Genomic DNA, 56,321 nt, shown 5'->3' with positions numbered 1-56,321 from the left:
CGGCGCACCGGCGCCGTCGTTCCGGTAACGGTTTTACTTCGCGTACGGTTCGGGCAGCCCGTTGCGGATCACGTAGACGCTGGTCGGCGCGCCCTTCAGGTCGCCGTGTTCGTCGAACGAATAGGTGCCCGCGACGCCCGCATAGTTCGACTTCGCCAGCTGCGCGATCAGCTTCGCCTTGTCGGTGGTCGTGCCGGCCTTGACCATCGCGTCGGCGAGCAGCTTCATGCCGTCGTAGTAGTTGACGCCGTAGACCTGCGTATCCGTGTGATAGGTGTCGTGGTACTTCTTCAGGAATTCGCGGCCGGCTGGCGTCTTCTCGAGCGCGACGCCGCCCTGCGCGCAATAGACGATCGACGCGGCCTCGCCCGCGACCTTGCCCATGTCGGCCGAGCAGATGCCGTCGCCGCCGAGCAGCTTCGCGCGCAAGCCGCGCTGCTTCATCTGCTTCGCCATCGGCGCGCCCTGCGCCGCATAGCCGCCGAGGAAGATCACGTCGGGATTGCTGGCCTTGATCTTGGTGAGAATGCCGAGGAAATCGGTGGCCGACGAGTTCGTGTACTCCTGGTCGACGATCTTGATCCCGTTCGCCTTCGCGACGTTCATGAACTGCTCGGCGACGCCCTGCCCGTACGCGGTGCGATCGTCGATGACCGCGGCGGTTTTCGCGTTCAGCGTCTTCGCGGCGAAGGTCGCCATCGTGCCGCCGAGCTGTTCGTCGCTCGCGCCGATCCGGAAGATGTTCTTGAAGCCCTGCCGCGTGAGTGCCGGGTTCGACGCGACCGGCAGCATCGGGACGCCTGCGTTGCTGTACACACGCGATGCCGGGATGGCGACGCCCGAGTTGTACGGCCCGAGCACCGCGACCACGCCCTTGTCGACCAGGTTCTGCGCGACCTGCACGCCCGCTTTCGGGTCGGCCTGGTCGTCGTCCGACACCAGCTTGAACGTGACCGTCTTGCCGGCCACCTTCACGCCCGCCTTGTTGAGCTCGTCGACGGCGAGGCGCGCGCCGTTTTCATTGTCCTTGCCGTTCGCGGCCTGCGGGCCGGTGAGCGGCGCGGAATGGCCGATCATCACGACTTCCTGCGCGTGCGCGGCGCTCAGCGCGCCGGCGGCAACGGCCACCGAGAGCGCGGTAACGAAGTGTCGCATGGTGTCTCCTGATTGGTTTTGTGTGAAACCAATGTAGGACACATGTGGTCACCATGCAAGCAATTTCAAAAAGTTTTTTGCGATTCTGGTCATTTTTTAGACCAGAATAAGGCGGCGCGCATTACTTCGGCGTGATGTCGCGACGCACGCGAAGAATGTGCTGCTCGACATAGAACGCGGCCGCATCGGCGTCGCCGGACACGATCGCCTCGTAGATCAGCCGGTGCTCGGACACGTAGAGCCGGATGCGGCCCGCGTCGTAGATGCCGTCGTCCTTCAGCCGCTTCCACAGCGGCTGGTCCATCGTCTTCGCGACTTCGTCCGCGATCTTCACGATCAGCGCGTCGCCGGTCATCAGCGCGAGCTGCCGGTGGAACAGCCGGTCGCTCTCGTTCCACAGCGCGCGCTGCTGCGGATCGTCGATGTCGGAGACGGTTTCCATCTGTGCGAGATAGCCTTCGGCGACGGGATCGGCGCGACCGTGCGCGGCCGCGAGGCGCGCGATCGCGGGCTCGAGGATGAGCCGCACGTCGAGCGTCGACGTCGGGCTGAAGTCGGCATCGGGCGCGCCTTCCGGGTCGCCGCGCTGCGCGAGTACGTCGAGCGGCGCCGGCACGACGTAGGTGCCCGAATTGCGCTTCGTGAACACGAGCCCTTCGTTCTGCAACGCGCCCAGCGCCTCGCGCACGGCCGGCCGGCCAACCTGGAACAGCGCCGCGAGTTCGCGCTCCGACGGCAGCCTGGAATCGGCCGCGTAGCGCCCCGCGCGAATCTCGTCGCGAATCCTTTCGGCGACCTGTTCGTAGATCTGCAGCGGCCGGAAACCGGCTTCGAGCGATTCGGGACGTGCGGACATCATCTGGGGCTCCTGCCCGGTCGGGTGGGGGATCGGGAATGCGTCGCACTATACCGGAGCGGTACCGGCGCCGGTGCGCGCGACGCCCATCTGGACGGATATTAGAACCAAAATCGGCCGTCCGCTGGCTTTTCCGGCTTGCCCGGTGGCCGGAAACTGGTATAGATTTGATCCAGACCGCCTGCCACCGCGACAGCCGGCCGCCTCCGTGGCGAGCGCGCGATGCGCCCGTCTCCCACGCCCACCGCCCCAACCGACCGACACGATGACCGCCCTCTCCCGGATTCCCTCTTTCGACGCCGCCGAAACGGCCGCGCTGCTCGACTACCCCGCGCTGCTCGCGACGCTCAGGCACACCGTCGACGAATACGCGGCGGGCGAGATCGTCAGTCCCGAACGCCTGGTCGTGCCGCTGCAGGCCGGCGGCGTGATGCTGTCGATGCCGTCGAGCGCGCGCGACCTCGCGAGCCACAAGCTCGTGAACGTGTGCCCCGGCAACGGCGCGCGCGGGCTGCCGACGATCCTCGGGCAGGTGAGCGCATACGATGCGACGACCGGCGAGCTGCGCTTCGTGCTCGACGGCCCGACGGTCACCGGGCGCCGCACGGCGGCCGTTACCGCGCTGGGCATCCAGGCGCTGCACGGCGCCGCGCCGCGTGACATCCTGCTGATCGGCACCGGCAAGCAGGCGGCCAATCACGCGGAAGCGCTCGCGGCGATCTTTCCGGACGCGCGCCTGCACGTGCGCGGCTCGCGCGCCGACAGCGCGGCCGCGTTCTGCGCCGCGCACCGCGCTCAGGCGCCGCAGCTCGCGCCGCTCGACGGTGATGCGATTCCCGATGCGATCGATGTCGTCGTCACGCTGACGACGAGCCGCACGCCCGTCTATCGCGAAGCGGCACGCGAAGGCCGCCTCGTGGTCGGGGTCGGCGCGTTCACCGCGGATGCCGCCGAGATCGACGCCGATACCGTGCGCCACAGCCGGCTCGTCGTCGACGATCCGGCCGGCGCGCGCCACGAGGCCGGCGACCTGATCGTCGCGCAGGTCGACTGGCAGCAGGTCGCGTCGCTCGCCGACGTGCTGCGCGGCGCCTTCGCGCGCGGCGGCCCGCTGCTGTTCAAGACCGTCGGCTGCGCCGCATGGGATCTGGCCGCGTGCCGCACGGCACGCGACGCGCTGGCCGCGCGCCGGCACGGCTGATTCGACGGCGGCGGCGACCGGCAACCTGCCGGTTGCACCACGCACGCCAGCCAGCGCGGCTCGGGCGTCGCCGCCGCCTTCCCGTACGCGTTGTAGGAATCGCCCTACAACACGTCGAAGCGGCCTACACAAACTTCCAGTTCAGCCGATTTCATTTTTGGCGGCGCAACACGATACTGCCGGCATGAATGCCAGCCTGTCACCCGCCGTCGCGCTCAGGGTGTTTCTCGTCGATCACGCCATCGCCGTCCGGCAACGGATCGCGCTGCTCGTCGGCGCGATCCGCGGCGTCGCGGTCGTCGGCGAAGCGGAAGACGGCCAGGACGCGTGGATGCACATCCGCAGCAGCCACGCGGACGTCGTGATCGTCGACCTGCGGCTCGCGGACGGCAGCGGTCTCGACCTGATCGGGATGCTGTCGAAGGCCACGCCGCGCGTCGTGACGATCGTGCTGACGAACCACTCGGCGGCGGCATTCAGAGAGGCATGCGCGGCGGCCGGCGCCGATTATTTCTTCGACAAGACCGCCGAATTCGACGCCGCATGCCGCGTCATCGAATCCCTGGTGCACGCTCGCGCGCACCACCCCTGATCGAGCCGGAGTGACTCATGTCTACCGCCACTGCCTGCGCCACCGCCCCGCCCGTCGCGCCTCGGCCAACGACTCCGCTTCGTGCGGTCGCGCGCACCGACGCCGTCAAAACCCCGGCCGCGCGCTGCTCGGGCTGCGCGATGCGCTCGATGTGCCTGCCGCCCGACCTGACTGCGGACGAGTACGGCCGCCTCGACGCGATCATCTGCTCGACCCGGCAGGTTCGCCAGGGCGACGCGCTGTTCCGCATCGACGACCCGTTCCACAGCATCTATGCAGTCCGTGCGGGCTCGTTCAAGACGGTGATGATGCATCGCGACGGCCGCGAGCACGTGACCGGCTTCCAGATCGCCGGTGAAACGCTCGGCATGGACGGCATCGGCAGCGGCCAGCACTGCTGCGACGCGATCGCGCTCGAGGACAGCGTCGTGTGCATCATCCCGTTCGGCGCGCTCGAGGCGGCGTGCCGCGAGATGAAGCCGATGCAGCATTTCCTCTACCAGATGCTGAGCAGCGAGATCGTCCGTGAATCGAGCCAGATGCTGCTGCTCGGCACGATGTCGGCCGAGCAGCGCGTCGCGCAGTTCCTGCTGAACCTGTCGGCGCGCTTCGAGGCGCGCGGTTATTCGGCATCGGAATTCAACCTGCGGATGACGCGCGAGGAAATCGGCTGCTATCTCGGCATGAAGCTCGAGACCGTCAGCCGGATGTTCTCGCGGTTCCATCGGGATTCGCTCGTCGAAACGCGCGGCAAGCGCGTGCGGATCCTCGACGCGCAGGCGCTCGCGCAGGTCTGACGCCCGACGCGCGGCCGGCGTCATTGCGCGGCCGCGCCCGTCGTGGCCGCATGCAGCGCGACCGCCTCGGGTTCGCCGGCCTGCCAGGCGGACAGCGCCTGTTCGGCTTGCGCGAACACGCGCTGTATCGTCTCGTTCACGTCGTCGCCGCTGCTGCCCGGCAGCACCGTCGGCGCGCGATCATGCATGAGCAGTTCGAGGCGTACGTCGTAGGTCCGACCGCCGTCGCCGGTCGTGCGCGACTCGATCGCCAGCAGGCATTCGTCGAACCGCGCGCGGAATCGTTCGAGCCGCACCAGCTGCGCCCCCGCCTCGCCTTCGAGCGCGGCGGAACCCGCGAATCCGACGCAGACGATCTGCATGCCCACGCCCATGTCGTTCCTCCTGACGCGGTCGCCGCTCGTCGACCGGATTGCCTGCCCCATGTTTCCCTGCCCTGCCCGCCGCGGAATCCGCCCGCACGCATGTCGCGCGGCGCGACGACGGATGCGGCGATCACTGCCGTGGCAGCATTGCCTCCGCGCGCCGTCGGCGCGAGGCGGTTCACATGCTGAACGTCTGCGACGCCTTCATTTCGATCCACGTCATCCCGGCCCGCAACCCTTCGATCGCGGCCTCGTGCTCCGTGGGATACGCATGACTGTGCTCGAACGTGTGGTGAAAGCGCGCCGGCCCGGTGCCGTGCTCGACCGACACACGGCAGCGGAACTCGCCGGATTCGCACTGTCGCGTCTCGATCTCGACCGACCAGTCGCGTTCATGAATCGTGCCTTGCAGTGTCATGCGTCCTCCTGCGGAATCAGCCGTCCATCCGGAAGTGACCGCTGTGCAGCAACACCGGCCGGCCGCCGATTTCGTCGAGCATTTGTCGTGCCTTCGCCTCGATCGCCGACCGGTGCGCATCGAACGCGTGCAGCAAATCCCGCTCCAGCAGCGACGGCGCACCGAAATGGTCTTCCAGTGCTTCGGCCGTGATCGCGCACTGCACGCAGCGGCCGTCGACCAGCGCCGAAAACGCGACGACCAGATCGCGCGCGCAATATTCGGGCGGTTCGGGTGGAAAGGCAATCTGCATCTGTCCGCCTGTCATCGTCGGGGCAATTCATGCCATGAGCATAGCGGCCCGCGGCACCGCACGCTTGACCCACGTCAACCGGTTCGCTGCGCCGCACGAAGCAACGCCCGACGGGCGCTCAGCCCGCTTCCGCGTCGATCGCCGCGCCGCGCTCCGCCAGCAGTTCGCGCAGCACGCTGCGATGGCAGCGGCGCTCGTCCTCGCAGTAGCAGCCGATCGAGAACGCGCTCGTCGCCGACAGCGCGGCGAGCAGGTCCAGCACCTTCGGTGCGTCGCCGTGCGCCATTTCCGCGCGGAAGTGGCGCGTGAACGCACGCCATTCGGCATCGGTTTCGGCAGCCTGCGCCTGCGCGACCAGCTCGGGGCTCGGCGACAGCGTCGGCAGCCACACATCATAGTAGTTGCGCGATGCGAATTCCGTCTTGGGTACCCCGCGCGGCGGCCGCCGCACCGTGCCGATCCTCAGGCCCTCGCCGGCCGCGCGTGGCGTGCCGAGCCGTACGATTCGAATTGCCATGCCGCTCCTTCGTCTTGCGTTCGATCCGCCATCGTACCGCCGCGCCGCCGCCGCGCAAGAAAAAACCGGCTGCCTCCGCGAGGGAGACAGCCGGTTCATGCGATGCGATCGGGCGCCCGGGGGCGCACCGGTCAGACGCCGCTCTTCAGCACCTTGCCGATCGCATCCGCGACGATGCCGACGTTCGAATCGTTCAGCCCAGCGACGCACATGCGGCCCGAACGCAGGATGTACACGCCGTGCACTTCGCGCAGCGCATCGACCTGCGATTCGGTCAGGCCCGTGTACGTGAACATCCCGCGCTGCTTCACGTAGCGCGTGAGGGCTTCGCCGCTGACGTAGTCGCGCAGGCCGTCGTGGATCGACTGGCGCATCCGCGCGATCCGGCGGCACATCGCGGCGAGTTCCTCTTCCCACTGCTTGCGCAGCGCGGGCGTGTTCAGCACGGTCGCGACGACCTTCGCGCCGTAGGTTTGCGGGTTGCTGTAGTTCGAGCGCACCGCGCCGGCCAGTTGGCCCAGCACGCGCTCGGCCGCGGCTGCATCGTCGCAGACGACGCTCAGGCCGCCCACGCGCTCGCCGTACAGCGAGAAGTTCTTCGAGAACGAGTTCGCGACGAGTGCCGGCACGCCGCGGCGGGCCAGTTCGCGCACGGCGAACGCGTCCGCGTCGAGGCCCGCGCCGAAGCCCTGGTACGCCATGTCGACGAACGGCAGCAGCCCGCGCGCCTCGACCACGTCGATCAGCTTCTCCCACTGGCCTTCGTCGAGATCGACGCCGGTCGGATTATGGCAGCACGCGTGCAGCAATACGATGCTGCGCGCCGGCAGCGCGTCGATCGCCGCGAGCATCGCGTCGAACTTCAGGCCGCCCGTCGCTTCGTCGTAGTACGGGTACGTGTTCACCGTGAAGCCCGCGCGCTCGAAGATGAAGCGGTGGTTTTCCCAGCTCGGGTCGCTGAGCCACACCTGCGCGTCCGGGAAGTAGCGCTTCAGGAAATCGGCGCCCACTTTCAGCGCGCCCGAGCCGCCCAGCGTCTGCACGGTCGCGATGCGCCCGGCCGCACGCGCCGGATGATCGGCGCCGAACACCAGCGCCTGCACGGCGTCGCGATACGCGGCGAGGCCGACCATCGGCAGGTAAGGCTTCGGGCCGAGGTCGCGCTGCAGCGCGGTTTCGGCTTCGCGCACGGCCCCCATCACGGGAATCCGGCCTTCGGCATCGAAATAGATGCCGATGCTCAGGTTGACCTTCTGATCGCGCGGATCTTTCTGGAAGTTCTCGTTGAGCGTCAGGATCGGATCGCCCGGGTACGCGTCGATGTGTTCGAACATGGCTATGTCGGTCTCGTTTGGAAGAATGGTCGGGATGCCCGTGTCAGCGCGCGGACGCGCCGTCGCGCATCACATAGTCCGCATTCTTCTGACGGAAGCGATACCCGACCGCGAGCACCGCGAGCCATACGGGAATCAGGTACACCGACAGGCGGAGATCCGGCGTCAGGTACATCACGACGAGAATGCCGGCCATGAACGCCAGGCACAGGTAATTCGTGAAAGGATAGCCCAGACTGCGGAACGAAGTCTGCTCTCCGGCGATGCGCTTGGCTTGGCGGAACTTCAGGTGGATCAGCGTGATCATCGCCCAGTTGATGATCAGCGCCGACACGACGAGGCCCATCAGCACCTCGAACGCCTTGCCCGGCATGAAGTAGTTGACCAGCACGCACGCGCCGGTGGCGAGCGCCGACGCGCCGAGCGCGGCGAGCGGAATGCCGCGCTTGTTCACCGAGCACAGCACCTTCGGCGCGTTGCCCTGCTTCGCGAGGCCGAACAGCATCCGGCTGTTGCTGTACACGCCGCTGTTGTAGACCGACAGCGCGGCCGTCAGCACGACCACGTTCAGCACGTTCGCGACCAGGTTGCTGCTCAGCGCGTGGAAGATCAGCACGAACGGGCTGCCGCCGGTGACGACCTTCTCCCACGGATACAGCGACAGCAGCACGGCGAGCGCGCCGATGTAGAAAATCAGGATCCGGTAGATCACCTGATTGGTCGCGCGCGGAATGCTGTGCTTCGGATCGTCGGCCTCGGCCGCGGTGATGCCGATCAGCTCCAGCCCGCCGAACGAGAACATGATCGCCGCCATCGACATCACGAGCCCCGACACGCCGTTCGGGAAGAAGCCGCCGTGCTGCCACAGGTTCGCGACGCTCGCTTCCGGCCCAGCATGGCCGCTCGCGAGCAGCCATCCGCCGAAGCCGATCATCCCGACGATCGCGGCGACCTTGATGATCGAGAACCAGAATTCCGTCTCGCCGTACGACTTCACGCTCGCCAGGTTCAGCAGGTTGATCGCGACGAAGAACACCAGCGCCGACACCCAGGTCGGCACGCCGGGCCACCAGTACTGCACGTAGATCCCGACGGCCGACAGCTCGGCCATGCTGACGAGGATGTACAGCACCCAGTAGTTCCAGCCGGACAGGAAGCCGGTGAAGTGGCCGACGTACTTGTCGGCGAAGTAGCTGAACGAGCCGGCGACCGGCTCGTCGACCACCATCTCGCCGAGCTGGCGCATGATGAAGAACGCGACGACGCCGGCCACCGCGTAGCCGAGCAGCACGGACGGGCCGGCCATCTTGATCGTCTGCGCGATGCCGAGGAACAACCCCGTGCCGAGCGCGCCACCGAGCGCGATCAGCTGGATGTGCCGGTTCTTCAGCCCCCGCTTCAGGCCGTCCTTCTCGTTTCCAGAAACCATGTCTTCTCCATTTTGCCCGCCTCCGCCGGAAGCGGTGCGGCGCGCCTCGGTGTGCCGGGCGCTGTTTTGCTGTGCCGGCGGCCGTTCGTGGAGCCGCCGGGTTGGGGACTGCAATCTTCGCGTGGCGACCCCCGATTCCTGTCGGCAGGCCCACCAGACCGGCCACCGACCGTCGCTCTCGCCGCCTTGCTGCAGGCGCACACGAAAATCCGGCGTCAGTTTAGCGTCGCGACAGCGAAATCGGGTTGCGTAACCGGCTCATGCAAACCCTACATTATGAGATAAGATTGCGCCCGGGAGACAGATGAGGAAACAAAAATGCCTGAACCGGTTCTCGATCGCATCGATCGCCATTTGCTATCGGTGCTGCAGGAGAACGGCCGTGCGTCGAACCTCGACCTGGCGAAGGCCGTCGGCCTGTCGCCCGCGCAGACGCTGCGACGCCACCGCCGGCTGGAGGAGATCGGCGCGATCCGCCGTTACGAAACCCGTCTGTGCCCCGACACGCTCGGGTTCGGCGTCACCGCGTTCGTGCACGTGACGATGGAGCGCGGGCATATCCGCGACCTGTCGAAGTTCCAGAAACTCGTGTCGGATCTCGCGCAGATCCAGGAATGTTTCTCGGTGACGGGCGATATCGACTACGTGCTGAAGGTCGTCGCGCGCGACCTGAAGGGGCTGTCCACCTTCCTGCTCGAAACGCTGATGCGGATTCCCGGCGTGAGCGGCGTGCATTCGAGCGTGTGCCTCGACGAGATCAAGTGCACGAGTGCGATGCCGGTGGAAGGCTGATGCGGCGCCACGCGACCGGCGGGGCGATGCCCGGTTCGGCAGCCGCGCTCAGCGCACCGCCTCGAACGCGCTGATCAGCAACGCCCCGCACGCAATCACCAGACACCCGCCGGCGCGACGCGGCGTCAGCCGCTCGCCGAGATACACGCGCGCGATCAGCGCCGCGAACACCACGCTCGTTTCGCGCGGCGCCGATACCGGCCCCATCGGCGCACGATCCATCGCCCAGATCACGATCCCGTATGCGAGCGCCGCGCACACGCCGCCGCATGCGGCCTTCGCCGTTTCACCGACATCCTGCGCGAGCCGCAGCGGCCCCGCCCGCAGCCGGTAGTACGCGGCCATCAGCAAGCCGGTCAGCACGAACATCCACGCCGTATAGCCGACCGTGCTGCCGCTTTCCCGCACGCCGATCCCGTCGACCACGCTGTACGCGGCGATCGATACGCCGGTGGCGAACGCAGTCGGCAGCACCTGCGTCATCCGGTGCCGCGCGCCGCGTCCGCGCTCCAGCCCGATCGCCATGATGCCGGCGCAGATCAGCACGAGCCCGCCTTGCGCACCCGCGTTCAGGCGCTCGCCCGCGAACGCCGCCGCGCCCAGCGTGACGAGCAGCGGCGCGGTGCCGCGTGCGACCGGATAGGCGACGCTCAGGTCGCCGTGCTCGTAAGCGCGCACCAGCAGCAGCGTATAGACGACGTGGAGCACCGCCGATGCGACGACGCAGGCCCAGCTCGCGGGCGTGATCGGCGCGGCGGCCGGCAGGAACAGCAGCGCGAACAGCCCGATCGCGATCTGCAGCACCGTGGCCGAGCGCAACCGGTCGCCGCTGCTGCGCACGAGCGCATTCCACGACGCATGCAGGAAGGCGGCGCACAGGACGGCAAACAGAACGGGAATCGGCACGTTGAGTACTCGCTGACGGCCGGCAACGCGAAATCGTCGCCGCGGGCCAACCATCGTATGAATGCGTCACACGATTGTCAAAAAAGCAACCCGGCCCGGCACCTCGCGAATCGGCCCGCCACGGGCTGTCGCCCGCCCCGCGCGGCATGCGCGGCCGTAACCGTGCGCGCCGCCGAATGTGTCGCCCAGGTTGCATCCGCGTGCCCCCTTTCCGCTTTCTTTCGCGCCGCGTCGCGCCGTAATGGAATCGATACCGCGGCGCAACCGTCGCGAAACCGGTCCGCCCCCATATCTTCATACCGAACTGCTTCAATGCCGGGGCTTTATAGCGTTCCGCGCCGGACCGACACGGCGACGGGGCCGATCTTCACCGTCGAAAGCTACCTGGAGTTTCCCGATGTTCCGTCAAGCCTTGCTCGTCACCGCCTGCGCAGCCGCGGCGCTTGCGCTGTTCGCCTGCGGCGGCAGCGACGATCCCACGTCGACGCCCGCCGTGTCGTCGCAGGACGCGCTGCAGACCGCCACGCCGATCAAGCACGTCGTCGTGATCTACGGCGAAAACGTGTCGTTCGACCACTACTTCGGTACCTACCCGAACGCGTCGAACCCGTCCGGCGAACCGGCCTTCAACGCGAAGCCCGGCACGCCGGCGATCAACGGGCTGACGGGCACGCTGCTCACCGCGAACCCGAACTTCACGAACACGGCCAACGGCACCGACGCCGCAAACCCGTTCCGCCTCGACCGCACGCAGGCCGCGACCGCCGACCAGAACCACGCGTACACGGCCGAGCAGCAGGCCGAGGACAACGGCCTCGCCGACCTGTTCCCGAAATACACCGGCAAGGGTTCGTCCGGCGGCGCCGGCGCGTTCGGCACGAAGGGCCAGGTGATGGGCTACTTCGACGGCAACACCGTGACCGCGCTGTGGAACTACGCGCAGCGCTTCGCGATGAGCGACAACGCGTACACGACGGTCTACGGCCCGTCGACGCCGGGCGCGCTGAACGTCGTGTCGGGCCAGACCAACGGGATGCAGATCGTCAAGACGTCGAAGCAGCCGTCGACGCTCGCCGCCACCTCGTACTACATCAACGACGGCCAGGGCGGCTTCACGATGATCAACGACGTCGACCCGGGCTTCGACGTGTGCTCGAGCACGACCGACCAGGCGATGATGAGCGGCAAGAACATCGGCGACCTGCTGAACAGCGCGAAGATCACGTGGGGCGGCTTCATGGGCGGCTTCAACCTGTCGACGACCAACAGCAACGGCACGACCGGCTGCAGCCGCAGCACGGTCGCCACCGCCGTGAACGCCGCGACGACCGACTACATCCCGCACCACAACTGGTTCCAGTACTACGCGTCGACCGCGAACCCGCAGCACACGCGCCCGAGCGCGGTCGCGGCGATCGGCTCGAGCTTCGAAGCCGACGGCAAGACGGCCGAACCGGCGAACCACCAGTACGACACCGACGACTTCTTCGCGGCCGTGAAGGCCGGCAACTTCCCGTCGGTCAGCTTCCTGAAGGCGCCGGCCGCGCAGGATGCGCACGCCGGCTACTCGGATCCGCTCGACGAGCAGGCGTTCGTGACGAAGGTCGTCAACTTCCTGCAGCAGCAGCCGGACTGGCAGAACACGGCCGTGATCGTCACCTATGACGACTCGGACGGCTGGTACGACCACGCGTACATGGCACCGACCCGTGCGTCGTCCGACGCGGTCGACCAGGTGAACGGCAACGGCAAGTGCGGCTCGGGCGGCACCACCGGCGTGAACGGCGGCACGGTGAACGGCCGCTGCGGCCCGGGCGTGCGCATCCCGCTGGTCGTGATCTCGCCGTACGCGAAGCAGAACTACGTCGACCACACGTTGATCGACCAGGCGTCCGTCGTGCGCTTCATCGAGGACAACTGGCTCGGCGGCCAGCGCATCGGCGGCGGTTCGTTCGATGCGACGGCCGGCGACCTGCGCGGGCTGTTCGACTTCTCGTCGAAGCCGAACACGGCGCCGCTTTATGTCGATCCGGCGCAAGGCACCGTGCTGAGCGCGGCGCCGTCGATCTGACCGGCATCGCGTAACCGGTCGCAGCAGGCAACAGCAGGCCGGCGCATCGTGCGCCGGCCGTTTCCGTTTAACGCGCCGCTTTCACACGGTGCCCGATTTTCGACCGACAGCATGACAGCTCGTCCCGCGTTCCCGTCTCCCGACGCATCCGGCGCCGCCGCGTCGCGTTCCCCTGCCCGCGTGCCGCGCCGCGCGGCGTTCGCGCTCGGCGCGGCCGTGCTCGGTTACGGCGCGTTCGCGATCGCGTTTCCGGCCCGTACGCCGGCGGCGATTGGCGACGTCGTCGCCGGCTGGACGGGTGCGAATCCGCATCCGGTCGTGCTGCAGCGCCCGGCCGCGCAGCCGCTGTCGGCGGTCGCGCAGCTCGGGCGCGCGCTGTTCGCCGATCCGTCGCTGTCGGCATCCGGCAAGCAGTCGTGCGCGTCGTGCCATAGCCCCGATCATGCGTACGGCCCGCCGAACGGGCTCGACGTGCAGCCGGGCGGCCTCGCGATGACGCAGCAGGGCTACCGCCCGCCGCCGTCGCTGATGTACCTGTATCGCCAGCCCAACTTCAGCATCGGCCCCGATGCCGGCGAAAACGACGCCGCGCCGAGCGTCGCACAGCAGGCGGCATCCGCGGCTGGCGTCGTCAAGGCGCAGAAGGTGGCCGGCACGTCGGCCGCGCCGCAACTCGTGCCGCAAGGCGGGATGTTCTGGGACGGCCGCGCCGATACGTTGCAGCAGCAAGCGTTCGGGCCGCTGCTGAATCCGGTCGAGATGGCCAATGCGAGCATCGACGACGTCGCGCGCAAGCTCGCGCAGTCGCCGCATCGCGCGCAGTTCGAGCAGTTGTTCGGGCCGCGTGTGTTCTCCACGCCGCAGCTCGCGGTGTCGGAGGCGATGTTCGCGATCGCGCGCTATCAGGTCGAGGATCCGTCGTTCCATCCGTACAGCAGCAAGTACGATCGCTGGCTCGAAGGCCGCGCGCGCCTCACGCAGGCCGAGTTGCGCGGGCTGAAGCTCTTCAACGATCCGGACAAGGCGAATTGCGCCGGCTGCCACCTGTCGAAGCCCGGCAAGGACGGCTTGCCGCCGATGTTTACCGACTACCAGTACGAGGCGCTCGGCGCGCCGCGCAACAAGGCGCTCGCGCAGAACCGCAACCCGGCGTTCTACGATCTCGGCGTGTGCGGGCCGTTCCGCGCGGACCTGAAGGACCAGACGCAGTACTGCGCGATGTTCCTCACGCCGACGCTGCGCAACGCGGCGACGCGCCACGTGTTCTTCCACAACGGCGTGTTCCATACGCTCGACCAGGTGATGGCGTTCTACAACGAGCGCAGCATCTCGCCGCAGAAGTTCTATCCGCGCGGCGCGGACGGCAAGCTCGACGTGTACGACGACATCCCGGCGAGGTACCGCGCGAACGTCGACGTGACGGATGCGCCGTTCGACCGCAAGCCCGGCGACAAGCCCGCGATGACCGAACAGGACATCAAGGATGTCGAAGCGTTTCTCGGCACGCTGACCGACGAGCCGGCACGCTGACGGCTGGCCCGCCGCCGCTTTTGGTCAGCGCTGCGCGCGGATGCAGAGGAACGCCGGCGCCAGCGACAGCTCCGCATGGAGCCGCTCCGACACGGCCTTCATCTCGGCCAGCGGCGTCGGTTCGACGAACCTGTCGAGCCGCCAGCCGGCGTCGGCGAGCGCGTTCAGGATGTCGGCAAGCGGCCGGCGCCACGCTTCGACATAGGGCTTCGGTTCGCCGAAACCCGACCAGTGGAAGCCGAAACGGCTCGTATCGAAGTACGTGGCGTCCCCGCGTGTGCGCTCGTCCATCCAGTCGCGCATCGGGTGCGCCATCGAGAACACGAGCGTCCCGCCGAGCCGTGCGACGCGTCTGAATTCACGCAGCGTCGGGGCGAGGTCACGCACGTAGTCGAGCGCGAGCGAGCACAGCACCTTGTCGACCGACGCGTCGGGCAGCCACGCGAGCGGCGCCTCCAGGTCGCCCTCCACGACGTCGACCGTGAGGCCTGCGCAGCGCGTTTGCGCGAGCGCGACCATCTCGGGCGTGATGTCGAATGCGTGGACGGTCGCGCCGTGACGCGCGAGGTGCGCGCTGCAGATGCCGGGCCCGCAGCCGGCGTCGAGCACCGTCAGGTCGTCGACGTCGCCGAGCAGTGCCATCGTTGTCGGACGCTCGTAGAGTGCGTTGTGCGCCTTGGTCGGCGCGATGTCCGCGTAGCGTTGCGCGAAGCTCGCATAGGCGCTGCGGGCGGACGGTTCGTTCGAATCGGGCATGCGGCATCCTTGGGCTAGGATTGGAAGATCGATTCTGCACGATCGGGGCGCGCATGGCGATGGTCGGGGCGCCGCCGCTGCGGCGCTTCAGAACTATCGCGGGTTCTCGGCCCGGTATGTGCTGTTGGGCCGCAGGACGAGCCGCTTCGCCGCCGCGTCGAGCTCCTTGCCGTGATACAGGTCCATGCATTTCAGGAAGTCGAATTTGACGTCCTTGATTTCCGACTCAACGACCGGATTCCGGTAATCGCGCGCCAGATACTTCGCGACCAGCGCTCGAACGACGTCCGGCGCGCGCTCCAGGTCGTAGTAAGTCCAGTCGCGCAGCGCGTTCGTGCTGCTGCCGATGTCCTTGCTTACGGCGGACTCCTGCCGATACGCAGTGGCCAGACACTGTGCGAGCGCCATGTCCTTGAAGTTCTGGATGTACGTACGTGAACCGGCCTCCGGCGAGGTTTGAGCCGCTTCCTTCGCTGACACCGCTGCAGGATGAAGTGCCGCACACGTCAGCGCGATCGCGATCCAGGCTTCCCTCATGACAGGCTCCAGAAATTCGCACGATCCGTACGATACCGTGCGCTCGGCTCATTGAAGTAGCAGCGGTCGTAACATGTATTTCCATTGAACAACGTTGCGTGACCCTGCGCGTCGCTCCAGCCGGAGACCTCGAACAGGATGACGCCTTGTCGCCCCGACAAGGGTCCACCGTTCGACGGCGGAAACCTGACTACCTCCGCCTTCCCCCACCGCTGCTCGAGAAAGCGATTCAAGTCACGAACGCGAAAAAAGTATTGCCGATTGTCTCCGCCCGATACCGTTTGCCCGGAAATTCGGGGAATCACCATGCCGGCCTCGCCGAGGATGTAGCTCATTCTCACCGCGCAGGTATTGCTCCACTGTTCCGAAGGGCTCGGATTGTTCACGTTCTTCTCGACGTATCCACCGATCATTTTCGCGACCCGTTCGCCGGAATTGGCCGGATCATAAATTCGCTGGGATGCCGCCCACGCAACGGCAAATGACGGTCGTTTCACTTTGGCTCCTTGTCATTGGAATGAAGTCGAATCGGCTGGCGTGCGTCGGAAAAATCACGGCCCCGCGTGGTTTCCTGACAGCCTTGGGGGCATTCGCCGCATGCATCATGATGCATTGATCGAAAGGTTTTTGTAATACCAATGCCGTGACGGTGGCAGGGGTACATCCGGCAGATTGCCGTGCTTCCCCCCTCGTTTTCCCCAACCCGAATCGCCTTGACTCCGCCCGCCCAATCGTCAAAACTTCACACATCTCAAGTGTGATCACAGATCGCAGATCAAACCCAGGAGAACCCGCCTTGGCGCCCCGTATCGTCCCGCCCGCACTGAAAGCCATCGAATCTGAAACGATGGCCGACAAGGTCTACCAGCAACTGCGCGAAGCGCTGATGAGCGGCCGATTCGCGCCTGGCCAGGCGCTGAGCCTGCGCAGCGTCGCCGAGGCCGTCGGCTCGTCGACGATGCCGGTGCGCGCCGCGCTCACGCGGCTGCGCGCCGAACGCGCGCTGGTCGACGGCCCTAACCGCGCGCTCGTCGTGCCGCCGATGACGCTCGACATGCTCGACGAACTGCGCGACGTGCGGATCGCGCTCGAAGGTTGCATCGCCGAGCGCGCATGCGCACGGATGACCGACGCGCAGATCGCCGCCGTGCGCAAGACTTGCGAGACGATGCAGGCGCACGTCGAGGCCGGCCGCTCGCGCGCCTACCTGCAAAGCAATTTTGCGTTCCACAGCGCGATCTACGCGCATGGCGCCAGCGAAAACACGCTCGCGATCGTCGAGAACCTGTGGATGCGCGTCGGTCCGTTCCTCAACATGGTCGCGCTCGATATCCCGCATATGCGGCGCTCGATGGACGCACACCGCGCGATCGTCGATGCCCTCGAGCGGCGCGACGGCGCGGGCGTGCGGGCCGGCATCGCGCTCGACATCGGCGGCGCCGCACACGACCTCGCCGAGACGCTGCGGGCCGAACAGACACCGCGGACCGTGAACGCGAAACCGTAGCGCCCGCTCGACGCGACCGGACGAATCGCGAGCGGCCCCAATCCGACTACATCAACGATGGAAACAACCCGGCATGACAGCTTCCGACCTGCTGAAACCCTATGACGGCCTGCGCGTCCTCGTGACGGGCGGCGCATCGGGCATCGGCCTCGAAATCGCCGGCGCGTTCGCCGAATGCGGCGCGCGCGTGCACGTGTGCGACGCGTCGCAAGCCGCGATCGCGGCGCTGGCGGACCGGCCGCCGCGCGCCGCAACCGGCGCGATCAGCGCAACGCTGGCCGACGTCTCCGACCCGGCGGCCGTCGAGCGCGTGTTCGCCGACGTATCGGCTACGCTCGGCGGCCTCGACGTGCTGGTCAACAACGCGGGCATCGCCGGCCCGACCGGCGGCATCGACGAAATCGACCCCGTGCAGTGGGAGCAGACCGTCGCGATCAATCTGAACGCGCAATTCCAGTTCGCTCGCCGCGCAGTGCCGCTGCTGCGCGACTCGAAACACGGCGGCGCGATCATCGCGCTGTCATCGGTCGCCGGCCGGCTCGGTTACGCGTTTCGTACGCCCTACGCGGCCACGAAATGGGCGGTGGTCGGTCTCGTGAAGAGCCTCGCGATCGAACTCGGGCCGCTCGGCATTCGCGTGAACGCGATCCAGCCCGGCATCGTGCGCGGCCCGCGGATGCGCCGCGTGATCGAGGCGCGCGCGCAGCAGCTCGGCATCGGCTACGACGAGATGGAGAAGCGCTATCTCGAGAAGATTTCGCTGCGACGCATGACCGATCCGGCCGAGATTGCCGCGACCGCGCTGTTCCTGTGCTCCCCGGGCGGGCATGGCATTACCGGGCAGGCGATCTCCGTCTGCGGCAACGTCGAAGTGCTCTGACGCCTCCCGCATCGTTCATCGAAAGGAATCCATCCGTGGCAAACGCTCGCAAAGTCATCATCACCTGTGCGCCGACCGGCGCGATCCATACGCCGTCGATGTCGCCGTACCTGCCCGTGACGCCGCACGAAATCGAAGCGGCGGCGGTCGCGGCCGCGCAGGCCGGCGCGGCGATCCTGCACCTGCACGCACGCAACCCGTCCGACGGCAAGCCGACGCAGGATCCAGCCGTGTTCGCCGAATTCCTGCCGCGCATCAAAGCGCAGACCGACGCGGTGATCAACCTCACGTCGGGCGGCAGCCCGCACATGACGGTCGACGAACGGTTGCAACCCGCGCTGCATTTCCAGCCCGAGGTCGCCTCGTTGAACATGGGCTCGATGAATTTCGGACTCTATCCGATGCTCGAGCGCTTTCGCGAACTGAAGCATCCGTGGGAGCGCGAACATCTCGAGAAAAGCCGCGATCTCGTATTCAAGAACACGTTCGCCGACATCGAGACGATCCTCACGCGCTGCGGCGCGAACGGCACGCGATTCGAATTCGAGTGCTACGACATCTCGCACCTGTACAACCTCGCGCACTTCGTCGACCGCGGGCTCGCGAAGCCGCCGTTCTTCGTGCAGAGCGTGTTCGGCTTGCTCGGCGGGATCGGCGCGCACCCGGAGGACCTGATGCACATGCGCCGCACGGCCGACCGTCTGTTCGGCGACGATTACGTGTGGTCGATACTCGGCGCGGGTCGCAACCAGATTCCGCTCGCGACGATCGGTGCCGCGCAAGGCGCGAATGTGCGCGTCGGGCTCGAGGATTCGCTGTGGATCGGGCCCGGCAAGCTCGCCGAATCGAGCGCCGCGCAGGTACTGAAGATGCGGCAGGTGCTCGAAGGCCTGTCGCTGGAGATCGCGACGCCGGCCGACGCGCGCGCGATGCTCAAGCTCAAGGGCGGCGACGCGGTCAAGTTCTAATCGCCGGGTTGCGCCCGACACCACGCAACACCAGGACCCGCAAGCGCAGAGACAAGGCGCCGGCCCGAGCCGGCCGGTGCCAGGATGCCTTCCATCGCCCCGCTCCCGTCGAGCGCCGCCGGCGCGGCTCCGTCGTCTGCCCCTCCGCTGCGCGCGACGCAGCGGCCTCAGCCGAACGCGGCACGCCGTGCTTGCCGTGTGCGCCCGTTCGCCATTACCGGAGTCGTCCGCATGTCCACTCATCACGCCCAGGCCCTGCCTTCCGCCGTCGGCGACGCAAGTGCGTCGCTGAACCGGCTGCTGTTTCGCAAACTGATGCCGCTGCTGATCGCCGCCTACGTAATCAGCTTCCTTGACCGCACCAACATTGCATTCGCAAAACACTCGATGGGTGTCGATCTCGGCATTTCATCGGCCGCCTACGGACTCGGCGCGGGCCTGTTCTTTCTCACCTACGCGCTATTCGAAATCCCGAGCAACCTGATCATGCACCGGGTGGGCGCGCGCTTCTGGATCACGCGAATCATGATCACGTGGGGTGCGTTGTCGATCGCGATGGCGTTCGTTGCCGGCCCGACGTCGTTTTACGTGATGCGCCTGCTGCTCGGCGCCGCCGAAGCCGGGCTGTTTCCGGGCGTGATGCTGTACCTCACGTACTGGTTCGGTCGCGAGGAACGTGCGCGGGCGACCGGCTATTTCCTCCTCGGCGTGTGCATCGCGAACATCGTCGGTGGTCCGCTGGCCGGCGCGCTGATCGAACTCGATGGAAGGCTCGGCTTCCACGGCTGGCAATGGCTGTTCGTCGTCGAGGGAATTCCGGCCGTCCTGCTCGCCTTCGTCGTGTGGACACGGCCGCCGGACCGCCCGAGCAGCGCGCCGTGGCTGTCCCCCGAAACCGGCCGCGCGCTCGAACGCACGCTGGCGGCGGAACAGGATGCAGGCGTTGCAACCCACGGCGGCCACGCGTTCGGTGCCGCGCTGCGCGATCCGCAGATCTGGCTCGCGATCTTCGTGTACTTCTGCCACCAGTTGACCATCTATACGGTGATCTTCTTCCTGCCCGGCATCATTGGCGCATCCGGACGCTTTTCGCCGTTCGCGGTGGGATTGCTGACCGCGTTGCCTTGGCTCGCTGCCGCCCTTGGCGCCGCCACACTGCCGCGCTTTGCGCGCGAGTCGCATCATTCGCGCCGGATACTGTGCGCCGGGCTCATCGTAATGGCCGCGGGAATGGTAGGTGCCGCGCATGCGTCGCCCGTGGCCGGTCTCGCTTGCGTGTGCGTCGCCGCGTCGATGTTCTTCGTCGTGCAGTCGATCGTGTTCACGTTTCCCGCGTCGCGACTCGCCGGCAGCGCACTGGCCGGCGGTCTCGGCCTCGTGAATACGTGCGGGCTGCTCGGCGGCTTCGTCGGGCCGACCGTCGTCGGCGCGATCGAACAGACGACCGGCAATGCGAAGAACGGGCTGACGCTGCTGGCAGCGGCGCTCGTCGTCGCAGCGTTCGCGAGCCTCGCGTTGCGTCACGGACACGAACGCGCCGACGCACGGTCGCGCGATTGAGGACCGGCGAAATCCTGCACAGAACCGGCAGACGCGCTTCGGCGTGATCCGTCGGGATACGGGCTGGAAACCGGCAAGGAAACGGGAAAAAGCGATGACAGGCAGCCCGCGCGCCGTAGCCTGTGCCGAGGAGGGCTACCGGGTCGCCGTCACCGGCGTGGCGACGGCCGCGGCCGCCCCCAGCCGCCCCTCCACCAGCCACTGCGCGAACCGGTACGCAACCAGCGAGCCCGCCACGGCCAGCAGCATCGGCACCAGGCTGTCGTGATTCGCGCGCGTGAATTCGAGCAGCAGCACGACGGCCGTGATCGGCATCTGCATCGACGCGGCGAGGAACGCGGTCGCGCCGACCAGCGCGCATCCGCCGATCGACGCGCCCGGCCACACGAGGCTCCACAGCCCGCCGAGCACGACGCCGAGCAGGGCGCCGTTCGCGAGACCGGGCGTCAGCAGCCCGCCCTCCGCCCCCGCGCGCAGGCTGCCCGCCTCGATCGCCACCTTCAGCACGAGCAGCGTCGCCGCGAGCCCGATCGTCAGCGTGCCGTCGAAGCCCATCGAAGCCGGCCCCTTGCCGTTGCCGAGCAGTTGCGGAAAGCGCATCGCCAGCACACCGATCACCGCGAAGTTGACCAGCGCGAGCACCGGCAGCAGCCGGCCCTTCGGCGCGTCGGCCCGTGCGCGGCTCGTGAGCCGCACGAAGCCGTACGCGGCGAAACCGAACAGCGGCCCGCAGACGATCGACCACGCGACGAGCGGCGTACTCAGCATGAACGCAGGCACCGTGTACTGATGTTCGTTGCCGAGGCCGATCCATGCGACGGCCGCCGCGATCGCCGAGGTGACGACGGCCACCACCAGCGCGCGCAGTTCGAACGTGCCGAGCAGCACTTCGAGCACGAACACCGCACCGCCGAGCGGCACGTTGTAGACGGCCGCGAGCCCGGCACCCGCGCCGCACGCGACCATCAGCCGGCAGTCGGCGGGCGTCAACCCCGCGCGGTGCGCGAACTGCCCGGCCAGCAGCGAGCCGATCTCGCGCGGCGCGACTTCGCGGCCGAGCGGCGAACCGAGCGCAACGGTGACGATCTGCAGCAGCGCGTGCACCGTCGTGCTGACGAACGGCATCCGCGGATCGGCGGCACGCACGGCACGGCGGATGCTGACGAGCGGCCGGCCGTAGCGGTACAGCGCCCACCAGCCGCCGCCCGCGACCAGCCCGCAGACGACGAGCACCGCGAGCCGGCGCAGCGGGTCGGCCTGGCTCACGCCGGTAAGGAAGCTTTCGGTGCCGACCACGTGCGCGAGGCTGTAGTCGTACGCGACGTGCTGGATCGCGTGCAGCAGCAGCGCGAGCAGCATCCCACCGACACCCGCGCCGACGCCGGTCAGGATCGTGACGGCAGCCATCCGCGCGAACGGACTGGCGGACGGCGAGGAAGACACGGGAGCAGACGGAAGATCGAGGCGCATGAGGTCGGCGGACGATGATTGACAAGACGGCGCGCACCATGCACGCCGCCGTCAGGACCGCATCGTAGGCGTCGATCTCTCATGAGACAAACGTATTTTTCTGATCAACTCATGCATTCAGCGCATACAAGAAAGACGGCAGTTCCCGACGGGGCGTGCCGCCGTCCACCGCCGTCGCCGCATCCGCGTCACTCCGGATACGTGACGCGCTCCGGCTCGCGCCGCATGATCACCTTCCCGTGGCGCACCGACAGCGTGGCCTTCACCTGCCGGCGCACGGCTTCATAGTCGCAGTCGGCATCGAGCACGACCAGGTTCGCCGGCCGCCCGACCGCGATCCCGTAGCCGTCGCCGAGATGCATCGTCGTCGCGCTGTGATCGGTCACGAAGTCGAGGCAGCGCTGCAGGTCCTGGTAGCCCATCATGTGGCAGATGTGCAGGCCGGCGTCGAGCACGCGCAGGATGTTGCCGTTGCCGAGCGGATACCACGGATCCTTGATCGAATCCTGTCCGAAGCACACGTTCAGGCCCGCGCGATCGAGTTCCGCGACACGCGTGAGCCCGCGCCGCTTCGGAAACGTGTCGAAGCGCCCCTGCAGATGAATGCTCTCGGTCGGGCACGACACGAAGTTCAGGCCCGCGCGCTTCAGCAGCCGGAACAGCTTCGAGCAATACGCGTTGTCGTACGAGCCCATCGCGGTCGTGTGGCTCGCGGTCACGCGCGCGCCCATGCCGCGCACGCGCGCCTCTTCCGCGAGGACTTCCAGAAAGCGCGAATGCGGATCGTCGGTCTCGTCGCAGTGCACGTCGACGAGGCAGCCGGTGCGCTCGGCCAGCTCCATCAGGAAGCGGATCGAGCTGACGCCCTGCTCGCGCGTGTTCTCGAAATGCGGGATCCCGCCGACGACGTCCGCGCCGAGTTCGATCGCCTGCGCCATCAGCGCGCGGCCGCCGTCGAACGACTCGATGCCTTCCTGCGGAAACGCGACGATCTGCAGGTCGATCAGCCCGCGCGCCTCGTCCTTCACTTCGAGCATCGCCTTCAGCGCGGCCAGCGTCGGATCGGTGACGTCGACATGGGTGCGCACGTGCTGGATGCCGTGATCGCGCAACATGCCGATCGCCGCATGCGCGCGCGTCTTCGTGTCCTCGTGCGTGATCGTCGCCTTGCGCTCGGACCAGCGCTCGATGCCCTCGAACAGCGTGCCGCTCATGTTCCAGGCCGGCTCGCCGGCCGTGAGCACCGCATCGAGATGGATATGCGGTTCGACGAGCGGCGGAATTGCGAGACGGCCGCCCGCATCGACATCGCCGGCGCCGACCGATGTGACCGGCGCGGCCTGCGCGTCGATCCGCGCGATCCGGTCGCCGTCGATGCCGATCGTGAACAGCCCGTCGCGGCCGCGCAGGCGTGCATTGAAGAGGTTCATGGTGGGTCCAAGCGTCATGCGGCGTCAGCGCGCCGCGTGGTGGGGAAAAACCGGCTCCTGCGATGCGTGCCGCGCTTATTTGAAATCCTCGATCGTCAGGCCGGTCGCCGCGCTCATCTCGTCGTTCGCCACGTCGCGCACGTGCTTGCCGAACGTCCACACATGCCGGCCGGGATCGCGCGCGCGATACATGCGATCGCCGTAGAACTGGTCGGCCGGCGCCTGCAGGATCTCCGCGCCGGCCGCACGCGCGCGTTCGCAGTGCGCGTCGATGTCGGCGTCGTCGGGAAGATGCACGTGGACGTGCTGCGTGTTCCGGTCGCCCGTGTCGTGCGGCGACGCGATGAAGTCGGCCCACGCGCCGCCGATCATGACGAGGCCGTCGCCGAATCTCATTTCGGCGTGCGCGATGTCGCCTTCCGGCGTGGTGACGACCAGCGCGCGCTCGAAGCCGAATGCGCGTTCGAGCCACGCGAGCGCGGCTTTCGGGTCGCGGTAGCACAGCGCGGCACTCAAGGAAGGACGGCGCGGCGTGGTCATCGGGGGCTCCGGATCTCGGCAATGGTCTGCCCATTCTCCACGCGCGCGGCGCGGCGATCAACTCCCGCGCCGGCGACGCGCGTGTTGTCAATGCGCGACACGGCATGCGCGACCGACCGACCGCTCGCGTCGCGCCGTCGGCGAAAACGCACGCCGTCCGGCCTCCGGACCGATTTGTGAACGCCGTGTGACGCACTCTTGCGCAACTCGCAACGGTGTACTCGCGCGCCTGCGGCCGGAATCGCGCGACCCCGCCCCTACACTTGCGCCGAACTTTGGTCACCCGTCCCACACGCAGGAGCTGTTACATGCACAAAACGAACAAAACCCTGATTGCCGCCGCATCCGCCGCCGCACTCTTCGCCCCGCTCGCGCACGCCCAGAGCTCGGTCACGCTGTACGGCCTGATCGACGCCGGCATCGCGTACACCAACAACGCCGGCGGCGCATCGCTGTGGCGCATGACCTCCGGCACGGTCAACGGCAGCCGCTTCGGCCTGCGCGGCACGGAAGATCTCGGCGGCGGCCTGAAGGCGCTGTTCGTCCTGGAGAACGGCTTCAACGTGAACAACGGCGCGCTCGGGCAGGACGGCAAGCTGTTCGGCCGCCACGCGTATGTCGGCCTGACCAGCAGCGGCTACGGCACGCTGACGCTCGGCCGCCAGTACGACACGATGGTCGACTTCGTCGCGCCGCTGTCCGCGACGGCCGGCGACTTCGGCGATACCGGCTTCGCGCATCCGTTCGACAACGACAACCTGAACCACTCGGTGCGCATCAACAACGCGGTGAAGTACACGAGCGACACGATCGCGGGCTTCAAGGTCGGCGCGCTGTACGGCTTCTCGAACTCGACGAACTTCGCCGGCAACCGCGCGTACAGCGTCGCGGCAAGCTACACGAACGGCCCGCTGAAGCTGGCCGGCGCGTACCTGCAGATGAACGGCACGAAGGGCTCGACGAGCGCAAGCCCGGGCGCGACCGACGTGGCCGAAGCGAAGAGCGTGAGCCAGGGCGGCTGGTCGGTGGGCGCGGACCGCATGCGCTCGTACGGCGGCGGTGTCAGCTACGTGTTCGGTCCGGCGACGGTCGGCTTCGTCTATACGCGCTCGCAGTACGACAACTCGGGCTCGTTCGGTTCCACCGGCCAGGTCGCGTTCAACAACTACGACGTGAACGTGCGCTATGCGGTGACGCCGGCCGTCAGTCTCGGCGCGGCCTACGTGTACACGGACGCCAGCGTGTCGAACCCGGACAGCAAGCACGGCACCGATCCGAAGTGGCATCAGGTCGACCTGCAGGCCGTGTACAAGCTGTCGCGCCGCACCGACCTGTACGCGGAAGCGATGTACCAGCACGCGTCGGGCCGCGGCTACCAGGCCTTCATCAACACGTCGGGCGGCGCCTCGAGCACCGCGAACCAGATCGTCGGCACGATCGGCATGCGCACGCGATTCTGAGTTCCGCGCCGCGTGAGCGCCCGTCGCCCGTCCGCCAGGACCCTGTCCTGGCGGACGGGTTCGCGCGCTGTGGGCGACGTGCACCAATGTTGTTCCATCTGGAAAGCTGCCTGCCCGGAATCGGGGTTTTTGTGCGCGCGTGTGCTGCATAGACTGGCATCGACGGTTCGGATCGCGCGTCGATCACCGGACCGGCCTCATACCCCGTCTACTGGAGAACATCGTGAAATCGCTCGTCGTTACCGCCGCCGCTGCCGTCCTGCTTGCCGCACCGGCCCTGTCGTTCGCTCAGTCCGCCAAGGCGCCCGTCACGCGCGCACAGGTGCTGCAGGAGCTCTATGACCTCGAATCGGTCGGCTACAACCCGTCGCTCGGCGACGCCGGCAACTATCCGGACGACATCATGGCCGCGCAGGAACGCCTGGCAGCAAAACGGCTCGCCGAGCACAAGGCCGCGCAACGCGCATATGGCCCGGCCGGTGCGGGCGCAACGGAATCGGGCGTGGCGGCAAAGCCCGCGCTGTGAAGACACGCAGCAACGCCGCACCCGCGTGACATGCGTCCCGCGGGCGCGGCGGAAATCGCGCGAAACGGTTCGTCACGATGGATGCGGCCGGACAGCGTGCCGTCCGGCACGCGGCCATCTCGTCCTGGATTCGCTCTCGGGCTGCCTGATCAGGCAGCCTGCGGCTCGCGGTCGATCGCGTTCAGCATCTCGACGTCGCGAGCAATCATCCCCGGCACCTGCGCACGCAGCATCTCGACCCAGGTGCGCACCTTCGCGTCGATGAAGCGGCGCGACGGATACAGCGCATACACGTTCATCTTCTGCAGGATGTGCCCGGGCAGCACGCGCACGAGCGTACCGTCCTGCAGCGCGTCGATCGCCGCATACAGCGGCAGCATGCCGATCCCGATACCGTCGCGGATCGCGAGCGCGAGCGACTCGGCCGTATTGGTCTGCACCGGCCCGGTGACATGGATCTGCTCGATGCCGTCGGCGCCTTCAAGCACCCATTCGTGGGTCGGGAACGCCGGCGTGCAAAGTGTCAGGCACGCGTGCGCGCCGAGATCCTGCGGGCGGGCCGGCGCGCCGTGGCGCTTCACGTACTCGGGCGACGCGCACAGGATGCTGAAGGTCGAGCCGAGCAGGTGCGACACGAGCTCCGAGTCGGGCAGCGACGATGCGGTCACGACCGCCATGTCGCTCGTGCCGTCGAACAGGTCGGGCATGCGCTGCGACAGCGACAGCTCGATCGACACGTCCGGATATTGCGTGTGGTAGCGCGTGAGCGCGGGCATCACGTAGTGATGGCCGACACTCGCGAAGCTGTGCATGCGCAGCACGCCGGCCGGCCGTTCGTGCGCGCAACTCGCCTCCTCCTCGGCGCGATCGACGTCGGCAAGAATCTGGCGGCAGCGCCGCAGATAGCTTTCGCCGGCCGACGTCAGCGCGAGGCGGCGCGTCGAGCGATTCATCAGACGGGTGCGCAGGCGCGCCTCGAGCTCCGACACCGCGCGCGACATCGCGCCCGTCGTCGAATTCAGCGATTGCGCGGCCGCGGTGAAACTGCCCGTCTCGACGACGCGCGTAAACACCCGCATGTTTTGTAGGGTATCCATTCCTGTGAGCCACCTGTAGCGGAGCCGCTATTTTCCTCCAGCGGATGCGACAGATTGTTACGCGGCCTGCAACTATCGTTTCCCCGTAGCTGCGTTAATGCCCGCGCGCCGCACTCCTACAATCGGCGCCTCACCAGTCGAACGGACCCGTCCGGACGCGCCGCGGCACCGCACGCGCCCCGCTTTTTTTCATGAAGCCACAACCTGCGATCGAGCGACCTTCCATCGAACCGGCCCGATGGAGAACCCGGCTCGATCCGCTCGGCGGCGCCGCGCGCGACTGGGCCGCGACCGACGGGCTGATCTGGCTGCATCTCGCCAAGACCGTGCTCGCCGCGCTGCTCGCGATGGGGATCGCGATGCGGCTCGAGATGTCGCAGCCGCGCACGGCGATGACGACCGTGTTCGTGCTGATGCAGCCGCTGTCGGGGATGGTGTTCGCGAAGAGCTTCTACCGCATGCTCGGCACGGCGGCCGGCCTCGTCGCCGCGCTCGCGCTCGGCGGGCTGTTCGCGCAGCAGCCGGAGCTCTACATGGCCGGCATCACGCTGTGGGTCGGCGGCTGCATCGCGCTCGCGGTGCGCAACCGCCATTTCCGCTGGTACGGGTTCGTGCTCGCCGGCTACACCGCCGCACTGATCGGCCTGCCCGCGGTGATGACGCCGCAGACGCTGTTCCAGTCCGCGCTCACGCGCGCCGCGGAAGTCGCGCTCGGCATCGCATGCTCCGGCGCGGTCAGCGCGCTGATCCTGCCGCTCAGTTCCGCGAAAGCGCTGATGCGCTCGCTGAGCGCGCGTCATGTGAAGTTCGCGGCATTCGCGGCCGGCGCGCTGTCGGGCGACCTCGCGCGCGGCGACTTCGAGCGGCGCTTCGCCGATTTCGTCGACGAGATCGTCGGGTTCGAGGCCAACCGCGCGTTCGCGTCGTTCGAGGATCCGCACATTCGCGCGCGCAGCCGCCGGCTCGCGCGGCTCAACAGCGAGTTCATGAATGCGTGCACGCGCCTGCATGCGCTGCACCAGCTCGTCAAACGCCTGCGCGCGAACCGGTCGGACGCGGTGCTCGACGCACTCGCGCCGCACATCGATGCGCTCGCGCAGCGGATCACCGCATTGCGCGACGAGCGGCAGCGCGGCATCACGTCGACCACCGGCGCACTGCTCGAACTGCGCCGCTTTCACGCCGCGTTGCCGAAGGCCGCGCGCGCCTCGCGTCGCGCGATCGAGGATCACGCGGCCGGCGGCCTGCTCGACTTCGACACCGCGATCGAGCTGATGTATCGCTTCATCGGCGAGTATCTCGGCTACGCCGACACCAACGCATCGCTCGATCGCGACGATCACGCGTTCGAACGCTCGGTCACGCACTACGCGGTGAAGACCAATTCGTTCTTCGTCGGCTTCGCGTTCCTGCGCACGCTCGTCGCCGTCGGCGCGATGAGCGCGTTCTGGCTCGCGTCCGAATGGCCGAGCGGCTCGCTCGCCGTGATCGCGACCGCGATCGCGTGCGCGCTCAGCTCGACGTCGCCGCGCGCACCGAAGTTCGTCGCGCAGATGGGCGTCGGCGCGGCGTTCGCGACCGCCGTCGGCTACGTGTTCCTCTGCTACGTCTATCCGAACATCGACGGTTTTCCGCTGCTGTGCGCGGCACTCGCGCCGGTGCTCGGCATCGGCGCGTTCCTCGCGATGCGCCCGGGCCTGTCAGGTTACGGCATCGGCTTCGCGGTGTTCTTCTGCCTGCTCGCGGGCCCCGACAACGCGATCGCGTATACGCCCGAGGTGCTGATCAACAACGGCTTCGCCGTCGTCGTCGCGATGCTCGCTTGCTCGATCGTGTTCGCCGTGGTGTTTCCGACCCACATGCCGTGGCTCACGTCGCGGATCGCGCACGACCTGCGCCGCCAGGTCACGTTCGCGTGCGAAGGCGCGCGCGACGGGCTCGCCGCGCGCTTCCAGTCGAGCACGCACGACCTGATGGCGCAGCTGCGCACGCTGCTCGTCAAGCGCACGCGACAACATCGCGACGCACTGCGCTGGATGCTCTCGACGCTCGAAGTCGGCCACGCGGTGATCGACCTGCGCGACGAGCTGCACGGGTTCTGCGAATCGAAACCGCCGCAGACGCTGCGCTGGACCGCCTCGGTCGACGCGGTGCTGCACGAGCTGCCGCGCTTCTTCGACGATCCGACGCCGGGCCATCATGCGCGCACGCTCAAATCGGTGAACCTGTCGATTCGCGCCGCGCAGCACACGCTGCACGCATGGTACGCGGTGCCCGATGAACGCCACCGCATGCAGCGCATCGTCGGCTGCCTGCACTTCATTCGCAGCGCGCTGCTGGACAAGGATGCGCCGTTCAACCGCCATCGTCATTGAGCGCCGACGAGGGTCGGCGGGAGATCGATGCGTACGCAACGTCACCCTTGTTCCGATTGGAAATAAGCTCTGCACCCGCGGTGATTAATTTCCAGGCAGGGCGAGCCTATAGTTTCCTCACTGCCAGCGAGACTGGCACTGACCCAGGAGAAACCGAAATGAAGCCGCTGCACCTCGCCCTCGTTGCCCTGTCGCTCACCGCCGCCGTCGCGCACGCGCAGAGCGCGCCGGCCGACGTCGCGCAACAACCGGCGAACCGCGCCGAAGCCGTCCAGGCCTCGGGCCGCGTCGATCGTGCGCAATCGAAGCAGGAAGACCCGAACGCATGCGTGGGCCCCGTCAGCTTCTGCAACGTCTACTTCGGCAGCTGAGCATGACGCCGCGTCGTCACGGCCGGGCTCGCCGCGCGCACATCGCACGTATCGCACGTATCGCACGTATCGCACGTATCGCCTGCGCGCGTGCACGACGAGCCGGCCGATCGCCGCAACGACACTGCCCGCCACGCCGCTTCGATTGAAGCGGCGCATGCCGTTTCAGGCGCCGCGCACCGGCCGCCACCCCACTTCGCGCAACGCATCCAGCAAGCGCGCCTGCCCCAGCCCTTCGACCCGCGCGCCGCGCGACTCGACGTCGCTCCCCGCGACCAGCGCATTCACGATCGCTTCCTCCACCGCTTCCGCCGCGGCGACGAACAGTGCGGAGATGTGGTCGTTGTTCACCATCTTCACGGCCGTCGTCGGCGCGCCCTTGCTGCCGTAGTTCGCGGCGGGCAAGCCGTCGTTCCCTGTTGCGAACGCAAGGAAGATGTCGCCGCTCGAATCCTCGGTGCCGCCGCCGACGCGTGCCAGCCCGACGCTCGCACGCTGCGCGAGGCGCGTGCATTGATGCGGCAGCAGCGGCGCGTCGGTCGCGATCGTGACGACGATCGAACCCATCCCGGCCTCGCCCTGCCCGTCGGGCGCGCGAAACGGCGAAGGCACGTGCCGCAGCACGTCGCCGACCGGATAACCGGCCACGCGCAGCATCTCGCGCACGCCGTAGTTCGCCTGCACGAGCGCGCCGACGGTCCAGCCGCCCGCGTCGGCCGTCACCACCCGCGACGCGGTGCCGATGCCGCCCTTGAACTCGTGGCAGATCATGCCGGTGCCGCCGCCGACGCCGCCTTCGGCGACCGGCCCCGACTGTGCGGCGGCCAGCGCGCGCAGCACGTGCTCGGCGCGCACGTGCTGCCCCCAGATGTCGTTGAGCAGGCCGTCGTAGGTTTCCATCACGACCGGCATGCACCAGTACACGCGGCCGGCCGCCGCCTCGCGTTCGTTCGCGACCAGCGCATCGCGCACCGCGCCGACGCTGTGCGTGTTCGTATAGGCGATCGGCGTCGTCAGCAGGCCGGCTTCGCGGATCCATTCGAGCCCGGTCGCGTCGCCGTTGCCGTTCAGCACATGGACGCCCGCGAAGCACGGCGAATCGTGCGCGGCACCCGCGCGCGGCTCGATCACGGTCACGCCGGTGCGGATCGATGCATCGCCGTTCTCGACGTTCAGCGTGCAATGTCCAACCCGCACGCCCGGTACGTCCGTGATCGCGTTGAAGCGGCCCGGCGTGCCGAGTCCGATGCGGATGCCGAGATCCCTCGTGCGCATGATGCAATTCCTCCAGTCTTTCAATGGTTGAGTGTGTCGGGTGGTTCAGAGCGAGCGGAACGCATCGCTGTGGCGGGCCCAGACCGCATACATCGCGAGCGCGGCCACCAGCAGAGCGCCGATGATGATCAGGTCGGTCGGCTTGGTCGCCGTCGCCAGCGTCGTGTAGAGCGTGTATGCGGCACCCGCGACCGCGACGAGCGGCGTCACGGGCCACAGCGGCATCCGGTAATGATGCTCGACGTCGCGGCGCACGAGCCGGCTCGCGAGCGCGGCCAGCCCGACGACCAGGTAGATCAGCAGCAGCAGGTCGACCGTGAACGCGGTCAGCTCGTCGAGACTCGACACGAACACCAGCCCCGACGACGGCACGGCGAGCGCGAGCGTCGCGAGCCACGGCGATTCGAAGCGCGGATGGATCGTCGAGAACGCGCGGTTGCAGGTGCGCGACCAGAGCGCATGGCGGCCGCTGCTGTACAGCAGGCGCCCCATCGTGATCACGATCGCGATGATCGCGTTGAATACCGACAGGAAGATCCCGCCGCTGACCGCGCGCGACACCGCCGGGTTGCTCAGCGAGCGCACGACATAGCCGATCGGGTCGGCGCTCTTCGTCAGTTCCGTCAGCGACGGCGCGCCGAGCACGATCGCGGTGAGCGGAATCAGTTCGACGACGAGGATCACCAGCAGCGAATAGATCACCGCTTTCGCGACGTTGCGGTTGCCGCCGCGCAGGTCTTCCGCGAGATAGGCGGCGGAGCCGAAGCCGTTGTAGCAGAAGATCGCCGTGCCGATCGCGGGCACGATCGCCGCGAGCGTGGCCGGCACCAGCGCATTGCCGCTCGCGACGACCGGCGCGACCAGTGCGTCCGCGCCGCGATGCGGCGAGCCGAAGCCGAGCCCCGCAATCAGCATCAGCACGCCGATCTCGACGACGAGAAACGCGCCGGTGATCCATGCGTTCGTCTTGATGTTCAGCATGCCGAGCACGTAGCTGAGCAACACGATCGTCAACGCGACCGACTGGTTGCTGAAGTGCGTGCCGAGCGCGTTGTTCAGGTAGGGCGCGGCACCGCTTGCGAGCACCGCGGGAATGAACACGCTGACGGACAGCACCGTGATGAAGGTCAGATAGCCGGGCAGCGTGCCGAACACGCGTTTGGCCATCACGTATTCGCCGCCCGCGCTGCGGTGCGCGGCGCTGAGCTCCGCGTAGCAGAGCGCGAACGCGAGCGCGAGCACGCCGCCGAGCAGGAACGACAGCACCGCGCCGCTGCCGGCCTGCTGGATCGCGAACGGCGCGATCACGAAGATCGAGCTGGCGGGCGTCACGCCCGACACGGTGATCATCACCGCGTCGCGCACGCTGAGCGTCTGCGACAACGCGCGCGGCGCGCCTTCCGTGGCAGGCGTCGCTTGCAGCGTGCCCGTCGATTCCGACATCATCGCCATTTCGTTCTCCTGTTGCTTCTGTCCTGCGCTTTTTTGAACACCCATACTCGGGCCCGATTGATTGCGTGGCAGTCTAGGAAGCCAATTTCAGGACCGCTATTCCCCCTTCGTGTTACACCCTTCGGTGGTGATATGGATCGACTCTTCTCCGAAATCGCGATGCACCAGGCGCTCGGCCGCGCGATCGATCATCTCGGCCAGCCGCGCTTCTGGCGTTTCCTGGTGCTGCTGCTCAACGAAATGGTGCCGTTCGACAACGCGCTCGCGACCGCGATCGGCCGCGACGGCGTGCCGCTCGTCCTCGACGAATACGACACGGGCGGCACCGACAGCGCGTCGCCGGTGCCGCTTTACCTCAACGGGTTGTATCTGCTCGATCCGTTCCTGCAGGCCGCGCACGACGGGCTCGCCGACGGCTGCTACCGGCTCGAGGAGGTCGCGCCCGACCTGTTCCGGCAGAGCGAGTATTTCCTGAACTACTTCCGCCACGCGGTCGGCGACGATGAAATCCAGATCCTGCTGCGGCCGAACCCCGACCTGCTGCTGTCGTTGTCGCTCGGCGCGGCCGCGCGCTTCGACGTCGAACCGCTCGGCAAGCTGACGGCCGCGATGCCGTGGGTGCTCGCGACGATCCGGCAGCACTGGCGGCTGGTGGGCGATGCCGCGCGCGTGACACCCGACGACGATCTCGGCGCGCGCGTCGAGCAGGCGCTCGCGCGCTTCGGCGCGGGCGTGCTGACCGATCGCGAGATGTCGATCGCGCGAATGGTGCTGCGCGGCAATTCGTCGAAGGCGATCGCCGAGCGGCTGGCGATTTCACCGGAAACGGTGAAGGTGCATCGGCGGCATCTTTACGCGAAACTCGGGATCTCGTCGCAGCCGGAGCTGTTTTCGCGGTTCATCCAGGCGCTTGGGGAGGATGCGGCGGGGTAAACGCGACACGCCGCCGCGTTACGACAACGCGACGTCCGCCGCCAGCCCGGTCGGCGCGATCGCCACGTGCAGGGCGCGCTCGGGCCGCAACGTCACGTTCAGCGCCGCGCGCGGCGCCGCCATGCCGGGCGGCACGGACAATTCATGGCGCTGCAGGATCATCGCCGCCACCACCGTCATCTCCGTCATCGCCAGATGCTGCCCGAGGCACACGCGCGGCCCCGTGCCGAACGGCAGGTATGCGCCGCGCGGAATCGCCGGCGCGTCGTCGGCGAAGCGCTCGGGCCGGAAGGCCCGCGGCTCCGGAAACCATCGTGCATCGTGATGCATCAGCTGAATCGGCAGCATGAACAGCGTCCGCGCCGGAAACTGCCATGCGCCCAGCGCGACCGGCCGCAATGCGCGACGGCTGATCAGGATCGGTGCCGCCGGATACAGGCGCATCGTTTCCTCGAGCGTCTGCGTCAGGTATCGCAATGCGGGGCGCGTGTCGGCGGTCGGCGCACGGCCGCCCAGCACGCGCACGACCTCGTCGCGCGCGGCGGCCTGCGCGGCCGGATTCGCGGCCATGTTCCATACCCACCAGGTCAGCGTGGCCGCGGCCGTCTCGTGGCCGGCCAGGAATGCCGTCATGCACTCGTCGTGCACGGCCCGCAGCGGCCATGCGTACCCGTCGGCACGGTGCAGCCGCAACAGGCGCGACAGCAGGTCGTCCGGCCAGCCGTGCTCCGGCATGTCGAGACGCGCATGCAGTTGCCGGTCGATCAGTCCGTTCAGCACCGCCAGCGCCCGCGCCTTGCCGCGCTTCCACGGCATCCAGTCCGGCGCGCTGGCCGGCTGGTAGAACTCCGCGTTCGCCGCCGCGCCCACCGTGCGCACGGCCTCTTCGGCAACGCGCGCGTGTGCGCCGATCGAATCCGAGAACATCGTGCGCATGATCACGTCCATCGCCAGCGACGTCAGCGCGCTCTCGACCGGCCAGTGTGCGTCGCACGCGGGCCACTGCGCGAGCGCACGACCGGCTGTCGCGGCGATCGACGGCACGAACGCCTGCACCGGTTTCGGCGCGAAGTTCGCCTGCAGCGCGTGCCGCTTGTCGCGCCATGCGTCGCCCTCGGCGACCAGCACGCTGCGCCCGTGAACCCGCGAGAACACGCGAATGCCGCGCTCCCAGCGCACGAACGCATCGTGATGCGTGACCAGCAGCTCGCGCACGAGCGCGGGATCGGTCACGACCACCGCATGTTCGGGCCACATGCGCAGGTGCACGACGTCGCCATGCGCACGCTGCCAGCCTGCGAGCGCGCCGGTCAGGTCGCGCGACATCGCGCGCAGCAGCGGCCACCCCGTCAGGCCGGCTCGCGGCCCCGGCGGCCATACGCCGGGCGGGTGAAGCACGGGAGACGCATCAGCGGCGTCCGCATGAAACGGGCATCGGGAAGAGGATCGTGGGTTCATGCTCCGGATTGTCCGGATCGACACGCTGCCGGTCTTGAACGCAAACGACATCGACACGTGCGGCGCCGGTCCCTATACTCCGGCGTCATGCCCTCCGGTCCGTCTCCGAATCCGTCACCGTGTCCCGATCCGCACGCGCGTGCGCCGCGCGTGCGGTGCGACGGCCGGTCGCCGCCCACGCGGCTGTATCCGCCGCCGGCCGCGCTGCGAGGCGCGGTCGCCGCGATCGTCTGCCGCGACACGCGCGGCTTCGCGTTGAGCGACGCGCAGCGGCTCACGCATTTCCCCGCGTCGCCGATCGTCTGCCTGTCGTGGTATCGCGGCTTCGACGTCGGGCTCGTCCGGTGCACGGACGACGGCCCCGTATGGCGGCCGTTCGGCGCATCGGCGACGCTGTCGGGCAGCCAGTCGATGCCGGTCGCGAGCTGGGCGCCGACGGGCGGACAAGGCGGCATCGTCTGCCTGCATGCCGATGCTGCGCGCGCGCTGTTCGGCGTCGCGCTGCCGGCGATCCACGACACCTTCGTCGACGCACATGCATGCCTCGACGACAGCTGGCGGCCGCTGCTGGATGCGCTCGCCGATGCCGAGCACGACGACGACGCGCTGGCCGCGCTCGACCGACACCTCGCGCCGCGCTGGCATGCGCTGCGCGGCAGCGTGTCGCCGCTGTCGTCGCTGCGCGATGCCGGGCGCAGCTGGGTCGGGCGGCTCGCGTCGATCGCGCGCGAATGGCGGCACACCCACAGCCCGCGCCAGGTGGAACGGCGCATCAAGGCGTACAGCGGGCGCTCGTTGCGCGACTGGCAAATGCTGGTGCGCACCGAAGGCGTGTTCTTCGCCGCGCGCGACCGGCAGGACGCCGGACAACCGGTCGACTGGGCCGCGCTCGCGCTGGACGAAGGGTTCGCCGACCAGGCGCACCTGAGCCGCGCGACGCGGCGCATCACGGGCTTCTCGCCAACCGAGTTCGTGCGGCGCTTCGCCGAGGACGAATCGTTCTGGATGTACCGGCTCTGGGTGTGACCTGCCGCTGCACGTCGCGCGTCAACCGCCCGATTCGATGAACCCGCCATCGGGCGCCTGATGCGGCACGTACCAGCCGAAATACACCTCGGCCTCGACGATCCGGCCGTCGCGGACCCGCAACCGCTCCGCATTCCGGAACCGCCTGCCGGCGGTCGTCGCGGCTTCGTATACGACGAACACGTATTCGCCGTGCACGGTGACGTCGACGAACTCGAAACCGGCGAGCATCGCGCTGTTCGGCCAGCAGCGCGCGAGATACGCGTCGCGATCGAGCCGGTTGTCGAGCGGGCTCGTGAAATGGAAGTCCGGCGCGATCAGCGCTTCGATCGCATCGCGGTCCTTGTCGACATACGCGCGATAGCTGGCGCGCGCAACCTCACCGGGGTCCTCTGGCATCGTCATTACCTCCGCAAAGAGCCGGGGCGACGCGACGGCACGCGTCGCCCCGAGGTATCGATGAAACGCAGGCGGGCGGCACGCGCGAGCGCGGCCCATCCTGCGTTCACGGATGAGCGCGCCCGCCCGGCTCGATGCCATTCACGAAAACCCGCACCGGCCGGTCCGCATGCGACGCACCGCGCGTTCTGCCGCATTCTGCCGCGGGCAGCCGATGCCGCCGCTGCCGCGGTTGCCCGTTTCCGCACGCGCGGGCATGATGTCCGGCAGCGTGCCGGCCGCACCCATCCGCTTCGGCGGCCGTCGGCGGCGTCGGCGGCGCAATCGGCACGTCGCCCCTGCACCGCCTCCGGCATCATCGAGCAATCCGCGTGCCGGTCCCGGCCGCCCCTCTCATCGAGCCCATGTCACTACGCGCATTCAGAACCCTGGTCGCGATCGCCCGATACCGCACCTTCGCGCGCGCCGGCGAAGCGATCGGGCTCACGCAGTCCGCCGTGAGCCTGCAGGTCAAGACGCTCGAAAGCGAATACGACGTCCGGCTGTTCGACCGTTCGCGCCGCCAGCCGGTACTCACCGAAGCCGGCAAGATCCTCGTCGCGCAGGCCGAGCAGGTGCTCGCGATGGTCGACCGGATTCCCGATGCGCTCAGCGACGAGAAGAAGCTCGTCGGCCGTCTGCGAATCGGCGCAATCCATACCGCGCTGTCCGGCCCGCTGCCCGATGCGCTGCTCGCGCTGCGCGATGCGCACCCGTCGTTGCGCGTGCACGTATCGGCCGGCATGTCGGCCGAACTGGCGAACCGCGTCGCGGCCGGCGAACTCGACGCGGCGATCACGACGCGCCCGGTGCGCCCGCATCCGGCGGAACTGACGTGGACCACGCTGTACGAAGACCGCTTCTGGCTGCTCGCGCCGCCGCACTACGCGGAGCGCGACGCGGGCACGCTGCTCGAGGCGCTGCCGTTCATCCGCTTCGACGCGCAGGCGTGGGCCGGCCGGATGATCGCCGCCGAGCTGCGCCGCATCGGCGTGCGCGTGCGCGAGGAGATGGTGCTCGACAGCGCGGAGACGATCGCGCGGATGGTGGCGCGCGGGCTCGGCGCGGCGATCGTCGCGCTCCCCGACGCGACGCTCGCGCGGCTGCCGCCCGTCACGCGCTTGCCGTTCGGCCAGCCGCAGATGGGCCGCGCGGTCGTGCTGCTCGAACACCAGTCGCGTCCGGCCGAGCGTTTCGCACGTGCGCTGGCCGCCGAAGTCAGCGCATCATCGATGAGAATTTCTCATTGAACACCCGATAATTCACCATTATTCCTGCTGCTTGCGCGTGTTAACTTGGCGGCATCGTCACTCTTTCGATTGCGTGCCGCCATGTTGCCCGCCGGATGGATTCCCGCTTCGTTCCGCCGCGCCGCCCGCCGGCCGTTCGGCCCGCGTCGCCTGAAGGCGCGTCGATGATCGGCCCGATCGTGCTCGCGCTCGCGCCGGTCGCGCTGCTGGTCGCGCTCGGCCACGGCCTGCGGCGCACGGGCTTCATCGCCGATGCGTTCTGGCCGCACGCCGAGCGGCTTTGCTATTACGTGCTGCTGCCCGCGCTGTTCGCGCACGGTCTCGCGACTGCGCGGCTGCAAGCGCTGCCCGTCTTGCCGCTCGCGGCGGCGCTGGTCGGCTCGACCGTGCTCGTCGCGGCGCTGCTTCTGCTGGTCCGCCGGTTCGTGCAGGTCGACGGCGCCGGGTTCACGTCGGTGTTCCAGGGCGCGGTGCGCTTCAACAACTATGTCGGCACCGCCCTCGCCGCCGGACTGTTCGGCGCGCACGGCATCGCGCTCGCGGCCGTATGCGTCGCGGCGATCGTGCCGACCGTGAACCTGATGTGCGTGCTGGTGTTCGCGCGCTACGGCGACACGCGGCTCGGCGCGTGGGCGCTCGTGCGCCAGATCCTGTCGAATCCGCTCGTCGTCGGGTGCGCGCTGGGGATCGCGATGCAGGCCGCCGGCCTCGCGTTTCCGGCCTCCGTCGAACCGGCCGTGCGCGCGCTCGGCGCCGCATCGATGCCGCTCGGCCTGCTGTGCGTGGGCGCGGCACTGAAGTTCGACGCGGCGCGCGGATGGATGCAGCCGATGTGCATCGCGTCGGCGTTCAAGTTCATGGCGATGCCGCTCGCCACGCTCGCCGCCGGCTGCCTGTTCGGGCTCGGCGATGCCGCGCTGACCATCGCGCTGCTGTTCCAGGCGCTGCCGACTTCGTCCTCGTCGTACATCATGGCGCGCCAGCTCGGCGGCGACGCGCCGCTGATGGCCGGCATCACCGCGTTCCAGACGATCGCCGCCGCGCTCGCGATGCCGGCCGTGCTGACGGCGCTCGCGTCGGCGCCGGTGTTTCGCTGACGGCGTGGCACCGTTGCCGAACGCAACGAGGCAGCACATGCGGTGCCTCGTTGCGCTGCTGCGGGGACGGATAGCAAATACCGCTGCGCGCGCACGACCGCCGCGACGTTGCGCGACGCCTACGCGCCGCCGATGCGCCCCCGGTTCTTCTCGCAGCCCCGCGAAAAACCGCCTATGGTGAATGAAGCGGGTCCGTTCGGCCGTCATTCGACTTCGCGTCGCTCGCACCGGCGGCCACGGCGCCGCGTTCCGGCACCATTCCCCGCGCTCGCGCGCACGCCCGGCCGTGCGCGCGAGCGCGCCGCCCACCGGACTACAAGGAGGTAATCATGAAAGCCGTGCTGCTCGTCAGCTCCGCCCTGCTCGCCATGGCGTCCGTTTCGGCCTCGGCTCAAGGCTCGATCACCAAGGTCGAAAACGGCGCGCTCGTCGCCGCGAACGGAATGACCGTCTACACCTTCGACCAGGACAAGCCCAACGCCGGCACCAGCGCATGCAAGGGCCAATGCGAGTCCTTCTGGCCGCCGTACAAGGCCAGCGCGACCGACGTTCCGGTCGGCCCCTATACGATCGTCAAGCGCGACGACGGCAGCCCGCAATGGGCCTACAAGGGCAAGCCGCTGTACTTCTTCGCGAAGGACATGAAACAGGGCGACCGCAACGGCGACAACTTCAAGAACATGTGGCACGTGGTCGCGCCGTAAGCATTCTTTCCCCGTCTTCAGCGTCGGCACGACCGCCGTACATGTAAAAAGGCCCGCCCCGATCGTCGACCGGGGCGGGCTCGTGCGTCCTTGCGCGGGCCGCGTGGCGACACACGCCGAGCGGCGCGCGTCGCGTTGCGGCCGGATCGTGCGTCAGCGCGTCAGCGGTTCGACGGGAAGCTGAACACCGTCCCTTCGCGCACGCCGGCCGACGGCCAGCGCTGCGTGATCGTCTTGCGCTTCGTATAGAACCGCACCGCATCCGGGCCGTACGCGTGGAGATCACCGAACAGCGAGCGCTTCCAGCCGCCGAACGAGTGGTACGCGACCGGCACCGGCAGCGGCACGTTGATGCCGACCATGCCGATCTGGATGTTGTCGCTGAAGTAGCGCGCCGCTTCGCCGTCACGCGTGAACAGGCACGTGCCGTTGCCGTATTCGTGCGCGTCGATCAGCGCCATCGCCTCGTCGAGCGACTTCAGGCGGATCACGCCGAGCACCGGCCCGAAGATCTCGTGCTGATAGATCGGCATGCCGGGCTTCACGTTGTCGAACAGGCACGGGCCCAGGTAGTAGCCGCCGTCGTGGCCGTCGACCTTCACGCTGCGGCCGTCGACGACGAGCGTCGCGCCGGCCGCCACGCCCGCCTCGACGAAGCCCGTCACCTTCTCGAAATGCTGCTGCGTGACGAGCGGCCCCATGTCGACGCCGGCCCCGTTGCCCGGGCCGACCTTCATCTTCGCGATCTCGGCCCGCAGGCCTTCGACCACCTTGTCACCCGTTTCCTCGCCGATCGCGACCACCAGCGGAATCGCCATGCAGCGCTCGCCGCACGAGCCGTACGCGGCGCCCATCAGCGCGTTCACCGCGTTGCCGATGTCGGCGTCGGGCATCACGACCGCGAAGTTCTTCGCGCCGCCGAGCGCCTGCACGCGCTTGCCGTGCGCGCAGCCGGTCGAGTAGATGTATTCGGCGATCGGCGTCGAGCCGACGAAGCTCACCGCCTTCACGCGCGGGTCGGTCAGGAGCGTGTCGACGGCTTCCTTGTCGCCGTTCACGACGTTCAGCACGCCCGGCGGCAGGCCGGCCTCGAGCGCGAGCTCGGCCATGCGCAGCGTCGACGACGGCGTGCGCTCGGACGGCTTCAGCACGAACGTGTTGCCGCACGCGACGGCCATCGGCCACATCCACAGCGGCACCATCACCGGGAAGTTGAACGGCGTGATGCCGGCGGCCACGCCGAGCGCCTGGAATTCGCTCCACGAATCGATCGCGGGGCCGACGTTCTTGCTGTGCTCGCCCTTCAGCAGCTCGGGCACGTAGGACGCGTATTCGACGTTCTCGATCCCGCGCTGCAGTTCGCCCATCGCGTCGGCGAGCACCTTGCCGTGCTCGGCGGTAATCAGCGCGCACAGTTCGTCCGCATGCTCCTCGAGCAGCGTCTTGAAGCGGCTCATCACGCGGGCGCGCTTCAGCGGCGGCGTATTGCGCCATGCCGGGAACGCGGCCTGCGCGGACGCGATCGCGGCTTCGACGGTCAGCTTGTCGGCGAGCGCGACGCTCTTGTGCGATTCGCCGGTGGCCGGGTCGAACACCGGCTGGACGCGGCTGCCGCCGTCGACGCGCTTGCCGTCGATCAGGTGGCCGAGGGTGGAGGTCACATTGCTGTCGTGTTTCATCGTTCAGGCTCTTTCGTGAATTCGGTTGTCGCGGGAAAAGGGCCGCGGCTCAGTCCACTTCGTTCAGCGCGTCGGACAGCGCGTTCACGAGGTTGTCGATCTCGCGCTTCTCGGCGATGAACGGCGGCGCGAGCTGGATCGTGTCGCCGCCGTAACGCACGTAGAAGCCCTTCGCCCAGCAGCGCATCGCGATCTCGTACGGGCGCCGTGCCGGCTCGCCCGGCAGCGCCGCGATCGTCAGGCCGGCCGCCAGCCCGTAGTTGCGGATGTCGGTGATATGGCGCTGGCCCTTCAGCCCGTGCACGGCCGCCTCGAAATGCGGCGCGAGATCGCGCACGCGGGCCACCGCGTCTTCCTTCACGAGCAGGTCGAGCGCCGCGACGCCGGCCGCGCACGCGACCGGGTGCGCCGAATACGTGTAGCCGTGCGGGAACTCGAGCATGTACTCGGGGCCGCCCGCGGCCATGAACGTGTCGTAGATTTCCTTCGTCGCGATCACGCCGCCGAGCGGCTGCACGCCGTTCGTCACCTGTTTCGCGAAATTCATGATGTCCGGCACCACGCCGAACGCGTCGGCGCCCGTCATCGCGCCGGCACGGCCGAAGCCCGTGATGACTTCGTCGAAGATCAGCAGGATGTCGTGCGCGGTACAGATGTCGCGCAGGCGCTTCAGATAGCCCTTCGGCGGGATCACCACGCCCGCCGAGCCGGAGAACGGCTCGACGATCACGGCCGCGATGTTCGACGCGTCGTGCAGCGTGATCAGGTCGAGCAGGCGGTCGGCCAGGTCGGCGCCGTTATCCGGCATCCCGCGCGAGAACCGGTTTTCCGCGAGCTGCGTGTGCGGCAGGAAATCGGCGTCGATGCCCTGGCCGAACAGCTTGCGGTTCGCGCCGATCCCGCCGACCGAGATGCCGCCGAAGTTCACGCCGTGATAGCCCTTCTCGCGGCCGATCAGGCGCGTCTTCGTGCCCTTGCCCTTGGCGCGCCAGTACGCGCGGGCCATTTTCAGCGACGTGTCGGCCGCTTCCGAGCCCGAGCCGGTGAAGAACACGTAGTCGAGGCCGGCCGGCGTCAGGTCCTTGATCTTGTTCGCGAGCTCGAACGACTTCGGATGACCGAACTGGAACGCCGGCGCGTAGTCAAGCTGCGCGACCTGGCGGCTCACGGCTTCCGTGATTTCCGTGCGGCCGTGACCGAGGCCCGTGCACCACAGGCCCGACAGGCCGTCGAAGATCTTGCGGCCTTCGCCATCCGTGTAATACGCGTCCTTCGCCGACACGATCATGCGCGGATCGGACTTGAACTGGCGGTTCGCCGTGAACGGCATCCAGTGGGCGTCGAGCCACGCGGCGTCGGTGCGGAGGTTCGTCTCTTCCTGCTGCTTGGCGATGGTCGTATCGGTCATGTCGGTCGGCGCGGCGCGCCCCTCCTTCTTGTGTTGATGTTGCGCATTGTCGGGACGACAATTAGTCTCTTCAATATCGCAATATCAATGTTCACTTGCTCGTCTATGCAAGCAAAGAAACCGAAGAGCCGCGCGCTGCTCGGGCAGCTCAGCGACATGGATCTGCGGCTGCTGCGGGTCTTCAAGGGCGTCGTGCAGTGCGGCGGGATGGCGGCGGCCGAACTCGAGCTGAATATCGGCATCTCGACGATCAGCCGGCACGTGAAGGATCTGGAAACGCGCCTCGGCCTCGTGCTGTGCCGACGCGGCCGCGCCGGCTTCACGCTAACCGCCGAGGGGCAGACGGTGTACGAGGAAACCCTGCGCCTGCTCGCGTCGATGGAGGCATTTCGCAGCAGGATCGACGGCATTCACGACAAGATGGGCGGAGAACTGCACGTCGCCGTGTTCGATAAGACCGCCACCAACCCGCAGGCGCGGCTCGGCGACGCGATCCGCCAGTTCGCGGACGAGGCGCCCGACGTCGCGCTGAACCTGCACGTCGCGTCGATCAACGAGGTCGAGCGCGGGATCATCGACGGCAGTTATCAGGTCGGCATCATCCCCGCGCACCGCAGCTCGGGCAGCCTCGTGTATTCGGAACTGTTCGACGAGCGGATGCTGCTGTACTGCGGCCGCCAGCACCCGCTGTTCGACGCGCCGCACGGCAAGCTCACGTGGACGACGATCCGCAATCATGCGTTCGCCGGGCTCGGCTTCCATTCGCCGAACATGGAACTGAGCCATCGCGCGAAGCTCACGCGCAGCGCGACGGCGTCGGACCAGGAATCGATCGCGACGCTGATCCTGTCCGGCCGCTATCTCGGCTTCCTGCCCGACCATTACGCGGAGAGCTTCGAAAACAAGGGGCTGATGCAGCCGATCGCGCCGCACCGCTTCAACTACCGGTGCCGGTTCGTGAGCCTGCTGCGGCGCTCGCCGCGGCCGTCGCGGGCGGCGCTGCTGTTCCAGTCGTGCCTGGAAGCCGCGCATGCGGCGCCGCAGCCGGGCGACGACAGCGCCGCCGCGTAGCCCGGTTCAGGCTTCGCCCGCGCTGGCGTCGGGCCGCGGCCGTGGCTGCCGCCCGCTCGCGCTCTGCGATAATGCCCACTTCCCCGTTTCCGCTCTCCCTCCGCCATGACGCAGCCGTCCGCCCCGCTCTCCACCGACCTGCCGCCGATTTCGTGCCTGCCCGGCGACGCGCTGCCGTGGCTGCCGATGAGCGCCGACCTGCCGGGGCTCGCAATCAAGTATCTGCATATCAATGCGGCGGAAGACACGCTGACCGCGCTGCTGAAGATGCCGGCCGGCGGCACGCTGCCGCGCCATCGCCACGACGGCGAGGTGTTCGTCCATACGCTGCAGGGTGCGTGGCGCTACCGCGAGTACGAATGGGTCGCGCAGGCCGGCTCGACGGTGCTCGAACCGGCCGGGTCGGTGCACACGCCGGAAACGCTCGGCGCGCCCGGCGACGACGTGATCACGCTCAACGTGATGCGCGGCGACCTGGTGCTGCTCGACGACGACGGCCGCGAGACCGCGCGCGAGAATTGCCGCGTCGCGCTGCTGCGCCAGCGCAAGCATGCGCGTACCGCGCCGCACGATGCTACGCCGTTTGTAACACGATAGGTCATGCGATAAGACGGGCGGGATCGTCGCGTCACGATCCGCACGGTGCCGGCGCTCGCCAGCGCGCGAATGGCCGCCGGCGCACTTCGCCAGCGATGCCGCCTCCCGGCGCCTTACCGAAAACGCCGGAAAAATCGGCGAATATCGCCGGCCAGCAGGTCCGGTTCTTCCATCGCGGCAAAATGCCCGCCGCTCGGCATGTCGGCCCACTGCACGACGTCGAACACCCGTTCGAGCCAGCTGCGCGGCGGGCGGCTGATCTCCTTCGGAAAGCGCGCGAACGCGACGGGCACCGCCACGCGTTCCCCGGCCGCGAAGCGCATCGGCTGCAGCCGGTTTTCCCAATACATCTGCATTGCCGAGCCGATGCTGCCGGTAAACCAGTAGAGCGAGATGCCGGTCAGCAGCGTGTCGTGCGAAAACCGCCGCGCGACGTCGCCGCCGCAATCGCTCCACGCGCGGAATTTCTCGGCGATCCACGCGGCCAGCCCGGCCGGCGAGTCGTTGAGCGCGACGGCCAGCGTCTGCGGCTTCGTCATGTGCACATGCGCGTATCCGCCCTCCAGCGCGGCCCACTCTCCGCGCTGCGTCACGAAGGCCCGTTCGTCCTCGGTGAGCGGCGAAGCCGCGTCGGCCGGAGGCTCGTAGCTGCCGGGCAGGTAGTTCAGATGAATGCCGTCCACCACGCCGGGATGTCGCGCGCCGAGCGCAATCGACACGCCTGCGCCGAGATCGCCGCCTTGCGCGCCGAAGCGGCGATATCCGAGCCCGGACATCAACGCCGCCCAACTGTCGGCGACCTGAAATGCCGACATGCCGGGCGCCGCGGGCGCGGGCGAGAACGCGAAGCCCGGAAGCGACGGCGCGACGACGTCGAACGCGTCGTGCGGATCGCCGCCGAACGCGGCCGGATCGCACAGGCGATCGATCAGCGCGTCGAACTCGAATACGGAGCCCGGCCAGCCGTGCGTGATGACGAGCGGATACGGCTTCGGCCCCGCCCCGCGCCGATGGATGAAATGCACGCGTTGCCCGTCTGCGTCCGCGACGAACTGCGGCAGCCTGTTCAGCGCGCGCTCCGCCGCACGCCAGTCGAAGCGCTCGGCCCAGTACGCAACCAGTTCGCGCAGCCACGCGCCATCCACACCCTGCTGCCACGGGTCGGCGGGCGTCAGCAGCGGTGCGCGCATGTCGCGCAGGCGCCGACGCAGGTCATCGAGCGCGCGATCGGGAATCGCAATGTTGAACGGGGCGGCGTGCATGGTGTCTCCTCGCGAGGAATGCGGGAGATTCTGCGCGATTTCCCGGACACGCGCTGGCGGCTCGCGCCCGCGAACGTCAGGCCGTTTCGCGCTCGTCTGCCCGCGCGTCGCGCCGCACCGCCTGCGGCGGCACGCCGAAACCGCGCACGAACGCGTCGCGCAGGTGGCGCCGGTCGCGAAAACCGTTCTCCTTCGCGATCACGTCGAGCGAGTGCCGGCTCTGCTCGATCATCAGCCGCGCGGCCTCGAGACGCAGCCGCTCGATCGCCTTCGCCGGCGACTGCCCGGTTTCCAGCGTGAACACGCGGCTGAACTGGCGCGGACTCAGGTGGACGGCGTCAGCCAGCTCCTCGACGGTCAGCGCGCGGCCGAGGTTCTGCCGCGCGTAGTTCAGCGCGTTCTGGATCCGGTCCGATTTCGGCGCGAGCTCCAGCATTTCGGAATGCTGCGACTGCCCGCCCGAGCGGCGCTGGTGCATCACGAGCTTGCGCGCGACCGAGCGCGCGGCGTCCGCGCCGAGATCCTTCTCCACCATCGCGAGCGTCAGGTCGAGGCCGGCCGTCATCCCGGCCGACGTCCAGATCGGGCCGTCGACGATGTAGATCCGGTCCTCCTCGACACGAATGTCCGGAAAGTGCTTCTGCATCTCGCGGCCGTACGCCCAGTGCGTCGTCGCGCGGCGCTGCGCGAGCAGCCCGGCCTCGGCGAGCACGAACGCGCCCGTGCAGATGCCGGCGACCCGCCGCGCGCGCGCGGTCGCGCGCCGCAGGAACGCGACGACGCCGGCCGGCGCCGGCGATGCGAGCGGATCGTTGACGCCCGCGACGATCCACGTATCGACGTCGACCCGGCCGCTGAGCGCGCGCGTCGCGACCGACAACCCGAGCGACGAGCGCACGTCGCCACCCTCGACGGAATAGTTGTCCATCACGTAGAACGGTTCGCCCGCGGCCAGGTTCGCGTACTCGAACACCGACTGCGTGGCGAGCGCCATGATCTGGAAGCCGTCGCTGATCAGAAAGCCGATGCGGTGCATGCGTGTCTCCGGTGGCGGGCGGCACGATCGGCACCCGATGTCCTGAATCATACCCATCTACGTCATTTGTGTCGCGGCGATTCGAGGCCAGAATGCCTTCACGCACTCACCCTTTCCTCGACACGGAGCGACATCATGACTGAAGCACATCGCGGTACCGCCGTCATCACCGGCGCATCGTCCGGCATCGGCGCGATCTATGCGGACCGCCTCGCGCGCCGCGGCTACGACCTGATCCTCGTCGCGCGCAACCGCGACCGGCTGGCCGCGCTCGCCGAGCGCATCACGAACGAAACGCAGCGCAGCGTCGAGATCGTCGGCGCCGACCTCAACGACCGCGCGGCGCTCGCCGCCGTCGAAGCGAAGCTGAAGCAGGACGCGAGCATCACGCTGCTCGTCAACAACGCGGGCGTCGGCACGCACACGCCGCTGCTCGACAGCGACGTCGACGCGATGACGCGGCTGCTCGACCTGAACGTGACCGCGCTCACGCGCCTGACCTATGCAGCCGTGCCCGGCTTCGTCGCGCGCGGCCGCGGTGCCGTGATCAACATCTCGTCGATCGTCGCGCTGTCGCCGGAAACGCTCAATGGCGTCTATGGCGGCAGCAAGGCATTCGTGCTCGCGTTCAGCCAGTCGCTGCATCACGAACTCGCGGACCACGGCGTGCAGGTGCAGGCCGTGCTGCCCGGCGCGACGGCCACCGACTTCTGGCAGACCGGCGGCCTGCCGATCGAACACCTGCCGAAGGAGATCGTGATGTCGGCGTCCGACCTGGTCGACGCGGCGCTGGTCGGCTTCGACCGCCGCGAGCTCGTGACGATTCCGTCGCTGCACGCGGCCGACGAATGGGATGCGTTCGAGGCCGCGCGCCGCACGATGGCGCCGCATCTGTCGACCGATTCGCCGGCGCCGCGCTATGCGGCCGCCCGCTGAGGCGCATCGTCATGAAACTCGACGGCAACACCATCCTCATCACCGGCGGCACGTCCGGGATCGGCCGTGCGCTGGCGATCGCGCTCGACGAGCTGGGCAACAAGGTCGTCGTCGCCGGCCGGCGCACGAAGCTGCTCGACGAGATCGCGCGGCAGTATCCGAACATCGACACGATCGAGCTCGACGTCGGCGATGCCGCGCAGATCCGCGCGGTCGCGGCGCGGTTGATCGACCGCTACCCGGCGCTGAACGTCGTGATCAACAACGCGGGCATCATGCCGTTCGACGATGCGGCCGGGCCGCTCGACGACGAACAGGCCGTGCGCCTCGTCGAGACGAACCTGCTCGGCCCCGTGCGCGTCAGCGCGGCGTTCGTCGAACACCTGAAGCGGCAGCCGGACGCGACGATCATCAACAACAGCTCGGTGCTCGCGTACGTGCCGCTCGCGTCGGCCGCGCTGTATTCGGCGACGAAGGCCGCGATCCATTCGTACACGCTGTCGCAGCGTTTCATGCTGCGCGACACGAGCGTGCGCGTGCTGGAAATCGCGCCACCGTGGGTCGACACCGATCTCGTGCACAAGAGCGGCGATCCGCGCGCGATGCCGGTCGATGCGTTCGTCGCCGAGACGCTGGCGCTCCTCGAGACCGCCACCACCGAAGTCGTCGTCGAAGCGGCGAAGCCGTTGCGCGACAATGCCGGGCCGAACGAGCACGCGTTCGTCGACGAGTTCAACCGCTTCGTTGTCGACAACCCGATTCCCGTCGCGTGACGTCGCGCAGCGCAATCCTGCGCACGCATTGATCTGCCGAAAGGCGCCGGCTTCCGCACGATCGGACTGCGAAGCCGGCGCTTGCCGGTTTGCCCGCGCATTCATTCAGGACCTGAAGCGGCCCTTCTCTGCGCTGCTTCTCTGCGCTGCTTCTCTGCGCTGCTTCTCTGCGCTGCTTCTCTGCGCTGCTTCTCTACGCTGCTTCTCTACGCTGCTTCTCTACGCTGCTTCTCTACGCTGCTTCTCTGCGACCCGAACTCGCCGCCCACCCACCCGGTTTCGCCCTTGCTTGCCACGCATTCCTCGCGACGATAAGCTCTACGATCTCAGCCTCCGAAGCAGCGCCCTCCGGCATTCGTCCGATCATCGGCGCAATCGACCGTCGCGGATTTCGACCATGCGGTTCCGTATGTTCACCACCGGGACCGGCGACACGCCCGGCTCCTGTCGCGCTCCCGCCGACGATCGACCGGCGCTTGCGCCGTTGCCCGAACTCGACACCGTGTGCCGTCTCGCCCGCGCGCATTTCGGCACGGCGGGTGCGTTCATCGCGTCCGCCGAAGCCGGCGTGCAGCGCGTGGCGGCGTCCGACGGCACGCTGCCCGCCACGCTTCCTGCCATGCGTTTCCCGTCGCGTGCCGAGCCCGCTCCGGCGGCCGGCCGACGCTTCATCACGCCCGCCGGGGGCGACCTCCCGAATGACGCGCCGCACGTCGTCGCGGCCTGCGAGCTGGTCGCGCCCGACGGCAGCGCGCTGGGCGCACTATGCGTCGCCGGCAGCACCGGCCTGACGCTCGACGCCGCGCAGCGCGCTTTCCTGCACGACCTGGCGACACTGGCGGAACGCGCGATCGGCCGCGCGAACGCGCAAGCCGCGCTGCGCGAACGGCTCGGCGTCGTCGAGGAACACAGCGCGCTGACCACGCTGGCGCTGAACGAAAGCGGCACCGGCGTGTGGGATCGCAACGTCGAAACCGGCGAGATCCATTACTCGGCAGCCTGGAAGGCGCTGCTCGGATATGCGCCCGATGAACTGACGAGCCGGATCGAGGATGCATACGAACGGCTGCACCCGGACGACGTCGCCGGCGTGAAAGCCGCGATGCTCGCGCACTTCGAAAGCCGGACCGACAGCTATGCGGTCGAACACCGCATCCGCTGCAAGAACGGCACGTACAAATGGATCTGCAGCCGCGGCAAGGTCATCGCCCGCGACAACCACGGGCGCGCGCTGCGCATGGTCGGCACGACCACGGACATCACCGCGCTGCGCGAACTCGCCGGCCGGTTGAGCGACTCCGTCACGCTCGTGACGAGCCTGACCGACCAGGTGCCGGGCCTCGTGTTCCAGCTGCGGCAGACCGCCGACGGCCGCCGGTTCTTTTCGTACGCGAGCGCGGGCGCACGCGACATCTACGAACTGACGCCCGAGCAGATCGCCCGCGACGCGGATGCGGTCGAAACCCGGATTCATCCTGCCGACCTGGTTGCCTACCGTCAGTCGCTGCGAGTGTCGGCGGAGCGCCTGGCGCCGTGGCGGCTCGAATACCGCGTGCTGCTGCCGGACCAGGGAATGCGCTGGCGCGAAGGCGACGCGCGCCCGCAACGCACGCCGGACGGCGGCACGGTCTGGCATGGCTTCATCACGGATGCGACCGAGCGCAAGCACATCGAGACCGAACTGCACCGGATGGCGACGACCGATCACCTGACCCAGCTGTCCAACCGCCACGCGTTCATGCGGCATAGCGAAGCCGCGTTGCGCGGCGTGCGCGCGACCGGCCAGGACGCCGCGGTGCTGATGCTCGACCTCGATCACTTCAAGGCGCTGAACGACCGCTGGGGCCATCCGCTCGGCGATCGCGCGCTCCGGCATTTCGCGCGGCTGCTGCTCGCGGAGATCGGGACGGACGGCATCGTCGGGCGCATCGGCGGCGAGGAATTCGCGATCGTGCTGCCGCACACCGGGATCGACGCGGCGTGCGCGCTCGCACTGCGCGTGCAGCAGCGCGTGGCCGATTCGCGGCTCGTGCACGAGGATCAGCCGCTCGTGCTGACCGTCAGCATCGGCATCGACGCGATGCGGACGTCCGACTTCGGCGCGTACCAGGCGCTGTCGCGGGCCGACAAGGCGCTGTATGTCGCGAAGGAGCGCGGCCGCAACCGGATCGAGGTGTATCGGGCCTAGCGCGCGTTCCCGCCGACGACGGGCTTGCGCCCGTCCTGGCCGCCCACCCCGTCGTACGCGCGCCGCGCCGACACATCACGCGATCAACGCGACACGGGCGCCGCGTCGCGCGAGGTCGCGCGCACACCGAGCAGCATCGCGACCGCGCACGCGGCCAGCAATCCCGCGATCATCAGCATCGCCGCATCCATGCTGCCGGTACGGGTGCGGATCACCCCGACGATCCACGGCGTGATCATCCCGCTCGATACGCCGATGCTGCTGATCAGCGCGATCCCGCCCGCCGCGCCGGCGCCCGAGAAATACGCGGACGGCACGGCCCAGAACACCGGGTGCGCGGCGAAGATCAGCATCGCCGCGATCGACAGCAGCGCCATCATCGCGACGATGCTCGGCAAGTGCAGCGTCAGCAACGCGAGCGCCACCGCGCCGCCGAATGCGCACGCGGCGAAGTGCCGGCGACGCTCGCGCTTGCGGTCGGAGCGCCGTGCGATCGCGATCAGGCCGGCCGCGCCGATCGCGTTCGGCACGATCGACAGCAGGCTGATGTGCACGACGTCGTGAATGCCGAATTCGCGAATCATCAGCGGCATCCAGAACAGCAGCATCAACAGCGCCGTCGTCAGCGAAAAATAGATGAATGCGAACAGCCAGGTGCGCGGCGCGGCGAGCACCTGCCGCAGCGACGACGCCGCATGCGCGGGCGCCTCCGCCCGGTCGGCGGCCAGGTCGGCCGCGAGCCGCTGGCGGTCGTCGTCGGACAGCCAGCGCGCCTGTTCGGGGCGGTCGCACAGCCAGAACCACGCGATCACGCCGAGCAGGATCGCGGGCGCGCCCTCGATCGCGAACATCCACTGCCAGCCGTGCAGCCCGAGCACGCCCGACATCGCGCGCATCAGCCAGCCCGACAGCAGCCCGCCGACCATCCCGGCCACCGCGACGCCCGCATAGAAGATCGACAGCACCGACGCGCGCCGGCGCGCCGGATACCAGTAGGTCAGGTAGAACACGACGCCCGGGAAGAAGCCGGCCTCGAACAGCCCGAGCAGGAAGCGCAGCACGTAGAAGTGCTTCGCGCTGTCGACCGTGATCATCGCAACCGACACCGCGCCCCACAGGACCATGATCCGCGCGAACGTGCGGCGCGCGCCGAAGCGGCGCAGCAGCGCGTTGCTCGGCACCTCGAACAGCACGTAGCCGACGAAGAACAGCACCGCGCCGAGGCTGTACATCGCATCGGTCAGGCCGAGATCCTGCCGCATCTGCAGCTGCGCGAAGCCGATGTTGCTGCGGTCGAGGATCGACACGATGTAGCAGATGAACAGGAACGGCACGATCCGCGCGCCGATACGGCGGTACAGCGCGTCGTGGTCCGACGCCGGCGCACGGGAACCGGACGCAACCGCCGGCCCGGCGTCCGCTTGAAGGGGGGCTGACATCGATCGTCTCCTCGATGGATGCGGATACGGTGCGGACAGGAAATGCAGCGCCGGTCGCCGCCGCTCGCCGGCAGCGACCGGCCGCGATTCAGGCGCGGCGTGCGGGTTCGCCCTTCACGCCGAGCATCAGCGCGGCGCCGCTCAGCGCGAGCAGCGCGGCCAGCAGGTACACGGCGAGATCCATGCTGCCGGTGCGCGTGCGGATCAGCCCGATCACCCACGGGCTGACGATGCCGCTCGTGATCCCGATGCTGCTGATCAGCGCGATCCCGGCCGCGGCCGCGTTGCCGGACAGGTAGCGGGTCGGCACGGCCCAGAAGATCGGCAGCGCGGCGAAGATCAGCGTCGCCGCGATCGACAGGCACGCGAGCATCGCCGCGAAGCTGTGCAGGTGCAGCGTCAGCGCCGCGAGTGCCAGGCCGCCGCCGATCGTGCAGCACGCGAAGTGCTTGCGGCGCTCGCCGGTGCGGTCGGAATGGCGGGCGATCAGGATCAGCCCGACCGCGCCGACCGCGTTCGGCACGACCGTGTAGAGGCTCACCGACACGACGTCGGTCACGCCGAAATCGCGGATCATCAGCGGCATCCAGAAGTTGAGCGTCAGCGATGCGCAGGTCAGCGAGAAGTAGATGAACGCGAACAGGTAGACGCGCGGGTTCGCGAGCGCGGCGACCAGGCTGCGTTTGTCGTGCGCACTGTGCGCACCATGCGCACCGCCATCGCTGCACAGCGCGGCGACGCGCGCCTTTTCGTCGGACGTGAGCCACGCTGCGTCCTGCGGCCGGTCGACCAGGTACGTGAACGCGAAGCATGCGAGCACGATCGCCGGCGCGCCTTCGATCGCGAACATCCATTGCCAGCCGTGCAGCCCGAGCACGCCGCTCATGTCGCGCATGATCCAGCCCGACATCAGGCCGCCGAGCACCCCCGCCACCGCGACACCCGCGAAGAACACCGAGATCGCCGCCGCGCGGCGGTTCGCCGGGAACCAGTAGGTCAGGTACAGCACGATGCCGGGAAAGAAGCCGGCCTCGAACACGCCGAGCAGGAAGCGCAGCACGTAGAAATGCGACGGCTGCGACACGAACATCATCGCGGTCGACGCGATGCCCCACAGCAGCATGATCCGCGTGAACGTGCGGCGCGCGCCGAAGCGCGCGAGCAGCAGGTTGCTCGGCACCTCGCAGAACACGTAGCCGACGTAGAACACCGCGGCGCCGAGGCCGTACATCGCATCGCTGAAGCCGAGGTCGTGCTTCATCTGCAACTGCGCGAAGCCGATGTTGATGCGGTCGAGGAACGACACGACGTAGCAGAGGAACAGGAACGGCACGATCCGCCACGCGATCTTGCGGAACAGCAGCGCGTCGCCGGCAGCGGACGCCGGCGCGGATTCACAGGCGGAAGCCGACGCCGCGGCACTCGCGTGCGCGATCGTCGCTTCGGCGGGAAGCGATTGGGGCATGTCTCTCTCCAAACGGGCCGCGCGATTCGGGCGCGCAGCAGTCTCCGCGAGCGTACATGCGCCCGGCTTTCTTGTGAGAACGGAAGTCGGCTCCCTGAACCGCCGCGCGATGCGGCCGCCGCTCAGGCGCCGTCAGGAACGCGGCGCGGCGCCCGCCCGGACGCCCCGCCGCGGTGACCCGCTCAGTCCTGCAGCGCGTCCCACATTTCCTTGTCGCGCTGCGCGGTCCAGATGCGCGGATGCGTGATGCCGCTCGCCTCGTCGTACGCGCGCGACACGTCGAACGGCAGACAGTGCTCGTAGATGAACACGTGGCCGAACTTCGGATCCATCGCTTCGCGCGTGAGCGCCATCGACGCCTTCAGGTCGAGCTTGCGCTCGACGGCCTTGCGGCCCTGCGCGAGCAGCGTCGTCACGAAGTCCTTCGTGTAGTCGAGGCCCTTGTTCACTTCGGCCGGATTCAGCAGCGCGGGGCCGCGGCCCGGCACGAGCTTTTCCGCGCCGAGCGCGCGCAGCGCCTCGAGCGTGGCCGGCCACTGTTCGAGCTGGGCGTCGCCGCAATAGCAGGCCGCGTCGTACTCGACCAGGTCGCCCGAGAACAGCACCTTCTGCGACGGCAGCCAGACGATCGTGTCGCCCTTCGTGTGGCCCGAGCCGACGTGCATGATCTTCACCTCGAGCTTGCCGAGGAACAGCGTGATCTCGCGCTCGAACACGAGCGTCGGCCAGGTCAGGCCCGGCACCGTCTCGACGCCCGCGAACAGCCGCGGGAAGCGCTCGATCTCCGACTTCATGTCGGCCTCGCCGCGCTCGACGATCATTTCGTAGGTGCCGCGGCTCGCGATCACGTGCTGCGCGCCTTCGTCGAAATACGCGGACGCGCCGAGCACGCGCACCGCGTGGTAATGCGACAGCACGACGTGCTTGATCGGCTTGTCGGTCACGCTGCGGATCTTCGCGATCAGGTCCTGCGCCATCGCGGGCGTCGCGGTCGTGTCGACGATCAGCACGCTGTCGTCGCCGATGATCACGCCCGAGTTCGGGTCGCCTTCGGCGGTATAGGCGTACGCGTTCTCGGACAGCTGCGTCCAGGTGACTTTCTTCTCTTCCAGATCGGCTTGGGAGGCGAATGCTTTGGCCATGTTGCGTTCCGTGGCTGCGAGCCATGTGTTGAGGGGAATGAGCGGATCATCTTCCCGCGCCGATTATTTGTCAATGACAAAGTCGCTTGCTATTGTTTAATACGGGTAAACCTGCGGGCTGGCGCGTCAAATGGCGTCGGATACCATGCGGGGTTTCGTCAATGGAAGAATCATCGCGTGCAGAACCACGAAGTCAGCGCAGACGACGCGCCACCCAAGGCGCAGCGCGGGATCCAGAGCGTCGAGGTCGGCGGCCGGCTGCTCGACGCGCTCGCGCGCCGGCGCAAGCCGCTCGGGCTGTCGGAGCTGGCGGCCGCGGCCGACCTGTCGACCGCGCAGGCGCACACCTATCTCGTCAGCCTGACGCGGCTCGCGCTCGTGAAGCGCGACGCGCTCACCGGCAACTACGAGCCGGGGCCGCTGTCGCTGCGGCTCGGGCTGATGTCGATCGAGCGCCAGCCGGCCTATCGCGCGGCGCTGCCGCACGCGGCGCGGCTCGCGGAAGCGGTCGGCCTGAGCGTCGCGCTGTCGGTGCCGGGCGCGCTCGGGCCCACGATCGTGCGCATCGAGCACGGCGGCTATCCGCTGCACGTGAACCTGCACGTCGGATCCGTCATGTCGCTCGACACGACGGCGACCGGCCGGGTGTTCCGCGCGTTCGGCGACCCCGCCCAGCTCGACGCGATGGCGGCCAGCCAGGCCGGCGCCGGCGCCACGCTCGCCGGCGCGGAAGGCGACCAGCCCCCGTCCGACGCCCGCGCGTGGCAGGCCGAACTCGACGCGATCCGTGCGCGCGGGATCGAGCGCGGCGTGGATCGGCCGAGCCCCGGCGTCAGCGCGATGTGCGTGCCAGTGCTGGACGCGGACGGCCGCCTGCAACTCGCGTTGACGGTGATCGGTTCGAGCGGCTCCATCGATGTCGGCTGGGACGGCCCGATCGCGACGGCGCTGCGCGATGCGGCGCGGCAAGCCACCGCGGCGCTCGACGCGGGACGCGACGCACCGCCGGTCGCGCCGGGCATGCCGCCGGCCACGCAGCGCATGCCGCCCGCGCTCGCCGACGACACGAAGGCGCAGCGCGGCATCAACGCGCTCGACAGCACGGGCGAGTTGCTGCTCGCGCTCGTCTCGGCGGGCCGTGCGCTGCCGTTGCGCGATCTCGCGGCAGCCGCCGGCATGCCGGCCGCGAAGGCGTTTCCGCACCTCGTGAGCCTGCAGAAGATCGGCCTGCTGAGCCGCGACGACGCGGGCTGCTTCGGCGGCGGGCCGCTCGCGCAGGCGCTCGGCCTGATCGCGATGCAGCGCGTGTCGCCGACGCGCGATGCGGAAGCCGAAATCGTCGCGCTGGCGGCCGCGACCGACCTGAGCGTGGCCGCGGCGACGCTCGGGCCGCTCGGGCCGACCGTGATCCGTCTCGAGGAATCGGCGCGGCCGCAGCACGTGAGCCTTCAGGTCGGCACGGTGATGTCGCTCGTGAATACGGCGATCGGGCGGATTTTCGCGGCCGGCATGTCCGACGACGTGCTGGCCGGCCTGCTGGCCGACGAGCCGGTGCGCCTCGCAGGCCGCGCGACGCAGGTCGACGACGCGTTCCGCGCGCGGCTCGCGACGATCCGCGCGGACGAACTCGATTTCGCATTCGATGCGCCGGTGCCGGGCATCGGGACGATCGCCGCGCCCGTGTTCGATCACACCGGCAGCATCCGGCTCGTGATTGCGATCATCGGCTCGTCGCGCGGCTTCCCGCGCGGGCCGCACAGCGAACTCGCGCATACGCTGCTCGCCGCGGCGCGCCGCCTGTCGTGGCGCTTCGGGTGGATCGGCGGGTAATCGCCGCCCCGCTGCCGCGCCCGTTCTCGTCGCCCCGCTTTCCGTTTTCGCCCGTCAATGCGAGGCCGCGCTCGCCGCGGTCTCGTCACGCCTGCCCGCCACGCAGAAGGTGGCGCAGCTCATGTTGCGC

52 protein-coding genes are annotated in these 56,321 nt (G+C 68.5%); 25 read left to right on the top strand and 27 right to left on the bottom strand.

All coding sequences use genetic code 11. From position 1 onward, the window contains the following. Positions 1-33: 33 nt before the first annotated feature. Entirely contained in the window at positions 34-1,155 is a 1,122-nt protein-coding gene (locus tag DIE16_RS01255) for a branched-chain amino acid ABC transporter substrate-binding protein (RefSeq protein ID WP_124519484.1), read from the bottom strand. A gap of 121 nt (positions 1,156-1,276) precedes the next feature. Continuing rightward, positions 1,277-2,014, bottom strand: a complete 738-nt coding sequence (locus DIE16_RS01250) for a FadR/GntR family transcriptional regulator (protein ID WP_124484867.1) — start codon at positions 2,012-2,014, stop codon at positions 1,277-1,279. Between the two features lie 262 nt (positions 2,015-2,276). On the opposite strand from DIE16_RS01250, the gene lhpI reads away from it, so the two are divergent. From lhpI to DIE16_RS01235, 3 genes are all read left to right on the top strand, one after another. Continuing rightward, positions 2,277-3,212 (top strand): bifunctional Delta(1)-pyrroline-2-carboxylate/Delta(1)-piperideine-2-carboxylate reductase, encoded by a 936-nt coding sequence (lhpI, locus tag DIE16_RS01245; RefSeq protein WP_124519589.1) that lies wholly within the window; start codon positions 2,277-2,279, stop codon positions 3,210-3,212. A gap of 184 nt (positions 3,213-3,396) precedes the next feature. Beyond that, a complete protein-coding gene (locus tag DIE16_RS01240; protein WP_124484869.1) occupies positions 3,397-3,804 on the top strand; it encodes a response regulator transcription factor in 408 nt (135 codons plus the stop codon). A gap of 17 nt (positions 3,805-3,821) precedes the next feature. Continuing rightward, entirely contained in the window at positions 3,822-4,601 is a 780-nt protein-coding gene (locus DIE16_RS01235; protein WP_044843072.1) for a helix-turn-helix domain-containing protein, read from the top strand. 20 nt (positions 4,602-4,621) lie between these two features. Here DIE16_RS01235 and DIE16_RS01230 read toward each other — a convergent pair whose 3' ends face one another. The 6 genes from DIE16_RS01230 to DIE16_RS01205 all read right to left on the bottom strand — a co-directional run bounded on the left by DIE16_RS01230 (position 4,622) and on the right by DIE16_RS01205 (position 8,956). Further along, positions 4,622-4,975 (bottom strand): metal ABC transporter ATPase, encoded by a 354-nt coding sequence (locus DIE16_RS01230; RefSeq protein ID WP_124485073.1) that lies wholly within the window; start codon positions 4,973-4,975, stop codon positions 4,622-4,624. Positions 4,976-5,144: 169 nt separating this feature from the next. Further along, a complete protein-coding gene (locus tag DIE16_RS01225; protein WP_124519488.1) occupies positions 5,145-5,384 on the bottom strand; it encodes a UDP-glucose 4-epimerase in 240 nt (79 codons plus the stop codon). A 16-nt stretch (positions 5,385-5,400) separates the two neighbouring features. After that, positions 5,401-5,691 carry a DUF1488 domain-containing protein gene (locus DIE16_RS01220; protein ID WP_124519591.1) on the bottom strand — a complete coding sequence of 97 codons (291 nt, stop codon included), beginning with the start codon at positions 5,689-5,691 and terminating at the stop codon, positions 5,401-5,403. A gap of 103 nt (positions 5,692-5,794) precedes the next feature. Further along, positions 5,795-6,193: a DUF488 domain-containing protein gene (locus DIE16_RS01215; RefSeq protein ID WP_124519593.1), complete on the bottom strand. Its 399-nt coding sequence runs from the start codon at positions 6,191-6,193 to the stop codon at positions 5,795-5,797. A gap of 131 nt (positions 6,194-6,324) precedes the next feature. Beyond that, positions 6,325-7,527 carry an amino acid aminotransferase gene (locus DIE16_RS01210; protein ID WP_124519595.1) on the bottom strand — a complete coding sequence of 401 codons (1,203 nt, stop codon included), beginning with the start codon at positions 7,525-7,527 and terminating at the stop codon, positions 6,325-6,327. 43 nt (positions 7,528-7,570) lie between these two features. Next, complete coding sequence (locus DIE16_RS01205; RefSeq protein WP_124484873.1) at positions 7,571-8,956, bottom strand: amino acid permease; 1,386 nt, start codon at positions 8,954-8,956, stop codon at positions 7,571-7,573. A gap of 318 nt (positions 8,957-9,274) precedes the next feature. Between DIE16_RS01205 and DIE16_RS01200 the strand changes: the two genes are divergently transcribed. After that, on the top strand, positions 9,275-9,748 hold the full coding sequence (locus tag DIE16_RS01200) for an Lrp/AsnC family transcriptional regulator (RefSeq protein WP_044843065.1): 474 nt from the start codon (positions 9,275-9,277) through the stop codon (positions 9,746-9,748). Positions 9,749-9,796: 48 nt separating this feature from the next. On the opposite strand, the gene DIE16_RS01195 is transcribed toward DIE16_RS01200, so the two are convergent. Next, a complete protein-coding gene (locus DIE16_RS01195) occupies positions 9,797-10,708 on the bottom strand; it encodes an EamA family transporter (RefSeq protein ID WP_124519597.1) in 912 nt (303 codons plus the stop codon). 343 nt (positions 10,709-11,051) lie between these two features. Between DIE16_RS01195 and DIE16_RS01185 the strand changes: the two genes are divergently transcribed. Both DIE16_RS01185 and DIE16_RS01180 read left to right on the top strand, forming a co-directional pair. Then, entirely contained in the window at positions 11,052-12,725 is a 1,674-nt protein-coding gene (locus DIE16_RS01185) for a phospholipase C (RefSeq protein WP_124519599.1), read from the top strand. 111 nt (positions 12,726-12,836) lie between these two features. Then, positions 12,837-14,255, top strand: a complete 1,419-nt coding sequence (locus tag DIE16_RS01180) for a cytochrome-c peroxidase (RefSeq protein ID WP_124519601.1) — start codon at positions 12,837-12,839, stop codon at positions 14,253-14,255. A gap of 24 nt (positions 14,256-14,279) precedes the next feature. On the opposite strand, the gene DIE16_RS01175 is transcribed toward DIE16_RS01180, so the two are convergent. The 3 genes from DIE16_RS01175 to DIE16_RS01165 all read right to left on the bottom strand — a co-directional run bounded on the left by DIE16_RS01175 (position 14,280) and on the right by DIE16_RS01165 (position 16,045). After that, entirely contained in the window at positions 14,280-15,011 is a 732-nt protein-coding gene (locus DIE16_RS01175) for a class I SAM-dependent methyltransferase (RefSeq protein WP_124519603.1), read from the bottom strand. A gap of 93 nt (positions 15,012-15,104) precedes the next feature. After that, a complete protein-coding gene (locus tag DIE16_RS01170; protein WP_124519494.1) occupies positions 15,105-15,548 on the bottom strand; it encodes a type VI secretion system amidase immunity protein Tai4 in 444 nt (147 codons plus the stop codon). Beyond that, positions 15,545-16,045, bottom strand: a complete 501-nt coding sequence (locus DIE16_RS01165; protein ID WP_082088418.1) for a type VI secretion system amidase effector protein Tae4 — start codon at positions 16,043-16,045, stop codon at positions 15,545-15,547. The genes DIE16_RS01170 and DIE16_RS01165 overlap by 4 nt, the downstream gene beginning before the upstream one ends. A 299-nt stretch (positions 16,046-16,344) precedes the next feature. On the opposite strand from DIE16_RS01165, the gene DIE16_RS01160 reads away from it, so the two are divergent. The 4 genes from DIE16_RS01160 to DIE16_RS01145 all read left to right on the top strand — a co-directional run bounded on the left by DIE16_RS01160 (position 16,345) and on the right by DIE16_RS01145 (position 20,463). After that, positions 16,345-17,055 (top strand): GntR family transcriptional regulator, encoded by a 711-nt coding sequence (locus DIE16_RS01160; RefSeq protein ID WP_124519495.1) that lies wholly within the window; start codon positions 16,345-16,347, stop codon positions 17,053-17,055. A gap of 73 nt (positions 17,056-17,128) precedes the next feature. Further along, the gene (locus tag DIE16_RS01155; protein ID WP_124519496.1) at positions 17,129-17,935 is read left to right on the top strand and encodes an SDR family oxidoreductase; all 807 of its coding nucleotides are present in this window, start codon (positions 17,129-17,131) and stop codon (positions 17,933-17,935) included. 35 nt (positions 17,936-17,970) lie between these two features. Then, a complete protein-coding gene (locus DIE16_RS01150; RefSeq protein ID WP_044843057.1) occupies positions 17,971-18,903 on the top strand; it encodes a 3-keto-5-aminohexanoate cleavage protein in 933 nt (310 codons plus the stop codon). A 231-nt stretch (positions 18,904-19,134) separates the two neighbouring features. Continuing rightward, on the top strand, positions 19,135-20,463 hold the full coding sequence (locus tag DIE16_RS01145) for an MFS transporter (protein ID WP_124891637.1): 1,329 nt from the start codon (positions 19,135-19,137) through the stop codon (positions 20,461-20,463). A 135-nt stretch (positions 20,464-20,598) separates the two neighbouring features. On the opposite strand, the gene DIE16_RS01140 is transcribed toward DIE16_RS01145, so the two are convergent. The 3 genes from DIE16_RS01140 to DIE16_RS01130 form a co-directional block, all read right to left on the bottom strand. Further along, positions 20,599-21,933 (bottom strand): chloride channel protein, encoded by a 1,335-nt coding sequence (locus DIE16_RS01140; protein WP_124519606.1) that lies wholly within the window; start codon positions 21,931-21,933, stop codon positions 20,599-20,601. Positions 21,934-22,121: 188 nt separating this feature from the next. Next, entirely contained in the window at positions 22,122-23,363 is a 1,242-nt protein-coding gene (codA, locus tag DIE16_RS01135; protein WP_124519608.1) for a cytosine deaminase, read from the bottom strand. Positions 23,364-23,438: 75 nt separating this feature from the next. Then, positions 23,439-23,903 carry a VOC family protein gene (locus DIE16_RS01130; RefSeq protein WP_124519610.1) on the bottom strand — a complete coding sequence of 155 codons (465 nt, stop codon included), beginning with the start codon at positions 23,901-23,903 and terminating at the stop codon, positions 23,439-23,441. 308 nt (positions 23,904-24,211) lie between these two features. On the opposite strand from DIE16_RS01130, the gene DIE16_RS01125 reads away from it, so the two are divergent. Continuing rightward, positions 24,212-25,363 (top strand): porin, encoded by a 1,152-nt coding sequence (locus DIE16_RS01125; RefSeq protein ID WP_044843051.1) that lies wholly within the window; start codon positions 24,212-24,214, stop codon positions 25,361-25,363. Between the two features lie 223 nt (positions 25,364-25,586). Continuing rightward, positions 25,587-25,889, top strand: coding sequence for a DUF4148 domain-containing protein (locus tag DIE16_RS01120; protein ID WP_124484885.1), 303 nt, complete (start codon positions 25,587-25,589; stop codon positions 25,887-25,889). A 149-nt stretch (positions 25,890-26,038) separates the two neighbouring features. Here the strand turns inward: DIE16_RS01120 and DIE16_RS01115 are convergent, their stop codons facing one another. After that, on the bottom strand, positions 26,039-26,986 hold the full coding sequence (locus DIE16_RS01115; RefSeq protein WP_124484886.1) for a LysR family transcriptional regulator: 948 nt from the start codon (positions 26,984-26,986) through the stop codon (positions 26,039-26,041). Positions 26,987-27,177: 191 nt separating this feature from the next. Between DIE16_RS01115 and DIE16_RS01110 the strand changes: the two genes are divergently transcribed. Next, positions 27,178-29,361 carry an FUSC family protein gene (locus DIE16_RS01110; RefSeq protein ID WP_124891636.1) on the top strand — a complete coding sequence of 728 codons (2,184 nt, stop codon included), beginning with the start codon at positions 27,178-27,180 and terminating at the stop codon, positions 29,359-29,361. A gap of 158 nt (positions 29,362-29,519) precedes the next feature. Then, on the top strand, positions 29,520-29,732 hold the full coding sequence (locus DIE16_RS01105) for a hypothetical protein (protein WP_044843047.1): 213 nt from the start codon (positions 29,520-29,522) through the stop codon (positions 29,730-29,732). 165 nt (positions 29,733-29,897) lie between these two features. Here DIE16_RS01105 and DIE16_RS01100 read toward each other — a convergent pair whose 3' ends face one another. Next, complete coding sequence (locus tag DIE16_RS01100) at positions 29,898-31,007, bottom strand: P1 family peptidase (RefSeq protein ID WP_124484888.1); 1,110 nt, start codon at positions 31,005-31,007, stop codon at positions 29,898-29,900. A gap of 45 nt (positions 31,008-31,052) precedes the next feature. Next, entirely contained in the window at positions 31,053-32,459 is a 1,407-nt protein-coding gene (locus DIE16_RS01095; protein ID WP_044843045.1) for an APC family permease, read from the bottom strand. 132 nt (positions 32,460-32,591) lie between these two features. Here DIE16_RS01095 and DIE16_RS01090 point away from each other — a divergent pair, with 132 nt between their 5' ends. After that, positions 32,592-33,392, top strand: a complete 801-nt coding sequence (locus DIE16_RS01090; RefSeq protein WP_044843044.1) for a helix-turn-helix transcriptional regulator — start codon at positions 32,592-32,594, stop codon at positions 33,390-33,392. Between the two features lie 18 nt (positions 33,393-33,410). Here the strand turns inward: DIE16_RS01090 and DIE16_RS01085 are convergent, their stop codons facing one another. Continuing rightward, entirely contained in the window at positions 33,411-34,718 is a 1,308-nt protein-coding gene (locus DIE16_RS01085; RefSeq protein ID WP_409333435.1) for a cytochrome P450, read from the bottom strand. Positions 34,719-34,937: 219 nt separating this feature from the next. On the opposite strand from DIE16_RS01085, the gene DIE16_RS01080 reads away from it, so the two are divergent. After that, positions 34,938-35,876, top strand: coding sequence for an AraC family transcriptional regulator (locus DIE16_RS01080; RefSeq protein WP_124484891.1), 939 nt, complete (start codon positions 34,938-34,940; stop codon positions 35,874-35,876). Positions 35,877-35,897: 21 nt separating this feature from the next. Here the strand turns inward: DIE16_RS01080 and DIE16_RS01075 are convergent, their stop codons facing one another. Continuing rightward, positions 35,898-36,275, bottom strand: a complete 378-nt coding sequence (locus DIE16_RS01075) for a nuclear transport factor 2 family protein (protein ID WP_124519506.1) — start codon at positions 36,273-36,275, stop codon at positions 35,898-35,900. 404 nt (positions 36,276-36,679) lie between these two features. On the opposite strand from DIE16_RS01075, the gene DIE16_RS01070 reads away from it, so the two are divergent. The 3 genes from DIE16_RS01070 (at position 36,680) to DIE16_RS01060 (ending at position 39,365) form a co-directional block, all read left to right on the top strand. Beyond that, complete coding sequence (locus DIE16_RS01070; protein ID WP_124484892.1) at positions 36,680-37,564, top strand: LysR substrate-binding domain-containing protein; 885 nt, start codon at positions 36,680-36,682, stop codon at positions 37,562-37,564. Between the two features lie 164 nt (positions 37,565-37,728). Further along, positions 37,729-38,661, top strand: coding sequence for an AEC family transporter (locus tag DIE16_RS01065; protein WP_124891635.1), 933 nt, complete (start codon positions 37,729-37,731; stop codon positions 38,659-38,661). A 329-nt stretch (positions 38,662-38,990) separates the two neighbouring features. Then, on the top strand, positions 38,991-39,365 hold the full coding sequence (locus tag DIE16_RS01060; protein WP_044843040.1) for a hypothetical protein: 375 nt from the start codon (positions 38,991-38,993) through the stop codon (positions 39,363-39,365). A gap of 161 nt (positions 39,366-39,526) precedes the next feature. Here the strand turns inward: DIE16_RS01060 and DIE16_RS01055 are convergent, their stop codons facing one another. Beyond that, positions 39,527-41,044 carry a CoA-acylating methylmalonate-semialdehyde dehydrogenase gene (locus tag DIE16_RS01055; RefSeq protein ID WP_044843039.1) on the bottom strand — a complete coding sequence of 506 codons (1,518 nt, stop codon included), beginning with the start codon at positions 41,042-41,044 and terminating at the stop codon, positions 39,527-39,529. 49 nt (positions 41,045-41,093) lie between these two features. Further along, positions 41,094-42,452: an aspartate aminotransferase family protein gene (locus DIE16_RS01050; RefSeq protein ID WP_124519508.1), complete on the bottom strand. Its 1,359-nt coding sequence runs from the start codon at positions 42,450-42,452 to the stop codon at positions 41,094-41,096. Between the two features lie 105 nt (positions 42,453-42,557). Here DIE16_RS01050 and DIE16_RS01045 point away from each other — a divergent pair, with 105 nt between their 5' ends. Beyond that, entirely contained in the window at positions 42,558-43,523 is a 966-nt protein-coding gene (locus DIE16_RS01045; RefSeq protein ID WP_260426169.1) for a LysR family transcriptional regulator, read from the top strand. Between the two features lie 105 nt (positions 43,524-43,628). Further along, positions 43,629-44,120: a 2,4'-dihydroxyacetophenone dioxygenase family protein gene (locus tag DIE16_RS01040; protein WP_124519617.1), complete on the top strand. Its 492-nt coding sequence runs from the start codon at positions 43,629-43,631 to the stop codon at positions 44,118-44,120. A gap of 113 nt (positions 44,121-44,233) precedes the next feature. Here DIE16_RS01040 and DIE16_RS01035 read toward each other — a convergent pair whose 3' ends face one another. Then, positions 44,234-45,382, bottom strand: a complete 1,149-nt coding sequence (locus tag DIE16_RS01035; RefSeq protein WP_124519619.1) for an epoxide hydrolase family protein — start codon at positions 45,380-45,382, stop codon at positions 44,234-44,236. A gap of 76 nt (positions 45,383-45,458) precedes the next feature. After that, complete coding sequence (locus DIE16_RS01030; RefSeq protein ID WP_124519621.1) at positions 45,459-46,418, bottom strand: GlxA family transcriptional regulator; 960 nt, start codon at positions 46,416-46,418, stop codon at positions 45,459-45,461. 135 nt (positions 46,419-46,553) lie between these two features. On the opposite strand from DIE16_RS01030, the gene DIE16_RS01025 reads away from it, so the two are divergent. The 3 genes from DIE16_RS01025 to DIE16_RS01015 all read left to right on the top strand — a co-directional run bounded on the left by DIE16_RS01025 (position 46,554) and on the right by DIE16_RS01015 (position 50,315). After that, a complete protein-coding gene (locus tag DIE16_RS01025) occupies positions 46,554-47,354 on the top strand; it encodes an SDR family oxidoreductase (protein ID WP_124519623.1) in 801 nt (266 codons plus the stop codon). 11 nt (positions 47,355-47,365) lie between these two features. After that, positions 47,366-48,127 (top strand): SDR family oxidoreductase, encoded by a 762-nt coding sequence (locus DIE16_RS01020; protein WP_124519625.1) that lies wholly within the window; start codon positions 47,366-47,368, stop codon positions 48,125-48,127. 397 nt (positions 48,128-48,524) lie between these two features. Then, the gene (locus tag DIE16_RS01015; protein WP_124519627.1) at positions 48,525-50,315 is read left to right on the top strand and encodes a sensor domain-containing diguanylate cyclase; all 1,791 of its coding nucleotides are present in this window, start codon (positions 48,525-48,527) and stop codon (positions 50,313-50,315) included. A gap of 83 nt (positions 50,316-50,398) precedes the next feature. Here DIE16_RS01015 and DIE16_RS01010 read toward each other — a convergent pair whose 3' ends face one another. From DIE16_RS01010 to DIE16_RS01000, 3 genes are all read right to left on the bottom strand, one after another. Beyond that, the gene (locus DIE16_RS01010) at positions 50,399-51,754 is read right to left on the bottom strand and encodes an MFS transporter (protein WP_124519629.1); all 1,356 of its coding nucleotides are present in this window, start codon (positions 51,752-51,754) and stop codon (positions 50,399-50,401) included. An 88-nt stretch (positions 51,755-51,842) separates the two neighbouring features. Next, entirely contained in the window at positions 51,843-53,219 is a 1,377-nt protein-coding gene (locus tag DIE16_RS01005) for an MFS transporter (RefSeq protein WP_124519631.1), read from the bottom strand. A 182-nt stretch (positions 53,220-53,401) separates the two neighbouring features. After that, positions 53,402-54,361, bottom strand: coding sequence for an MBL fold metallo-hydrolase (locus DIE16_RS01000; protein WP_044843030.1), 960 nt, complete (start codon positions 54,359-54,361; stop codon positions 53,402-53,404). 177 nt (positions 54,362-54,538) lie between these two features. Between DIE16_RS01000 and DIE16_RS00995 the strand changes: the two genes are divergently transcribed. Continuing rightward, entirely contained in the window at positions 54,539-56,191 is a 1,653-nt protein-coding gene (locus tag DIE16_RS00995) for an IclR family transcriptional regulator (protein ID WP_124519516.1), read from the top strand. The last annotated feature ends 130 nt before the right edge of the window (positions 56,192-56,321 follow it).

The organism is Burkholderia sp. Bp9090, from assembly GCF_003857985.1.
Lineage (GTDB): Bacteria > Pseudomonadota > Gammaproteobacteria > Burkholderiales > Burkholderiaceae > Burkholderia.
This window is presented reverse-complemented; position numbering and strand designations above follow the sequence as displayed.

Coding starts and splice junctions, on each gene's coding strand:
- DIE16_RS01045 (WP_260426169.1), top strand. CDS start 42,558: ATGCAAGCAAAGAAACCGAAGAGCCGCGCGCTGCTCGGGCAGCTCAGC.
- DIE16_RS01205 (WP_124484873.1), bottom strand. CDS start 8,956: ATGGTTTCTGGAAACGAGAAGGACGGCCTGAAGCGGGGGCTGAAGAAC.
- DIE16_RS01010 (WP_124519629.1), bottom strand. CDS start 51,754: ATGTCAGCCCCCCTTCAAGCGGACGCCGGGCCGGCGGTTGCGTCCGGT.
- DIE16_RS01130 (WP_124519610.1), bottom strand. CDS start 23,903: ATGACCACGCCGCGCCGTCCTTCCTTGAGTGCCGCGCTGTGCTACCGC.
- DIE16_RS01055 (WP_044843039.1), bottom strand. CDS start 41,044: ATGAAACACGACAGCAATGTGACCTCCACCCTCGGCCACCTGATCGAC.
- DIE16_RS01210 (WP_124519595.1), bottom strand. CDS start 7,527: ATGTTCGAACACATCGACGCGTACCCGGGCGATCCGATCCTGACGCTC.
- DIE16_RS01230 (WP_124485073.1), bottom strand. CDS start 4,975: ATGGGCGTGGGCATGCAGATCGTCTGCGTCGGATTCGCGGGTTCCGCC.
- DIE16_RS01240 (WP_124484869.1), top strand. CDS start 3,397: ATGAATGCCAGCCTGTCACCCGCCGTCGCGCTCAGGGTGTTTCTCGTC.
- DIE16_RS01075 (WP_124519506.1), bottom strand. CDS start 36,275: ATGCCAGAGGACCCCGGTGAGGTTGCGCGCGCCAGCTATCGCGCGTAT.
- DIE16_RS01200 (WP_044843065.1), top strand. CDS start 9,275: ATGCCTGAACCGGTTCTCGATCGCATCGATCGCCATTTGCTATCGGTG.
- DIE16_RS01180 (WP_124519601.1), top strand. CDS start 12,837: ATGACAGCTCGTCCCGCGTTCCCGTCTCCCGACGCATCCGGCGCCGCC.
- DIE16_RS01145 (WP_124891637.1), top strand. CDS start 19,135: ATGTCCACTCATCACGCCCAGGCCCTGCCTTCCGCCGTCGGCGACGCA.
- DIE16_RS01015 (WP_124519627.1), top strand. CDS start 48,525: ATGCGGTTCCGTATGTTCACCACCGGGACCGGCGACACGCCCGGCTCC.
- DIE16_RS01250 (WP_124484867.1), bottom strand. CDS start 2,014: ATGATGTCCGCACGTCCCGAATCGCTCGAAGCCGGTTTCCGGCCGCTG.
- DIE16_RS01100 (WP_124484888.1), bottom strand. CDS start 31,007: ATGCGCACGAGGGATCTCGGCATCCGCATCGGACTCGGCACGCCGGGC.
- DIE16_RS01115 (WP_124484886.1), bottom strand. CDS start 26,986: ATGGATACCCTACAAAACATGCGGGTGTTTACGCGCGTCGTCGAGACG.
- DIE16_RS01060 (WP_044843040.1), top strand. CDS start 38,991: ATGAAAGCCGTGCTGCTCGTCAGCTCCGCCCTGCTCGCCATGGCGTCC.
- DIE16_RS01235 (WP_044843072.1), top strand. CDS start 3,822: ATGTCTACCGCCACTGCCTGCGCCACCGCCCCGCCCGTCGCGCCTCGG.
- DIE16_RS01140 (WP_124519606.1), bottom strand. CDS start 21,933: ATGCGCCTCGATCTTCCGTCTGCTCCCGTGTCTTCCTCGCCGTCCGCC.
- DIE16_RS01220 (WP_124519591.1), bottom strand. CDS start 5,691: ATGACAGGCGGACAGATGCAGATTGCCTTTCCACCCGAACCGCCCGAA.
- DIE16_RS01175 (WP_124519603.1), bottom strand. CDS start 15,011: ATGCCCGATTCGAACGAACCGTCCGCCCGCAGCGCCTATGCGAGCTTC.
- DIE16_RS01090 (WP_044843044.1), top strand. CDS start 32,592: ATGGATCGACTCTTCTCCGAAATCGCGATGCACCAGGCGCTCGGCCGC.
- DIE16_RS01020 (WP_124519625.1), top strand. CDS start 47,366: ATGAAACTCGACGGCAACACCATCCTCATCACCGGCGGCACGTCCGGG.
- DIE16_RS01095 (WP_044843045.1), bottom strand. CDS start 32,459: ATGGCGATGATGTCGGAATCGACGGGCACGCTGCAAGCGACGCCTGCC.
- DIE16_RS01225 (WP_124519488.1), bottom strand. CDS start 5,384: ATGACACTGCAAGGCACGATTCATGAACGCGACTGGTCGGTCGAGATC.
- DIE16_RS01080 (WP_124484891.1), top strand. CDS start 34,938: ATGCCCTCCGGTCCGTCTCCGAATCCGTCACCGTGTCCCGATCCGCAC.
- DIE16_RS01105 (WP_044843047.1), top strand. CDS start 29,520: ATGAAGCCGCTGCACCTCGCCCTCGTTGCCCTGTCGCTCACCGCCGCC.
- DIE16_RS01000 (WP_044843030.1), bottom strand. CDS start 54,361: ATGGCCAAAGCATTCGCCTCCCAAGCCGATCTGGAAGAGAAGAAAGTC.
- DIE16_RS01025 (WP_124519623.1), top strand. CDS start 46,554: ATGACTGAAGCACATCGCGGTACCGCCGTCATCACCGGCGCATCGTCC.
- DIE16_RS01110 (WP_124891636.1), top strand. CDS start 27,178: ATGAAGCCACAACCTGCGATCGAGCGACCTTCCATCGAACCGGCCCGA.
- DIE16_RS01005 (WP_124519631.1), bottom strand. CDS start 53,219: ATGCCCCAATCGCTTCCCGCCGAAGCGACGATCGCGCACGCGAGTGCC.
- lhpI (WP_124519589.1), top strand. CDS start 2,277: ATGACCGCCCTCTCCCGGATTCCCTCTTTCGACGCCGCCGAAACGGCC.
- DIE16_RS01125 (WP_044843051.1), top strand. CDS start 24,212: ATGCACAAAACGAACAAAACCCTGATTGCCGCCGCATCCGCCGCCGCA.
- DIE16_RS01215 (WP_124519593.1), bottom strand. CDS start 6,193: ATGGCAATTCGAATCGTACGGCTCGGCACGCCACGCGCGGCCGGCGAG.
- DIE16_RS01070 (WP_124484892.1), top strand. CDS start 36,680: ATGTCACTACGCGCATTCAGAACCCTGGTCGCGATCGCCCGATACCGC.
- DIE16_RS01035 (WP_124519619.1), bottom strand. CDS start 45,382: ATGCACGCCGCCCCGTTCAACATTGCGATTCCCGATCGCGCGCTCGAT.
- DIE16_RS01050 (WP_124519508.1), bottom strand. CDS start 42,452: ATGACCGATACGACCATCGCCAAGCAGCAGGAAGAGACGAACCTCCGC.
- DIE16_RS01030 (WP_124519621.1), bottom strand. CDS start 46,418: ATGCACCGCATCGGCTTTCTGATCAGCGACGGCTTCCAGATCATGGCG.
- DIE16_RS01185 (WP_124519599.1), top strand. CDS start 11,052: ATGTTCCGTCAAGCCTTGCTCGTCACCGCCTGCGCAGCCGCGGCGCTT.
- DIE16_RS01155 (WP_124519496.1), top strand. CDS start 17,129: ATGACAGCTTCCGACCTGCTGAAACCCTATGACGGCCTGCGCGTCCTC.
- DIE16_RS01195 (WP_124519597.1), bottom strand. CDS start 10,708: ATGGTTGGCCCGCGGCGACGATTTCGCGTTGCCGGCCGTCAGCGAGTA.
- codA (WP_124519608.1), bottom strand. CDS start 23,363: ATGAACCTCTTCAATGCACGCCTGCGCGGCCGCGACGGGCTGTTCACG.
- DIE16_RS01085 (WP_409333435.1), bottom strand. CDS start 34,718: ATGTCGCGCGACCTGACCGGCGCGCTCGCAGGCTGGCAGCGTGCGCAT.
- DIE16_RS01255 (WP_124519484.1), bottom strand. CDS start 1,155: ATGCGACACTTCGTTACCGCGCTCTCGGTGGCCGTTGCCGCCGGCGCG.
- DIE16_RS01040 (WP_124519617.1), top strand. CDS start 43,629: ATGACGCAGCCGTCCGCCCCGCTCTCCACCGACCTGCCGCCGATTTCG.
- DIE16_RS01170 (WP_124519494.1), bottom strand. CDS start 15,548: ATGAGGGAAGCCTGGATCGCGATCGCGCTGACGTGTGCGGCACTTCAT.
- DIE16_RS01065 (WP_124891635.1), top strand. CDS start 37,729: ATGATCGGCCCGATCGTGCTCGCGCTCGCGCCGGTCGCGCTGCTGGTC.